The following is a 56,720-nucleotide window of genomic DNA, read 5'->3' on the forward strand; positions in this document are numbered from 1 at the left end:
GTCAACACTGATCACGCCGGTCGAGACACCCGACAGAACCGCCTCATTGAACCGACGCCTACGATCAATCTGTTCGTTTGCTGCCAGCAGAGCGTCTCGCTGGCCCAGCAGCTGCCCGGTCATCTTGTTGAAAGTCTCACCGAGATTGGCCAGATCGCCACCCGACCTTTCGGTCCGTACTTTAACGCCGAGATTGCCTTTCGCAACTTCATCCGCTGCCGAGATCAAGGCCCTGATCGGCGACACCAGCCGATTGGCGAACCCAAACCCGATCCAGATGGCGGAAAGAAGCAGGACCAGCGCGACGCCGAGATAGACAAGCGCGAAGGCGAACTGCACACCGAAACGGCTGTTTTCCATCTGCTGGTATTGTAATGCACCGTCTTCGGCCAGACGCAGATATTCCAGAACGCGGCGGTCCGTCGCGCGTACGGCATAAAGGTAGAAATTGTCATAGGCCGACAGTTTCATAATACCGCCAACCAGATTGGACGTACCCGGCGCAATCAGGATCGGATCACCCGACTTGGCTCTGAAGAAACTGTCCGCCGGCGGCAAGGGAACTTCAATCGCCGGATCCAGAATGACCCGCGTGACCACTTCACCGCTGTCGTTCAGGATATAGGCCGCCAGAATGCCGCGCAGCGACACCTGGGCGGCAAAAAACTGATCGAAACGCGTGGGCTCGAACTCGTAAACCGCCTTTGCCCGGTCGATATCGTTCGACATGGCGATGAGGTCGCCGCGCAACACCCTGGCGTGTTCCTGCAGATAGGCCTGCGCCACCGTCAGCGCGTTGTCGATGATCTGCCGCGTCCGGTCCTCGAACCACCTGTCCAGACCACGGTCCAGCGTCACCGCCGCCAGAATGGCCATTAGAACGGCGGGCACCGCAGCAACCACACTGAAAAGCGCAACAACCCGCACATGAAGGCGCGCTGCCGCCCTCCCGCGCTGACGTGCCTGCCAGAGCTTGAGGATCTCGAAGGAGATGACACCGAGCAGGATAGCAGCGAGACCACCATTGATGGCCATCGCTGTCATGATGACTTCGCTGGTCGGATCGATAGACGTCAGCCCCATCAGAATGGTAAAAGTCACACCGATGGACACCAGTGCCACCACCATGATGGCAAGCCCCATCCGGCGCCAGATCTTTCCAGCTGCGCTGGATGGCGCGACTGTCTGTTGTTCAGCTTCCAGTATCATTCGGCCTCAAACGCCCAGAATCCGCGAAATCGTGCGGGCTCATTACCTGTTTGCGGCAAACTTATCACACATTGTTGCGAAATTGAGACAGAGGAAGCGCAGCGCTGAAAAAATGCGGTGGATGAGCGCAAAAGCGGATCGGAACAAGCCTCTTTCCATTGGTCTTCAGCGAGCGTTTCACCCGGTGCTGGGACTGGTAAATCAAACCGTTTAGGCAGCTTCCTTCCAGATCTCCCAGCAAGTTAATCAGCCGATCAAAGCTGCCAACCGTTGTGAAAAGGATAAACCTCAAAGCGACCGGATCATCTAGTTCTGACCAGGGAACTCAGGAACCATCCGGCATGAATCAAAATGGCGGCAACTATGGGCGCCACAAAAAAGGAAGCTACCGAAAAGATGACATGAACCAGCCCGAAGGCATTCACTTCACTTGCGTCCTTTGCCCAGAATGGCAGAAAAGCCAAATAAAAATAAATAGCTGTGAAAGGGAGAGTGAAAACCGACAGAACAAGGTGGAGAGTCCGCATTTCGAGCGGCTTGATGAGGTAGTTCATTAGAACACCCAATCCGATCAATAGAACGGAAGCGACTTGCACACCATGAAATATCCAGAAAACGCCCAAACCTCAAAACGCCCGTGATGACAATCACCACCTAAAGAGTGCATACCAAACCTTTGTGCAATCTTAACCTGCAGTCACAAACGCAACATCTATTCGCGTAACAAGCTGTTATCTGCTCAACCGCATCACCTGGACATCCAGATCTCGGATCTTCTTGCGCAGCGTGTTGCGGTTCACCCCCAGAAGCTCGGCCGCCTTGATCTGGTTGCCGCGGGTCGCCGCCAGCGCCGCGCTGATCAACGGATATTCGACCTCGCGCAGGATGCGGTGATAGAGGCCTGGAGGTGGCAAGGCTTCGCCAAACGTGTCGAAGTAACCGGCCAGATAGCGTTCGACCGAGTTGCCCAGATTGATATTTTCCGAAGCTTCCTCCTCCATCTGGGAGACTGTCGGCTGACTAAGCTCCTGTTCCAGCAGGACTTCACTGATGACGTCCTGCGGATAGAGCGCAGCCAGTCTTCTCACCAGGTTTTCCAGCTCGCGCACGTTGCCAGGCCACCGGTAGCGCCGCAGCAGGTTCAACGCGCCCTGGTCGATCTGCTTGGCCGGAAGACCTTCCTTTTCCACCAGGGAAAAGAAATGCCGGACCAGATCCGGAATGTCCTCGACGCGCTCGCGCAGCGGTGGCAACCGGATCGGCACGACATTCAGACGGAAATAGAGGTCTTCACGGAAAAGGCCCTGGTTGATCAGGTGCCTGAGGTCCTTGTTGGTTGCAGCGATGATCCGGACATCGGTCTTGATCGGCGTGCGGCCGCCAACAGTGGTATATTCCCCCTGCTGCAGCACACGCAGCAAGCGGGTCTGGGCCTCCATGGGCATGTCGCCGATTTCATCTAGAAACAGCGTGCCGCCGTCGGCCTGTTCAAAGCGGCCTGAACTGCGGTTCTGTGCGCCGGTAAACGCCCCCTTCTCGTGGCCGAACAACTCCGCCTCGATCAGGTCCCGGGGAATGGCCGCCATGTTGATGGCAACAAACGGCCCGTTGCGGCGCTTGCCATAGTCATGCAGGGCACGGGCAACGAGTTCCTTGCCCGTTCCCGACTCGCCATTGATCATGACTGTGAGATCGGTCTGCATAAGCCGCGCCAGAACCCGGTAGATCTCCTGCATGGCGGGAGACCGCCCGACAAGTGGCATGCCTTCGCCGGTATCTTCGAGGTCGACGGCGGGTTTTCTCTTCGGCTCTTCCAGCGCCCGCTGCACGATGCTGGTCAGTTCTTTCAGGTCAAAGGGCTTTGGAAGATATTCGTATGCGCCCTTTTCGGACGCCTTGATCGCAGTCATGAACGTGTTCTGTGCGCTCATCACCAGAACCGGCAATTCCGGCCGCATTTTCTTCATGCGCGGCAGCACGTCGAAAATATTTTCATCGGGCATCACCACGTCCGTAATCACCAGGTCGCCGTCGCCGGAGGACACCCACCGCCACAGGGTCGAGGCGTTGGACGTCAGCCGGACGGTATAACCGGCACGGGACAGGGCCTGATTGAGGACCGTGCGGATAGCCGCATCATCATCAGCAACTAAAATCGTGCCGCTTGGCATGGTCAGTTTGTTCCCTTGCTGGACGGGGTCGGCAACGCTTCCCCCTCACCTGTAAATGCGGGCATCAGGATCCGGAAAACGGTTTTGTGGCGCTGGCTGTCACATTCAATGACGCCGCCATGATCACCAATGATCTTGGCGACTAGCGCCAGGCCCAGACCGGATCCGTTGGTCTTGGTCGAGATGAAAGGCTCGAAGAGATGCGGCAGGAGATCGTCCGGCACGCCCGGACCATTGTCCTGCACGCAGAATTCAAGAGGCAGGCTGACCTTGTCATCGGTGCCAGGCACCGACAGACGCACGCCGGGGCGGAAGGCTGTTGACACCTTGATCTCACCGTCCGGGTCATCACCAATGGCCTCGCAGGCGTTCTTGATGAGATTCAGGAAGACCTGGATCAGCTGATCCTTGTTGGCAAACACGGCCGGCAGCGATGGGTCATAGACCTCGATAATACGCTTATCGCGCGCAAAACCTGAATCGGCCAGCCTCTTCACATGGTCCAGAACGATATGGATGTTGACCGGCTCGCGTTCGATCGGTCGCTCGTCCGAGAAGACTTCCATCCGGTCGACCAGTTTCACGATCCTGTCGGTCTCGTCCATGATCAATCGCGTCAACGCCCGGTCTTCGGCAGGCACCGACTGCTCAATCAGCTGAGCGGCTCCTCGTATGCCCGACAGCGGGTTCTTGATCTCATGCGCCAGCATCGCCGCAAGTCCCGTCACGGTGCGCGCCGCACCCCTGGAGGTCAGCTGACGGTCAATTTTTTCCGCCATGGTGCGCTCCTGGAACATCAGAACAACAGCGCCGGGCCGGTCTGACACAGGCGCGGCATTGATATCGACAACCTTGGGGGCACCGATGCGCGGAGACCCGATATCGACCTTGTATTCATTGACCGGCGCAGCCCGTTCGCGCACCTGATCGATCAGGGTCAGCAACGGGCTGCCAAAGGGAACAAAGTCGCTGATCGGATGACGCCGAAGCACCGATACGCTGGAGCGCATGAAAATCTCGGCTGCCATATTCGCCGATTCAATCACGCCATCTGGTGCCACGAGCAGCACGGGATGGGGAAGCGCGTCCAGAATGATAGGCCCATCGCTGGCAAGAGCGGCCGTCCGGCCGGAAGGAGACGCAAGATCCGTCAAGCTGCAGTCCGTTCGTTTGTAATGGGGAACCACTCGTTCACCAGCCGGATCACGTCTGCCGGCTGCTTCGAGGTCATCAGGGTCTGTCGTATTACAGCCGGGATATGATTATCCCCGGCCGACTGGGCAATATCGAGATACCAGCCGAGATGTTTACGCGCGATCCGCAAGCCGCCCTCCTGGCCATAGTGGCTCAACAGAGCCTCGTAATGCTCGATCACCAGATCGGCCAACTTCCGACCACCAGGTTCTGCGAGACGCTCACCCGTTGCCAGAAAATGGCCGACATGGCCCGGCAGCCAGGGCCGGCCATAGGCTCCTCGTCCGATCATGACCCCGTCAGCCCCCGATTGCTCGAGCATGGTCAACGCGTCGTCAAATCCCTTGCAGTCACCATTGGCGATCAGCGGCACCGAAATAGCGTCCTTGACTGCCGCTATCGCTTGCCAGTCCGCCCTGCCCTTGTAGAACTGACAGCGGGTACGGCCATGCACGGTTATGAGTTGAATACCTGCCGCCTCAGCCCGGCGCGCAAGCTCCGGAGCATTGATGGATTTGTCGTCCCAACCAAGGCGCATCTTGAGGGTAACCGGCAGATCGACAGCTTCGACAGTGGCCTCGATCAGCGTAAGCGCATGGTCAAGATCGCGCATCAGCGCGGAACCGGAATAGCCGGACGTGACCTTTTTGGCGGGGCATCCCATGTTGATATCAATGACGTCAGCGCCCAGACCGGAAATAACCTTCGCAGCCTCACCCATCCAACGGGCTTCGCGTCCTGCAAGTTGCACCACGTGCAGGCCATTTTCTTGAGCCTCGGCACGCATCTGCGTTTCGGCATCGCCTCGCACAAAGGATTCGCTGGCAACCATTTCGCTGACGACCATGCCGGCGCCAAATCGCGCCGCCAGTTTGCGAAACGGCAGATCGGACACTCCGGACATCGGAGCCAGCACAGCCAGATTTGGCAATTTGTGCCGGCCTATTGACAGTGACTTGGTCATCAGGGGTTCAAAGTCTCTACTTTGCTTAATGACTGTGCATTTTCTGATTTGCCTATATAGTAGACAATTATCGCATTGCAACAAGTCAAAAATTTCGGTTCAAACAAGTTCTTCAGGTTGGCGGTTCGACAAAACGCTCGGGAAGTGTCAGCTCATCCTCTGAAACCAAAGCGGCTCTCGAAGGCAGACGGTCGCCGAGCGACCCTCAGTTTCGGAACCGTGACGGGCAAATATGTGTTTCCAGTGTGGTTTTCGGGTCTGAAATACGCTACGGCGAAGGCTGCCTTTTAGCGGCGACTTTCAGATCCACCATCCTAGGAGACCGCATATGACAAATCCCGCTGCTGCTTTGATTGTTGCGGCAGGCCGCGGAACACGCCTGGCGGATCCAAACGATACACGTCCCAAGCAATATCGTGACCTAGCCGGCCAACCGGTGCTGACACATACACTGAATGCGCTCGGGAATCACCCGCGGATTTCCCGTCTGCTTACGGTGATACACCCGGACGACACAGTACTTTACGACGAGGCTGTCGCTGAACTGCCTGCAGCCATCAGAGTCAAACTTGAGCCCGCAGTTGCCGGTGGCGCAACCAGGCAGAATTCTGTTCATGCCGGTCTGCAGGCCCTGGCGAATACAGACTGCGGCCATGTTCTCATTCACGATGCCGCACGCCCTTTCGTGACAACGGAGGTTTTGGACAAGCTCCTTGATGCATTGGACGAAGGCGCTCACGGCGTTCTGGCTGCGGTCCCGGTTTCGGACACGCTCAAACGGGTCGACACCAACCGGGTCTCTGCCGAGACAGTCGACCGGACAGGGCTATGGGCAGCTCAAACCCCGCAGGCTTTTGAGCTGGACAAAATCCTCTCCGCACACACCAGGGCAGCTGCAGCCGGGCGAGACGACTTCACCGATGACACGGGACTTGCGGAATGGGCCTCAATGTCCATTGTGATAAGCGACGGTGACCCGGCCAACTTCAAGATCACCACGTCTGCGGACCTGAAACGTGCAGAAACGCTGGCAAGGACAGGCGTCATGAGCGATACGACCAACACGCCCCGCCCCCTGGCGGATCTGACCGATATCCGGACCGGCATCGGCTATGATGTTCATGCGTTCGAAGACGGCACAGGCGTGGTGTTGGGCGGGATCGAAATTCCGCACTACAGGAAGCTGAAAGGGCATTCGGACGCAGACGTCGTGCTGCACGCAATCACCGATGCGACACTCGGCGCAATCGGCGACGGCGATATCGGACAGCATTTTCCGCCAAGCGATCCGAAATGGAAAGGCGCAGCCTCCGACCAGTTTCAGCTGGACGCCATACGCCGGGTCGCGGCCCTTGGCGGGCGGCTTGCGCATATCGACGTGACCGTAATCTGCGAGGAGCCCAAGATCGGACCGCATCGCGAGGCAGTGCGCAACTCGATCGCAGAGATCTGCGCCATTCCGGTTTCCCGGGTATCCGTGAAGGCAACGACATCGGAAAAACTCGGCTTTACCGGCCGCCGCGAGGGCATTGCCGCCGTTGCCGCCGTCACCGTCCGCCTGCCCTTTGACGAGGAAGCCTGACTGATGACCGAAACCTCACCACACAGCCTCGAAGATCTGGCTCCCATTGCAGAGAAGGTTCTTGATGCCCTCAAGGCGAAGAACATGATGGTGGCAACCGCCGAATCCTGTACCGGCGGCCTCATCTGCGGCGCGCTGACCGAAATTGCGGGATCTTCCGCCGCTGTTGACCGCGGCTTCGTCACCTATTCCAACGAAGCCAAGACCGAAATGCTCGGCGTGCCGGATGAACTGATTGCGAAGGTCGGCGCGGTCAGCAAGGAAGTGGCCATTGCAATGGCGGAAGGCGCCGTGACACGTTCCAACGCTGATGTTGCGGTCTCCGTAACAGGCATCGCCGGCCCCGGTGGCGGCAGCGAGGCAAAACCTGTGGGCACCGTCCATCTGGCGGTGGCCCGCAAAGGCAGACCGACCGAACACCTGCATTGCTGGTTCGCGGACCAGGGACGCCGCTCGATCCGTCTGGCCACCGTACAAACTGCACTAATTTCAATATTAAATGCAGTTTCTTGAGTAAACCGTCATTAAGGCTCCAGAGAGAACGCGCTGGTTTCCGCTTTGGGAACATCTATAGTCAGCATTGTTGACCTATAGGGAATTCCAGACAGAAATCATCATGCTGAAACACGTGATCCTCCTTGCTGCCGTCCTGCTCGGCACAGCTGGTGCTGCCAAAGCCGACGCCGTGCCGAAACCTGGCGACTTCTATCTGATTTCCCGCGATCGAAGCGGCCTTTTCGTGGGCAGTCACAAACTCTTCCAGGACTTTTCCAAGGGCCTCAAACAGGTCGCCTATTGCCGGCGTGACTATTTTGTCCGCAGCCACACCGTGGCCTGGACCCAACTGGAAACCGAACTCGGACACACAGTCCGCATCGAATACAATTTTGGCCGCGGGTGGCGCCCGATCTGCGACCATCCGGAGCGGCAGGTCACCCTTGAGGATATCGGCATCAATGAAAGTCCGCGCGACGTGCTTGCCGGTGAAGCCGACGGCGAACAGGGAAAGAGCCGCCTGTCGGCTATCGGCGCCGTGTTCCAGGCGCGCAGCTCGGGTGAGACAAACGGCACATTTCACACGAGATAACCCAATCGAATAGTTTCATCGCGCTGAAAACCATCGCGGCGAAAACTCGTTAAAGTTTTAATAAAAACCGCAAGCCAGTGAAAACGGGTTGGAGAGGCCGATCCGTTAGGGTGTTCCTGGCAGGTTACAACTCGCGAAATGAGTTCGCGATTCAGGAAATGGATATGTCAGTCCAGAAAACACTTCTTGCAGCAGGCGCGTTCTGCCTGGCAGGTACCATGGCTCACGCGGGCAATGAAATCCCCGTGGCCGGAGACACTCATATCATTTCCCGCGACGGTCAGAATTTCCGGGGATCGCACCGTATCTACAACAGGATGTCCGACGGACTGATCGAAGTGCAATATTGCGGCCGGTCCTATTGGGTCCGCTATGCAACGGTCGCCTGGACCCAGCTCGAAGTGCAGCAAAACTACGTCGTCCGGGTGGAATATAACTGGGGCAAGGGCTGGCGCCCGATCTGTGACCATCCTGAGGAGCAGGTCACGCTCAAGGACCTGGGTGTTGATGAGGACCCGCGCGTCGTCGTGCAAAACGACGGTGCCTCCGTTCGCAGGGTCAATCGGTTTGCCGTCATCCGCGAAGCCTTCCGGCCCGGCGATGGCGACAAGGCCGCAAAGTCCTACCACGGTAACTGAGTATCTGTCGGCAAGGCCCACTTGGTAAGGCTCGGGTAAGTGGGAAGCAGTAATATCTGGATTGAAAGGGGTCACGGGGCGGTACTGAAAAGGGAAACCTGACATGAAGCGCTTGTTTGCGTTCCTAGCAGTTCTGGCAGTTGGCGGTCTTGTTCCCGCCGGAACAGCGCTGGCACAGGGTGATTTCTACATCCGTTCCCAGTATTCCAACGGCACCTTCACCGGCTTCCATGAAATCCTGACCAAACCGAAGGAAGGCTACCATCAGGCCCGTTATTGTGAGCGCACCTTCTGGGTCTCCTCCACCACTGTTGTCTGGACGGAAGAAGAAGCCGCAGCCGGGCGCAAACTGATCGTGGAAGAAAACCTTGGCAGCAATCGCAGGACCGTCTGCGCCGACTACGGCTCGTTTGCAACCCTGGACGATCTTGGCCTGAAGAAGCGCGAAGTCGAGCAGATCCGGAACAGAAACGAGCCTCTCGACATGAAGTCCAGCCGCATCCGCGTCATCCGGGATGCCTTCAAGCAGTTCAAGTAATGTCTTGCATTCTGCATTGATGGGAGCTGACCAACACACCCTCCTCAAGCAGCACACCATGCCTGGGAAACACGGCGACACAGTTTTAGAGGATCGGTGACACCTGCCAGAGCAACCGGCCCATCTTTCAGGACACGCACAAGTGCGCTCTTCAGGATGAGGGCGTTTTTCAGGTGACTTTCCGGTTTTCGATCAGACGCAGGTTACCGCTCTACGCCCCGTAAACCTCATCCGCACGCGCTTCGAACGCGCTGGAAAACTTCCGGAACGCCTTGTCGAACATGACGCCCATCAGCGAGCCCAGGGTGCGGCTGCGAAACTCGTAGGAAATATAGAAGCCAACGGTACTGGCGCCTTCTCCCACATCCTCGAAAGTCCATTTATTCTCGAGATGCTTGAAGGGGCCATCCAGATACTCGACGAGGATGGTGCGTTCGTCAGGACGCAACTCGACCCGGCTGGTGAAGGTTTCCTTGAACAGTTTGTAGGCAACGGTCATGTCAGCGACGAGAACCGACCGCCCATCCGCAAGTTCCTTGCGCCCGCGCACATGCAGCCCCTGGCACAACGGCACGAATTCCGGATAGCGCTCCACATCGGCAACCAGGCGGAACATGTCGTCCGCCGCGTGATTGACTTTGTGACTGGAGGTAAAACTGGGCATCGTGTCGAAGTGTCCAGATCGTGTCTTTGTCAGTGGCCAAGCTTGGCCTTGCGGGCCGCTCTGAGCTCGGCAAAGTCCTCACCCGCATGATGCGAGGACCTGGTCAGCGGACTGGCGGACACTTTCAGGAAGCCCTTCGCGTAAGCGATGCGCTCATAGCCCTTGAACTGCTCCGGTGTCACGAAGTCGATCACCGGGTGGTGTTTCTTGGACGGCTGCAGATATTGCCCGATGGTCATGAAATCGACATCGGCGGCCCGAAGATCGTCCATCAGCTGCAGCACTTCATTCCTGACCTCTCCAAGCCCGACCATGATACCGGACTTGGTGAACATCTCCGGATCAAGTTCCTTCACTTTCTGAAGAAGCCGTATGGAGTGGAAATAGCGCGCGCCCGGACGTACCTTCAGGTACTTGGAGGGAACGGTTTCCAGATTGTGGTTGAAGACGTCCGGCCGCGCCTCGACAACGATCTCCAGGGCCCCATCCTTGCGCAGGAAATCAGGTGTCAGAACTTCGACCGTTGTAGTCGGAGAAGCCTTGCGGATCGCCTGGATCACATTCGCAAAATGAGTTGCTCCGCCATCGTCGAGATCGTCCCGGTCGACGGAGGTGATGACGACATGCTCAAGACCCATGGCGGCCACGGCATCGGCGACACCCTGCGGTTCCTTCGGGTCGACTGGGCCCGGCATGCCCGTTCGCACATTGCAGAAGGCGCAGGCCCGCGTGCAGGTGTCACCCAGGATCATGAAACTGGCATGTTTTTTCGACCAGCACTCGCCGATGTTCGGGCAGCCAGCCTCTTCGCAGACCGTGACGAGATTATTGTCCCGGACAATGCCCTTGGTCTCGCGATAGACCGGCGACGTCGGCGCCTTGACGCGGATCCATTTCGGCTTGCGTTGCACCGGATTGTCGGGGCGATGCGCCTTTTCCGGATGGCGTGGGCGCGAGTCAGCAGATTGCTGCGGGCGATTGAGCGTGTCGACGATCGTAACCATGGGCCTTAAGTGTCGTTATTCCCTTGAAAGGTCAAGTCATAATGGTGCCAAGCCAGCTATGTGCTTAATGCAGGCCTGACGAGCTGTTCCAGCCGCGCGCGGGCCCGAGCCGTCAATGGATGAGACTTGCGCGTGGCCTCGTTCATCTGCACGATCACGGTGACGGCCCTGGCGACCGGTTTGCCGTTCTGGAACACTTGCTGAAACAGTTTGAACGAGCTGCGGCCGATCTCATGTACCGCTGTTCCGATCTCGACCTCTCCCGGCCAGTTCACTTCGGCCAGAAAATCGAGTTCCAGACGCGCAATCACAAAGGCTGCCCCTTCATCGGCCAGCTCTTCCCCATAGATGACTTCCACACGGCCGGTTTCCAGAAAGGTCGCGAAAACCGCGTTGTTGACATGGCCCTGCCGGTCCGTATCGGCGTAGCGCAATTTGTCCGTCGTTCGGATGGCAAAGGCCTTGAGCCCGATATCGGTCATTCCACCCCGTTCCCCTGATGCTGGCCGGCAATGACATAAATCGACGCCATCACCTCCCTGCCCTCACAAATAACTGTCACGGATACACGCTCGTAGCCGCTGCCTTCGAACGCATCCAGACGCGCCCAGTGGCCCGGAAGATCATGTGATTCAAGAACATGAACCTCAATCTCGCCGCCAGTCTCTTCAAGGATCAGACCGGGATACCCCATGGCAGCACCCCAACCCGCTTCAACCAGGCGCCCCCGCACGGTACCGACGCTCCAGGTGCCTGCGAGTTCTTCCACCTGGTGATAGTTGGCCCGCCCCGGCGCAAGCGTCCCGTAGGTTGCAAGGCGGGTTTCAGCGCTGTGATCCGGCATTTTCATCGGCTCTTGATCCGACTAGCCGCGTATTTTCTTCCAGAGAAACAGGAACAGGATCGCGCCGACCGTCGCCAGCACCAGCTGGTCGAAAATGCCTCCGGTGATCTGCAGGCGGAACATTTCAGCCAGTTTACCGCCGATCAGCGCACCGATCAGACCGACCACCAGACTGCCGAGAAAACCACCCCGGCTATTGAGCACCCGGTGCGCCACCGCACCCGCGATCAGACCGATGATGATAGCGATGATCAGACCCATGTTTGCCTCTATCCGTCGTTGATCCAGGAAGCTGTCAGCAGGACGTTATTCGGCAATCCGATCCGCTTCAAGCTGTCACGGAGCATCTCCATGGAATGGCCTGCCAGTCCAGTCCCAACGGGTGTCAGATGAAAAACCTCGTTCGGATTGTCGCGTGCATATTGAACGAATCGCTCAAGCGCCGGTTCGATCTCGGTCCATTCCAGGCGCTCAAGTTTCTTTCCCTTTGTCGGGATGGCGTAGGCACTGCCCGTAGGTCCTTCACCGACGCCCTGCTCTGCGCCAAAGTGCTTCTTTGCATAGAGTGCAGCGCCCTTGCCATGACGCCCCGCCATATTTGATCCAAATACGAAAATTGCCAAATCGATCTAACCCAAGGTTCTGCGCCGAACGGTGAAAAGGCGAAAAACCGAAGACCGCTGTGATCATCACATAATTGGTTTCTGTCTATACGCCGGCCCCGTATTCCAAAACCGGCTTTGCGCCAAGTGCCGCACCGACCAAACCGAACAAGAAGCCGTCGTATAACATGTTCGGCGGCAACGCTCTCTTCCCCATTTCCCGGACAAAAGGTTCGATAATTTGGGGAAGTACAAGCGGGGCGATAATACCGCCGCTGCCCAGCCTCAGGCGATCAGTCGCGCCAGCAAGACAACCACGATCGCACCGACGGCGGCGACGACGATTTCGTTCATCCAGACATTACCAAGATTGAGATTGATGCCGGCCAGCTTGAACAGGAAACCGCCGACAAAAGCGCCGATCAGACCGGTGATCAGGTAGCGCACCAGACCGCCGCCGCCAACCACGATGCTTGCCAGCCACCCCGCCAGAATACCGATGGCGACCCAGACCAAAATTGCTTTGACATCCATAATCGAAGGCTCCCTTTCCCCCTGAACCCGGTCAGCCTAACGTTACCCTATTCAGGGCGCGCGTCCAGTTGGGATATCCTGAAAATTGTCGAGGCATGCCCCGCATGTCCTATCGCTGGGGCTCAGCCTTCCAGCTTCTCTGCAGCATCTGCAATCAACTGTTCCACTTCCGGATCCCGACACTGGAAATGCCGGTGGAGATCCAGCACAACAAGCGCTGGTGCAAGCTCCCGGAGAGTCTTCAGGGCCTCCGCGCGCAATTCAGCGTCGCCGGATTGCATGAGTTCGATATTCTTCAGCGCAGCGAAAATCGTACCCTTGCGGACACGTACGCCTCGGATGGTCGTGAAATCCTGGCCGTCCGGTAGAACATCTTCCGGTCGAGTACCCTGACCCGTCATTGCGTCGCTCCGAAAGAAGCCCCGGCAGAACACCCCGCCGGGGCTTGATTCAATCAGGCATTCAGAACCTTGCCATAGGCATCGAGCACCGCTTCCTTCATCATTTCCGACAGGGTCGGATGCGGGAAGATCGTGTGCATCAGTTCTTCTTCGGTCGTCTCCAGGTTCATGGCGACAACAAAGCCCTGGATCAGTTCAGTCACTTCCGCACCGCACATATGTGCGCCCAGAAGCTCTCCGGTCTTCTTGTCGAAGATCACCTTGATCATGCCGTTGTCTTCGCCAAGGGCGATGGCCTTGCCGTTGGCATTGAACATGTAGCGGCCGACACGAATGTCGCGGCCCTGCTCCTTGGCCTTGGCTTCCGTCAACCCGACAGAAGCAACCTGCGGGTTACAATAGGTGCAGCCCGGGATCTTGCCGTGATCCATGGCATGCACACCCGGCACACCGGCAATCTTCTCGATGCAGATCACGCCTTCATGCTCGGCCTTGTGGGCCAGCATCGGCGGGCCGGCAACGTCACCAATGGCGTAAATGCCCGGGACGTTGGTCCGGCCATAGTCGTCAATGACAACACAGCCGCGGTCGGTTTTGACGCCAAGCGTTTCCAAGCCGATATTCTCGATATTGCCCTGAACCCCGACAGCTGAAATCAGATGGTCCGCCGTAATCTGGCTGACCTTGCCGTCTTTGGTCTCCACATGGGCGGTGATGGAATTCGCCGCCTTGTCGACCTTGGTCACCTTGGCTTCGGTGATGATCTTCAGGCCGCGCTTTTCCAGCGCCTTGCGGGCGAATTTCGAGATTTCCGCGTCTTCGACCGGCATCACGTTCGGCATCAGTTCCACGACCGTAACGTCGACACCCATGGAGCGGTAGAAGGATGCGAATTCGATACCAATGGCGCCGGAGCCCATGACGACGAGCGACTTCGGCATCTTGGCCGGTTTCATCGCCTCGAAATAGGTCCAGATCAGCTTGCCATCGGGCTCGATGCCCGGCAGGGCGCGCGGACGGGCGCCAGTGGCAACAATGATGTGCTTGGCTGTGTAGGTGCCCTCACCCTTGACGCCTTTCGGCACCGGATGTTGCGGCTCGACCGCCGGCTTGGACGGTTTGCCGACAACGAGTTCACCCGGCTTGGTGAGCTTGGCCTCGCCCCAGATCACGTCGATCTTGTTTTTCTTCATCAGGAAACCGACGCCGCCATTCAGCCGTGCGGAGACGCCACGCGAACGGGCAACGACATCCTTGACGTCGGCCTTCATGGTGCCTTCCAGCGTCAGGCCGAAGCTCTTGGCGTGATTGGCATGATCGAAGATTTCGGCGGAGCGCAGCAACGCCTTGGTCGGAATACAGCCCCAGTTGAGGCAGATGCCGCCCAGATGCTCGCGTTCGACAATGGCGGTCTTGAAGCCCAGTTGGGCAGACCGGATCGCGGTGACGTAACCGCCCGGCCCGGAGCCGATGATGATCACGTCGTAATTGGTGTCAGCCATGGTGTTTTCCCCGGCACAAGAAGTCTTCAGTCAAAAACGGCGCGGCGTTGCCGCCGCGCCGGAGAGCTTGGCCGTCGTCAGACCAGCATGCTCATCGGATTTTCGATGTAGCCCTTGAAGGCCTTGAGCAGTTCCGCACCCAGTGCCCCGTCCACGCAGCGGTGGTCGGTGGACAGCGTCACGGACATGACGGTCGCCACAGCCAGTTCGCCGTCCTTCACCACCGGGCGCTTTTCACCGGCACCAACGGCCAGGATGGTCGCATGCGGCGGATTGACGACCGCGGAGAAGTTCTTCACGCCCATCATGCCCATGTTGGAGACCGCGGTGGTGCCGCCCTGGTACTCTTCCGGCTTCAGCTTCCGCTCCTTGGCCCGCTTGCCGTAATCCTTCATCTCGTTGGAAATGACGGACAGCGGCTTTTCTTCCGCACGGCGGATGATCGGGGTGATCAGACCGCCCGGAATGGAAACCGCAACGCCGACATCGGCATGCTTGTGCATGACCATGTTGTCGTCGGTCCAGGAGACGTTCGCATCCGGAACATCGCGCAGCGCCAGAGCCAGGGCCTTGATGGTCATGTCGTTGACCGAGAGCTTATAGGCCGGTTTGCCGTCCTTATCGGTGGCAGCCGCGCCATTGAGCTGGGCCCTGAGCGCCAGCAGCGCATCCAGTTCGCAGTCCACGGAAACATAGAAATGCGGGATGGTCTGCTTGGATTCCGTCAGGCGCTTGGCAATGGTCTTGCGCATGCCGTCATGCGGCACGAGCTCGTAGCTGTCCTCGTCGAACAATTTCAGAACCTGGTCCGCGGACGGGCCGGTGGCCGGAGCCGCAGCAGCAGCCTTCGGAGCTTCGGCAGCCGCCGGAGCGGCCTTGCCGGTTCCGGCCGCAACAGCCGCCTCGATGTCGCGCTTGATGATCCGACCATGCGGGCCGGTTCCGGCCAGCGCCTTCAGGTCGAGACCGTTGAGCTGTGCCAGACGGCGTGCCAGCGGCGAGGCAAAGATGCGTGAGCCATCGGCCGCAGCCGGCGTCGGGCCGGCAGGTGCAGGAGCAGCCGGTGCCGGAGCAGCAGCTGCTGCCGGTGCGGGCGCAGCGGCAGCCGGAGCAGGTGCAGCCCCACCGGAGGTGTCGATGGCACTGGCGTCTTCACCGTCTTCCAGAAGCACGGCGATCAGTTCGTTGACCTTCACACCTTCTGTACCGGCAGCGACGACGATCTTGCCGACCTTGCCTTCGTCAACGGCTTCCACTTCCATGGTCGCCTTGTCGGTTTCGATCTCGGCGATGACATCACCGGCGGAAACCTGATCGCCTTCCTGAACCAGCCATTTGGCCAGGTTGCCCTCCTCCATGGTCGGAGAAAGGGCCGGCATGGTGATATTGATTGGCATATCCGTGTCCCTCGCCTCAGGCTGTGTAGGTGACGGCCTTAACCGCGTCGATGACTTCCGGAACGCTCGGCAGGGCCAGCTTTTCCAGGTTGGCGGCGTAAGGCATCGGTACGTCCTTGCCGGTCACGCGCAGGATCGGCGCATCGAGATAGTCGAAGGCCTTTTCCTGGACCTGGAAGGCGATTTCCGAAGAGACCGAACACATCGGGAAGGCTTCTTCCACCGTGACGATCCGGCCGGTCTTGCGGACCGAGGCCAGCACCGTGTCGATGTCCAGCGGACGGATCGTGCGCAGGTTGATGACCTCCGCCGAGATGCCCATTGCGGCCAGCTCATCGGCGGCCTGCAACGTGTAGGTCATGCCGATGCCCCAGGACACCAGCGTGACGTCGGTGCCGCCGCGCTCGACTTTGGCCTTGCCGATCGGCAGGACGAAGTCGTCCATGTCCGGGATCTCGAAGGAGTGACCGTAAAGGATCTCGTTCTCGAGGAAGATCACCGGGTTCGGGTCACGGATCGCGGCTTTCAGGAGACCCTTGGCGTCCGCTGCCGAATAGGGCTGGATCACCTTCAGGCCCGGCACGTGAGCATACCAGGAAGCATAATCCTGGGAGTGCTGCGCGCCAACACGGGCCGCCGCGCCGTTCGGACCGCGGAACACGATCGGTGCACCCATCTGGCCACCGGACATGTAAAGCGTCTTGGCGGCGGAGTTGATGATCTGGTCGATCGCCTGCATGGCGAAGTTGAAGGTCATGAACTCGACGATCGGCTTCAGGCCGGCCATGGCCGCGCCAACACCAAGACCGCCAAATCCATGTTCGGTGATCGGCGTGTCGATGACGCGCTTGGCCGAAAACTCGTCAAGCAGGCCCTGGGTGATCTTGTAGGCGCCCTGATATTCGGCGACTTCCTCACCCATGATGAAGACATCCGCATCCCGGCGCATTTCTTCCGCCATGGCATCGCGCAGCGCTTCACGCACGGTGGAGGACTTCATTGCGGTGCCGGCCGGAATTTCCGGATCTTCAGCGGGCTCGGAGGCAACCGGTGCGGCAGGAGCGGCCGGTGCTGCGGGCGCTTCGGCAGCAGCCGGAGCCGGAGCGGCAGCCGGTGCAGCTGCGGCCGTGTCGATGGCACTGGCATCTTCGCCATCGGCCAGGAGAACGGCGATCCTCTCGTTGACCTTGACGTTGTCAGTACCTTCGGCCACCAGGATCTTGCCCATGGTGCCTTCGTCGACAGCTTCCACTTCCATGGTGGCCTTGTCGGTCTCGATTTCGGCGATCACGTCGCCCGCGGTGACAGCGTCGCCTTCGGCTTTCAGCCACTTGGCGAGTTTACCTTCTTCCATTGTCGGCGAAAGCGCCGGCATCAAAATGTCAATCGGCATGATAATCCCCGGCGTTAGAGCAGAATGTCGGTGTAGAGCTCGGAAGCATCCGGCTCCGGATCGGTCTGGGCGAATTCAGCCGCCTCGGCGACCTTCGCCCGGACGTCCTTGTCGATGGCCTTGAGGTCATCCTCCGTTGCCCATTCCTTTTCCAGAAGCCGTGCACGGACCTGCTCGATCGGGTCATGCTCGGTACGCATTTTCTGGACTTCGTCCTTGGAGCGGTATTTCGCCGGGTCGGACATGGAGTGGCCGCGATAGCGGTAGGTGATCATTTCAAGGATGTAGGGGCCCTTGCCGTCCCGGCACCATTTCAGGGCCTTTTCGGACGCAGCCATGACGGCGCGGACATCCATGCCATCGACCTGCTCACCCGGAATGCCGAAGGAGGCACCGCGCTGGGAAAGGTCCGTCGTGGCGGAGGCGCGGGCCACGCTGGTGCCCATGCCGTATTTGTTGTTCTCGATCACATAGACTACCGGAAGCTTCCAGAGCTCGGCCATGTTAAAGCTTTCATAGACTTGGCCCTGGTTGGAAGCGCCATCGCCGAAGAAGGCCATCGCGACGTTGCCGTTCTCGCGATACTTGTTGGCAAAGCCGAGGCCGGTGCCGAGCGACACCTGCGCGCCGACAATGCCGTGGCCGCCATAGAAATGCTTCTCCTTGGAGAACATGTGCATGGAGCCGCCCTTGCCCTTCGACAGGCCGCCGCGGCGTCCGGTCAGCTCGGCCATGACGCCCTTCGGGTCGAGATCCATGGCCAGCATGTGGCCGTGGTCGCGATAGCCGGTGATCATCTGATCGCCGTCCTTCTTGGCCATCTGCATACCGACGACGACAGCTTCCTGTCCGATATACAAATGACAAAATCCGCCGATAAGGCCCATGCCGTACAATTGTCCGGCTTTTTCCTCAAATCGGCGGATCAGAAGCATTTCGCGGTAGGCGTGGAGTTCCTGGTCCTTATCGAACTCGGTGATCGCAGGCTTCGCCTTCTTGGCAGAGCTGCGGGTCCGGCTTGTGCTCTTGGAGCTAGCGGAAGTGGTCTTTGATGCTGCGGCCATAACCCTCTTCTCGGCGTGACGTTTCCCCTAAGACAGGTAGGAGCAACTTATCCTGTAGCCGCTGTCAATCCAATCCGTGAATCTCGCACTGCGAAACGCACTTTATGCATTGTAAAAGAAGAGGAATTTAGATCTTAACTGAAATTCTGTTAAGTAGTAGAATTCAACCGAAATTCAGTTTACGCCGTAACGGTGTCCCGGACGCAGCACAACAAGCTCGTTCGTATGCACCAGATTAAGGTTGAGGCGTGCCCGTTCGTCCAGCATGTCGGGATCCAGGCTCTCGGGCCGAAGCAGGCTGACACGGGCGACAAGCTCTTCCCGTTCCGCTGTCAGGGTTGCAAGTTCGGCCTCCAGTTCGGAGACTTGCCGTTCGATCATCGCACGGCCGACCATGCCCAGTTCGCCGCTCATGGCATGAAAGCCGAAATATCCGAGCGCGGCAATGGCGATCACGGGCGTGATCAGGCGACGAAGAAAGGATTGTTTCCGCTGACGGGTGGCTGCTCGTGGCACTCTTTGGACCTTAACGCTGAACTCTGGTCTCTTGGTTCCATCACTATGCGGTTTTAGGTTTAATAGAGTCTTGAGACGGCAAGTTATTGCCCGACAAATTCACAGCCAGTGGGTCGACGTGATGGATCCCTTTGCCAGCGTACGCAGAGACATGGTTGAAACGCAGCTCAGGCGCCGCGGCATCAGGGATGAACGCGTTCTCGCCGCGATGGAAAAGGTTCCAAGGCATCTCTTCGTCCCAGAAGACCTTCAACACCGCGCCTATTGGGACGGCCCCTTGCCGATCGGACATGGACAGACCATCTCGCAGCCCTATGTCGTTGCATTGACTTGCGAATTGCTTGAACTCTCCTCAACCGACTCGGTGCTCGATATCGGCACGGGATCGGGCTACGCCGCAGCAATCCTGGCAGAACTCGCCGCTCACATTGTCAGCATCGAACGTCTTCCCGAGCTGGTCCAACTCGCCCGGGACAATCTGGCGGCGGCCGGTTGCAACAATGTCGAGGTTCAGTGCGCTGATGGCACCTTGGGGTATCCGGACGAAGCTCCGTTCGACGCCATCGCCGTTGCCGCCGCCGCACCGGACGTTCCCGTTTCCCTGAAGGCACAACTCAAGGACGGTGGCCGATTGGTCCTTCCGGTCGGCCCCTCCCGGCACCTGCAGGATCTGGTGCGGGTGAGACGAACTTCAGAGGGCGACTTCAGGACGGACAATCTCGGCGGTGTCGCCTATGTGCCGCTTGTCGGCGCCGAAGGATGGGCGGATTAGAACCGAGCCTCGCATATCACACGCCTGCTCGATTGTTGCATCGCTGGCCAGCCAAAAAACTGTCATCCCGGCCAAGCGCAGCGCGAGCCGGAACCCGGGACGCCCGGACAGATCCTGGTATTCTTCAACCTGCGATGAACAATCCCGGTTTCCCGCTTTCGCGGGAATGACACTTCGTTTTTCCGCCGGTAATCGGCGAAACTATGCCGCCGCCAGCCGCGCCAGTTTGGTCAGAACCGTCGCCGTGCCCTTCAGCCGAGAATCCGTCTTTTCCCAATCCCGCGTCAGAACGATCTTCTGGTCCGGGCGGATCTTGGCGAGCACACCCTGTTCGGCAATGTAGGAGACTAGCCCCGCCGGGTTTGCGAATTCGGAGTTCCGGAAGGCAATGACGACACCCTTCGGTCCGGCATCGACCTTTTCGACATTGGCTTTGCGGCAGAGCCCTTTGATGTAGACGATCTTCAGAAGATGCTGGACTTCGTCCGGCAACGGGCCGAAACGGTCGATCAGTTCCGCGCCAAAAGCATCGATTTCTTCTGCTTCGGTGACATCGCCCAGGCGCCGGTAGAGCTGCAGGCGCAGCTGCAGATCGCCGACATAGTCTTCCGGAATCAGCACCGGCGTGCCGATATTGATCTGCGGTGACCATTTTTCATCGCCGAAATCCGCACCACCGTCCTTCAGCTGGGCGACGGCCTCTTCCAGCATCTGCTGGTAGAGTTCGAAACCGACTTCCTTGATATGGCCGGACTGCTCTTCGCCAAGCAGGTTCCCTGCCCCGCGAATGTCGAGGTCGTGGCTGGCGAGCTGGAAACCGGCCCCGAGTGTTTCCAGCGACTGCAGCACCTTCAGGCGCCGTTCGGCTGTTGCCGTCAGGGTCTTGTTGGCCGGCACGGTAAAGAGCGCATAGGCCCGCGTCTTGGAGCGGCCGACGCGGCCGCGCAGCTGGTAGAGCTGCGCCAGACCGAACATGTCGGCCCGGTGCACGATCAGCGTGTTGGCCGTCGGAATATCGAGCCCCGATTCGACAATCGTGGTCGACAGGAGAACGTTGTACTTGCCTTCATAAAAGGCATTCATCACGTCTTCCAGCTCGCCGGGTGGCATCTGGCCATGTGCGACCGCCACCTTCAGCTCCGGCACCTGCTCTTCCAGAAATTCCCGCCGCTCGGCGAGATCGGACAGGCGCGGACAGACATAAAAGCTCTGCCCGCCGCGATAATGCTCGCGCAGCAACGCTTCTCGCACCACCAGCGGGTCAAAGGGCGAGACAAACGTGCGCACAGCCAGCCGGTCCACCGGCGGTGTTGCGATCAGCGACAGCTCGCGAACGCCCGTCAGGGCGAGCTGCAAGGTCCGCGGGATCGGAGTGGCCGACAGGGTCAGCACATGGACATCCGACTTCAGTTCCTTCAGCCGCTCCTTGTGCTTGACGCCGAAATGCTGCTCTTCGTCGATGATCAGCAGGCCGAGATCCCGGAATTCGATGGATTTGCCAAGCAGCGCATGCGTGCCGACAACAATGTCGACCGAACCATCGGCAATGCCCTTTTTGGTCTGGGTCAGTTGCCGGGCCGGCACCAGCCGGGAAGCATGGGCAACATTGATCGGCAGGCCGTGAAAACGCTCGGAAAAGGTCCGGAAATGCTGGCGCGCCAGAAGGGTCGTCGGCACCACCACGGCAACCTGGCGGCCGGACATCGCAGCAATGAAGGCGGCCCGAAGCGCCACTTCCGTCTTGCCGAAGCCGACATCGCCGCACACCAGCCGGTCCATCGGACGGCCGGCAGCCAGATCGTCGAAGACGGCATCGATGGCGGTGAGCTGGTCGTCGGTTTCCTCGTACGGAAAACGGGTCGCGAATTCATCGTAGACCCCTTCCGGGGTCTCCACCACTGGCGCCGTCTTGAGCGCCCGTTCCGCCGCAGTCTTGATCAACCCGTCGGCAATCTCGAGGATGCGTTTCTTGAGTTTGGCCTTGCGCGCCTGCCAGGCGCCGCCGCCCAGCTTGTCGAGCTGCGCTTCCTGGTCTTCCGACCCATAGCGCGACAAAAGCTCGATATTCTCGACCGGCAGGTAGAGCTTGTCACCGCCCGCATATTGCAGTTCCAGACAATCATGCGGGGCGCCGACTGCCTCGATGGTCTTCAGGCCGATGAAACGGCCGATACCATGTTCGACATGGACAACAAGGTCGCCTTCCGACAGGCCGGTCGCCTCGGTGATGACATTGGCGCCCTTGGCCTTGCGGCGCGACTTGCGCACCAGCCGGTCCCCCAGGATGTCCTGCTCGCCGACAAAGGCGATGTCCTTCAGTTCGAACCCGTGTTCGATGCCGAGAATGCAAAGGGCCGTGGTCTTGGCAGGCAGATCAGAAATCTGGGCCAGGGTTTCGACTTCCTGTACCGCGCCAAGACCATGATCACCCAGGATCTGGCCAAGCCGGTCGCGGGAGCCTTCCGACCAACAGGCGATTACCGTGCGCTTGCCGTTCTTCTGCAGTTCCCGGACATGGGTCGTCAGGGCATCGAAGATATTGACATCGCCAGCGGCCCGTTCAGCGGCAAAGCTGCGCCCCTGCCGGCCTTCCAGTTCAATGATGGTCTTGCCGCTGCCCGGTGGCGGCGTGAACGGGTCGAGCGCAGCGGTGGCCCGGTCAGCGACAGCCGCCGTCCATTCTCCTTCGGAGAGATAGAGGCTTGCCGGCTCGACCGGCATGTAAGGGACGTTGCCGGCGCCCGTGCCCATTTCGCGCGCTTCCTGACGCGCCTGGTAATACTCCTGAACCTGCTCGGAACGTTCACGCACCGCGTCCGCGGCGCTCGCATCCAGCACCACCGGTGTCTCGCCGATATAGTCGAACAGTGTTTCAAGCCGTTCGTGGAACAGGGGCAGCCAGTGTTCCATCCCCGCATAACGGCGACCGTCGCTGATCGACTGATAAAGCACGTCTTCGCGGCTGGCGGCGCCAAAACTGGCCAGGTAGGAGCGGCGGAAGCGTGAAATGGCCTCTTCCGACAAGACCACTTCGCTCATCGGCACAAGGTCGAGCCGCTTGAGCTGCTTTGACGTGCGCTGTGTCTCCGCATTGAACGAGCGGATCGATTCCAAAGTGTCGCCAAAGAAATCGAGCCGAACCGGTTCTTCCGATCCGGGCGCAAACAGGTCGACGATGCCGCCGCGCACAGCATATTCCCCGGTCTCGCGAACCGTCGGGGTTCGAGAAAACCCGTTGCGCTCCATCCAGCCGGAAATCGCTTCCATGTCCACCTGATTGCCCGGCGCCATGGAAAAGGTCTGGTCTGCCATGAAGGACCGTTCAGGCATGCGCTGGAGGGCGGCATTCAGGGTTGTCAGCAAAACGGTCTTCCGGCCGGGCTTGATCCCGCGCGCAAGCTGCCCGAGCGCCAGCAGTCTCCGCGCGCTGATGGCCGTATTGGGAGACACCCGGTCATAGGGCAGACAGTCCCAGGCGGGAAGCTGAAGCACATCTACGGTTGGATCGAAAAAACCGAGCGCTTCGGTGATCATCGCCATGCGGGTCGCGTCACGGGCGATAAACACAAGCGACAGGCCATCTTCATTGCTCTCGCGCAGCAAACGCGCCAGCGCAAAGCTTTCAGCCCCGTCCGGCACGCCGGCAAGCGTGACGTTGGCGCGGTCTTTCAGCAGCCTGTCAAACACAGCTTCAGTCCTTGAATGTTATCGTGTGAACCCGGCTGGCCCGGTAGCTTCGTGATAGGCAATGATCCGGCGATAGAGCGGCCCGTCCCATTCCTGCGGCAACGGCTTGCGGCCGGTCATCCAGGCGTAGAGATCCTGGTCATGCGCCGTCAAAAGATGTTCCAGTTCTAGCAGCTCATCTTCGCCCAGCCCGTCGATTTCGGCGTCGGCGAAACCACCGAGCAGCAGATCCATTTCCTTCATGCCACGGTGCCAGCAGCGGAACAGGATCTTCTTGCGTCTTGTGTCTCGTTCACCCTCAGGGGCACTGTCTTGGGAACCGGGCTTGTCGGACATGGAGGGCCTATTTGCAATTGCAGGCGCGGGCGAGACCCGCTTTGAAGGACCCTCACCGCACCGGATTTCATGATTTCGTAGCGGATATATAGCGGCAGTCAGACGGCTTGTCAGCGCCTTAGTTCACAGATTGTTCTATTTGTTTGCACTGGGCTCCGGCTTCGTGGCAGAACAGATGCACTTGTCCTTTGAACACCCGCTGATCCCGATAGGTAGACCTGCCAAGAATGCGTCCCCCGGTTCTCGATCCCCTGTTTGCGCCAGTCTCGACATTGCCCGGTATCGGGCCCAAAATTGCCAAGCTGGTTTCCGGACTGGTCGGCGCGCAGCCGGATCGCGATGCGACGGTCGCCGACCTGTTGTTTCATATCCCGCACAGCCTGATCGACCGGCGCCACCGGCCGGGGATTGCCTATTCGGAAAATGGTGACATCGTTACCCTGGATGTCATCATTGGCCGCCACCAGGCCCCGCCCCGGCACTCCAAGGCGCCCTACAAGATCAGTGCCCATGACGACACCGGGCAGATCAGCTTCGTCTTCTTTCATCCGCGCCGGGACTGGCTGGAAAAGACCTTTCCGGAAGGAGAAAGACGGATTGTCTCCGGCAAGGTCGAATGGTTCAACGACCGGCCACAGATGGTCCATCCGGACTATTCCCTGAAACCGGAAGAAGCGGCCGAGATGCCCGCGATCGAACCGGTCTACCCTCTGACCGGTGGTCTTGCGGCCAAGACCCTGCAAAAGGCTGTCCGGGCTGCGGTCGAGCGGCTGCCGAACTTGCCCGAATGGCTGGATGATGCCTATCTGCGCCAGAACAGCTGGCCGGATTTCACCGAGGCCCTGACGACGCTTCACGCACCGAAGGAACAGCAGGACATCGACCCGGCTTCGCCCTTCATGCAACGCCTGGCCTATGACGAACTTCTGGCCAGCCAGCTGGCGCTCGCCATGGTCCGAGCGCATATGAGAACCCTTGGCGGCGTGGCCCGACAGCCGAAAGGCGATCTGCAGCGGGCAGTGATCGGTGCCTTGCCCTTCCAGCTGACCGGCAGTCAGTCCAGGGCGATCGAGGAAATCAACGAGGACCTCGCCAAACCGGTGCGCATGCTGCGCCTGTTGCAGGGCGACGTCGGCGCCGGCAAGACGGTGGTCGCACTTGCCGCGCTCGCCCAGGTCATCGAGACAGGTGCCCAGGGCGGACTGATGGCGCCGACGGAAATCCTGGCGCGCCAGCACTATGCGTCCATGAAGCCGCTTTGTGACAAGGCCGGCATTCGACTTGCCCTGATGACCGGCAAGGACAGTCAGAAGGAACGCCGCAACCGGCAGGAGCAACTGGATGCGGGCGACATCGACCTGGTGGTCGGCACTCACGCCCTCTTCCAGGGCAGCGTCACTTTCAGGAATCTTGGCATGGTCGTTGTCGACGAACAGCATCGCTTCGGTGTTCACCAGCGGCTGGCGCTCTCGTCCAAGGGCCAGGGCGTCGATGTGCTGGTGATGACAGCCACCCCGATCCCGCGCACGCTGGTCCTTACCGGCTTCGGCGATATGGATGTCTCACGCCTCACTGACAAGCCCGCTGGCCGCAAACCGATCACAACAGTGTCCGTCTCACTCGACCGGCTGGACGAGATCATTTCCCGGGTCGGCGCAGCGATTGCAGACGGACAGAAAGTCTACTGGGTCTGCCCTCTGGTGGAGGAATCGGAAAAGATCGACCTGGCGGCCGTCGAAGACCGTCACCGGGTGCTGGAACACGCGCTCCGGCAAAAGGTGTCGTTGGTCCATGGCCGCATGAATGCTGACGAAAAAGACGCCGCCATGGCGGATTTCAAGTCCGGCGTCACCCGCGTTCTGGTGGCAACCACCGTGATTGAAGTCGGTGTCGATGTTCCCGATGCCACAATCATCGTCATCGAGCATGCCGAGCGCTTCGGCCTGGCCCAGCTGCACCAGCTGCGCGGACGGGTCGGACGCGGCGACAAGCCGTCTTCCTGTGTCCTGCTTTACAAGGGGCCGCTCGGCGAGACAGCCGGCGCCCGCCTCAACATCATGCGCGAGACCAATGACGGCTTCCTGATCGCCGAGGAAGACCTGAAGCTGCGCGGCGGCGGTGAAATCCTGGGCACGCGCCAGTCCGGCACGCCGGGGTTCCGGATCGCCCGGGCCGATGAGCATGCCGATCTGATGGAAGTCGCCCGGGACGACGCCCGACTGATTCTGGAGAAAGATCCGGATCTTGAGACGGATCGAGGTCAGGCCCTCCGCTGCCTGCTCTATCTGTTCGGCCGGGATGCGGCGATCCGGCTGCTAAGGGCGGGTTGATCTCCCTGCCATAAGAATGGAAGGATCAGTCAACCGGATGATCATGAGATGGTTTTGATTTCAACGGATGAAGCCCGGTCGATTGCACAACGGCAGATTGACCGTTGGAACCTTGAGCACAGGCTGCAAGCAGAACGACTGGATTTCAACTGGATTGAAATTTCCCTCTATCAGGCGCCCATTGCGGAAGGCAAATACGGCTGGGTCTTCGCTTATCAAAGTGTCGACTATCTCAAGTCCGGCCATTTCAGCGATATGCTTGCCGGCAACGCACCGCTTCTCGTCGAACGAACTTCGGGAAAACTGATCGAACTGGGAACGGCATATTCCGTTGAAACCTACGTCGAAAACCTGGAAAAGCGCGGCGATCCAAACAGCTTTGACGATGCCGCTTGTTAAGCAGACCGTTCCTAGATTTGTTCGCAACCTTCAGCTTGCATTCAGTACCGGAAACGCCTCAGGCGTCCTCGCGCTTGCGGATCTTGTCGAGCTTTTCCGGTTCGGCAATGACGTCTTCCAGGATCTCCGGCAGATCCGGACTGACAAGACCGGCCGAAATGACCAGTTTTGCGGCGTCCTCGACCCCCATGTTGAGTTCGATCACGTCTTCTTTCGGCACGAACAACAGGAACCCCGAGGTCGGGTTCGGAGTCGTCGGCAGGAACACGGACACGGTTTCGGCGCTGTCCCGGAGCCGTCTGGCGACCTCGCCTTTCGTCTCCGTGGAAATGAACACAATCGCCCAAAGGCCCTTGCGTGGATATTCGATCAGTGCAGCCTTGGTGAAACTGTTGCCACGCTCATCAAGCACTGTCTCAAAAATTTGCTTCAAGCCACTGTAAATATTACGAACAAGCGGCATCCGGCCGACAAGGTTTTCACCAAACGTGATCAGGCTTCGGCCAAGGAAATTCGCCGCCAGGAAACCGACGACCGTGAGAACGAGAATGGCAACGATCAGGCCGAACCCCGGCACGGAGAACGGCAGATAGGTCTCCGGATTGTAGACTTTCGGCACAAACGGCTTCACCCAGCCATCCACCCATTTGATGAAGGTCCAGGTCAACCAAAGCGTGATCCCGATCGGGCCGGTGATCACCAGACCTGTCAGGAAGTAGTTGCGCAGACGAGTTGCCGCACCTGGCCGGTGAGGAGCTATCTTGTGCGTATCATCTGTTTTATGTTTATGCCGGCTCATGGGCGACACCTGCTTGAAGTCCCTATTGGCGCTCGTCTTTTATACGATCCCGCTCTAGATAAGCATCTTTATCGCAGCGCGGTATCCTACGCTCGATTAATTTTTTGGCGATCAACCCCTAATTTGCCGATTCCGGAGGCAATATTGCGTCGAACCACGTTCAAAATTCTGGGAACAGGCTGTGTCGGGCTTGGTCTGGTGGGAGCATTCCTTCCGCTTTTGCCAAGCACGATCTTTTTCATCCTTGCAGCTGGCTGCTTTGCCCGCTCCTCGCCAGCCCTTGAAGCGCGTATTCTGAACCATCCGGTTTTCGGTCCCCCGGTCATTGCCTGGCGGGAACACGGAGCGATTGGCAAGAAGTCCAAAACCTTGGCCGTTGCAGGCATGGCCTTTGGCTACGGCGTGTTTCTTTTTACCAGCCAGCCGGCCCTCTGGCTCGGCCTGGGCGTCGGCCTGTTCATCGCCGGCTGCGCCGCCTATGTTCTGAGCCGGCCGGGCGTCCCGAAAAAACCGGCTGCCGAGACCTGCCCGAACAGGCTCTGACATCACAGATCCGGTATCAGCCTCTTGCCCATGGGAACGGCGGCTTCCTCTGCATATCCCAGCCCCTCGTAGAACCCTTTCACCGCTTCGTTGCCGCGCCGGACGAACAGATTGATCTTGGGGCAGCCGAGCTCCTTGAGATAGGCCTCGCAGTGGGCCATGAGCTGTTTGCCATAGCCCTCCGCCTGATGAGCCGGATCGATGCTGAGATAGTAAATGGAGCCGCGGTGTCCGTCGTGGCTGACCATGACGGACCCGATAAGCGTCTCGTCCGCTCCCAGGAGCAGAAAAAACGCACCATTCTCGTCCGTCAGCTTGCGGTCGATATCCTTGTCCGGATCATTCCACGGCCGCGTCAAGCCGCAGGCCTGCCAGAGTGCAATCACCTGGCCGCGAAACCTCTCTTCAAACGGAACGATGTTCAGTGGGTCTGAATGTGCCATGCCTATTCCACCGTCACCGACTTGGCGAGATTGCGCGGCTGATCGACATCCGTGCCCATGAAAACCGCCGTATGATAAGCTATCAGCTGAACCGGCAGTGCGTAGATGATCGGCGCTACAATATCGGACATGTTCGGCAGGATCACCGTGTTTTCGGCGGCATTCCCGCACTCGGAGGCACCGCGCTCATCCGTGATCAACACGATGCGTCCTCCGCGTGCTGCCACTTCCTGCATGTTGGAAACGGTTTTTTCGTAGATGGCATCATAGGGCGCGATGACAAAGACCGGCATGTTCTCGTCGATCAGCGCGATCGGACCATGCTTGAGCTCACCCGCCGCATAGCCTTCCGCATGAATGTAGGACAATTCCTTCAGCTTCAAGGCGCCTTCCAGCGCAAGCGGAAAGTTCGTCGCCCGGCCGAGATAAAGCGCGTTGCTGGCTTTTGAAAGCGGTTGCGACAGCTTTTCGATGTCGGCTTCTGAGGCCAATGCCTTCAGCGCCAGGCTGGGCACTTCGGTCAGTTCGGCCACCAGCGCCTTTTCCTGTTCAAGGCTAAGGAAACCGCGTTCGCGGCCGGCCTGCAGCGCGAGAGCCGCCAGAACGGCCAGCTGGCAAGTGAACGCCTTGGTGGAGGCGACCCCGATTTCCGGCCCTGCGATGGTCGGAAACACCCGATCGGCTTCGCGCGCAATCGTGCTCTCCGGCACGTTGACGATAGCGCCGATGGTGGCACCATGCTCCTTGCAATAACGCAGCGATGCGAGCGTGTCGGCCGTTTCACCCGATTGCGATATGAAAAGCGCGGCATCATGAGCACTGACGGGCGTTTCGCGGTACCGGAACTCGCTCGCAATGTCGATTTCCACCGGAAGACGGGCATATTTTTCAAACCAGTACTTGGCGACCAGCCCCGCCAGGTAGGCCGTGCCACAGGCAGTGACAATCAGCCGGTTCAGATCCTGGAACCGCAAAGCATCCGCGCCCGCCACATTGGCCTGGTTCGTTGTATAGTCGAAATATCGCGACAGCGTGTGGCCGAGAACTTCAGGCTGCTCATGGATTTCCTTGGCCATGAAATGCTTGTAGTTGCCCTTGTCCATCAGGCTCGAGATCACGGAGGATCTGGCTTCAGGACGCGACACGGGCTGGTTGTCTCGGTCAAAGATGCTGACGCCGGATCTTGTGAGGACGGCCCAATCGCCTTCTTCCAGATAGGTGATCCGGTCGGTAAAGGGCGACAGCGCAATCGCATCGGATCCAAAGAACATTTCCCCGTCGCCATGGCCGATCGCCAGCGGAGAGCCCTTGCGTGCGCCGATCAGCAGATCGTCTTCACCGCCGAACAGGATCGCCAAGGCGAATGCCCCCTTGAGGCGCGGCAGCACTTCTGAAACGGCTTCCTGAGCGGACTTGCCCTTGGCAATCGCCAGATTGATCAGATGAGCGACAACTTCCGTGTCTGTCTCGGTATCAAGCACGGCCCCGGCAGCAACGATCTCTTCGCGCAGCTCCAGATAGTTTTCGATAATGCCATTGTGGACAACGGCGACGGAGCCCGCCAGATGCGGGTGCGCGTTCGAAACGGTAGGGGCACCGTGCGTCGCCCATCTTGTGTGGCCGATGCCGCTTGTTCCCGCCAGGGGCGATGCTTCAAGCGCCGCTTCCAGATTGCGCAATTTGCCCTCAGCCCTGCGGCGCACGATCTTTCCGTCCACAAGAGTGGCAACACCCGCGGAATCATAGCCGCGATATTCAAGGCGCTTCAGCGAATCCACAATTCTGGGCGCAACGTCTGCCTGGCCCAAAACACCTACGATGCCACACATGCAAAATTCCTTTGAATTAACAGCGCCCGAAACAGGACCGCATTGCTTTAGACGACTGTGGCGCCCAAGCTGAAATCAAACCCTGTTTCAGAAAATGACAAGGGCAAGATCCTTTAGGATTTTGCGTCCTTTGCGGCCTGCAGGCGCGCACGCAACTGTTTCGCCTTGCCTTCCTTGACCGTCTGCCGGGCCCGGCCGAACGCCATGGAATCCTTCAGCACGTCTTCGGTAATGACGCTGCCGGCCGCAACAAAAGACGCATTGCCGAGCTTTACGGGTGCCACCAGCGTAGAATTTGAACCGACAAAGCTGCCGGCGCCGATTTCTGTACGGTATTTCAGGTAACCGTCGTAATTGCAGGTAATCGTGCCGGCGCCGATGTTCGACTTGGACCCAACACTGGCATCTCCGATGTAACTGAGATGGTTGGCCTTGGCCCCTGCACCAAAGGTTGCGTTTTTGACCTCGACGAAATTTCCGACTTTCGTATCGGTGCCCAGAACCGTGCCGGGCCGCAAACGCGCATAGGGTCCGACCACGCTGCCTTCGCCGACCTGAGCCCCCTCCAGATGGCTGAAGGCGCGAATGCGCGCGCCCTTCGCGACCTGGACCCCCGGGCCGAAGACCACGTTCTGTTCCACCGTCACATCGACGGACAATTTCGTATCATGCGAGAAATAGACGGTGGACGGAGCAAGCAGGGTACAGCCGTTTTCAAGGGCGTTCCTGCGTTGCAGCGCCTGAAAGTCTGCTTCGCAGGAAGCAAGTTGTGCCCGTGTATTGATGCCCTGGGTCTCGATTTCCGTTCCTTTCACAGCAACAACCTTCAGGCCGTTCCGGTTGGCTATCTCGACGGCGTCGGTCAGATAATACTCACCCTTGGCATTGTCGTTGCTGATGGCCTGCAAAAGGCCGAGCGCGTGCTTACCGGAAAATCCCATGATGCCGGAATTGCAGTAGGTAATCTTGCGCTCTTCGTCACTGGCGTCCTTTTCTTCCCGGATCGCCATCAGTCGCCCGTTTTCAATCAGCAGCCGCCCATATCCGTGCGGGCGGCGGGTCTCGAATCCGAGAACGGCAAGATCAGCCCCGTTTTCAAGGGCTTTGCGGACGCGGCTCACGGTTCCCGCGCTCACGAGGGGCGTATCGCCAAACAGCACGAGGACATCGTCTGCCTCAAACTCCAGCGCCGGTTTCGCCGCCAGCGCGGCATGCGCGGTTCCAAGACGTTCTGACTGGACGTAGCACCGGGCCGATGGTGCCAACTTATAGACCAGCTGTTCCAGCTCCGGCATGCCGGGACCGGTCACAACCGAGATTCGCTCCGAGCCGGCTGTCGAAAGTGCCTTGATGACGTGACCGACCAGCGGCAGTCCCCCGATTTCATGCATCACTTTGGGAAGATCGGACTTCATGCGTGTTCCAAGCCCTGCGGCCAGAACGATCGAAAGGCAGGAACGGGTCGTCATCAAAGATCCATTGTCAATTATCCGAGCGTCAGCGACGCAAATTCGCTCCTATATGCCCCGATCCACAGAACATTGAAAGATCTGACTGAGTCTGCGTAGGGGTTTGCGTTTCGTTAACCATAATGACGCCCTGATAGGCTATTGTCTCAAAGATTCGAAATCAGGCACGGGAACAAGACGTTTTGACTAGGCGGCCGCCGCAAAAGCCCATTCGGGAAGTTGTTCGCGAGACCTTTACGGCCCCGCGCGTCGGACTGCTTTCCTGGGCGTTTGCCGCAGTCACCATGGGTACGGTCGGGCTCGCGTCCTACCAGTTCAGCTATGCGCCGACGGGATTTCCCACATCAACGGCGACAGCTGGCCTTAGACTGCCACCGGCTGGCGATGTTGAAACGACCGCGTCCATTTCCACTGCCTCAAGGCCCGGGCAACTTCCCGCGGTGGAAGTGATGCACCTGCCGAAACAGGGCACTCCTGCTGCAAGGTCTGACCTCAGTCAGGCCCAGATGGACGTTCTCCAGCGGGAAATTGTCGGCTTGCGGCGAAGGCTCAGCGCCTTGTCAGAGCAAAACCTCACCTATTCCCGCCGTATCGCGGCCCTGGAGAAACAGGTGGCGGTGGCGAAACTCTCCGGGCAGTCAGGTCCGATCATTCCCGATGACACATCCGCCGAACCGGGACCTGGCGTTGTGATCACCAAGGCTCCCGTTGAAACGAAGCCTGAAAACGCTGCATCTCCCGGAAATGACGGACCCGAAGTGGCTGAGGGTCAGGACCAGGTGGAAAATCCAGCGGGTCTCCAGCCCCGCCTGACTTTCTCCGAAACCGCAGACACCAAGTCACCTCCGCGCCTGATCAGCATCTATCGCAACGAGCCAGCGCCTGATTCTGAAACCGCGATTTCAATCAATCCGGAGGAACCGGTGCGAATCGTCGAACTGTCCCCCCGGACCGTGCCCCAGGTGAGACTACCTGAAGCGACGGATGCGCCAGTCATCACCGGTTCCATTCCGAAGGCAAGTGCCCCCGTCGAGGTGGAGGTTTTCGACGCCACCCCGACGCAAACAACCCTTCGCCCGAAGATTATCACCCCTTCGAGCCCGGCCGGACGTTTGCGCGGCGGTGGTGACAGCCAGCTCAAACGCAGCGATTTTGGCGCAATCATCGGCCATTATCGAACGTCGGCAGGAGCGGCCAAGGCCTGGGCAGATTTCAAGACCCAGAACGAAGAACGCATGCGGGATCTGCGCCCGCTCCTGATGCAGCGACAAGCCGCAGAAGGCGGCATCGCCCTCATGGTTGGCCCCTTTGCCAACGCGGCGGATGCTGCGGTTGCCTGCCTGCATCTGCTGGATGTGACTGAACTCTGCCATCCGGCGCTTTACGCAGGCGATCCCCTGGTCACCGCCGCTGAATTTCGCGACAGCGCATTCTGAATGACCAATCAAGACAAAGCAGATCTTCTCGATTGAACGTCGGCAATCAGCCTATGTATTGAAATGCCGGGAAAGTTTCCAGGAGCCAATAGGACAGAATCGCCATCTGACCTGTTAGGAACATGACCCCTGTCAGCACCAGAACACCCCCCATGGCCTTTTCAACTGCGCCCATATGTTTTCGGAACCGCTTCATGAAATTCAGGAACGGCCCGGCAAAGAGCGATGCAATCAGAAACGGGATACCCAGACCGAGTGCGTAGGCACTCAACATTAACGCCCCCTGCCCGACCGTATCTTTCGCGGCGGCGACAGACAGAATCCCTGCCAGGACCGGGCCGATACAGGGTGTCCATCCAAACCCGAAGGCAAGTCCCATGACATAGGCCCCGAGTGGTCCAGCCGGTTTGTTGGCGACGTGAAACCGTGCTTCCCGGTAAAGGAAACCGATCCTGAACACACCCAGGAAATGCAGTCCCATGATGATGATGACCGCGCCGGCTATATAGCCGAGATAGTCGAGATACTGGCGAATGAATTGCCCGAGCAGACTGGCCGTGGCGCCCAGCAGCACAAACACGGTCGAAAAGCCCAACACGAACACCAAGGAGGTCAGAAACACCCGCTTCGCAGCAGCTCTGTTGTCCTCAGAATCGTCTGCAACCTCTTCCAGGGAAACTCCGGCCATGTAACCCAGGTAAGGCGGAACAAGCGGCAATACGCATGGCGACAGGAAGGAGGCAACTCCGGCCGAAACCGCAATCGCAATTGTCGTGGTATCCTGGATCATGTTTTCCGGTCTCTGATTTCGCTTCCGGCCATGACCGGTTTTCGGGCTACCTGTTTAGTCCCAACCAGCCATGTGACAAAGACAAAAGCCGCTCACCTTTTGGAGAGCTTGGACAAACATGGGTCTACTTTTGGCCGTTTGCCTTGTCTTCGGTCAAAATGCCGCGCTCCAGGAAGAAGTCCTTCGCCCCGGGGTGAATGGGCGCTGCCATGTCGCCACTGGCCATATCCTCCAGCTTCAAGCCATTCAACGCCGGGTGCAGTTTCTGAAAGCTCTCGAAGTTGTCCACAAGTGCCGTGAGCATCGTCGCGACAATGTCATCCGGCATTCGGGCCGACGTGACGAATGTGGCCACAGCACCATAGGACTGGACGGGCTCCTTCAGGCCATACAGTCCAGCCGGAATGTCGGCTGGCATATAATAGGGCGCATCCTGCAGAAGCCCGTCGACCGCCACTTCGTCAACGCCAAAGACTCGCGCATCACATTTCTGTTGCGTTTCCTCGATCAATCCCGCTGGATGGCCGATTAGGGCGAAATAGGCGTCAATCTCGCCTTCACACAGTGCCTCGGCGAGTTCAGACGTCCCGAGTTCGGAGAAATGTGCGCGATCGCCTGCGCTCCAGTCGAGATACCCGACCAGGGTCTTCCAGGATGCAGCCGAGCCGGACCCCGCTGCACCAATATTGACGCGAGCCCCTTTCAGGTCATTGACGGAGTGATAGCTGCTCTCCTGACGCACAACAATTGTGGCAACTTCCGAGTGGAGAGAGAAAATGGATCGCAAGTCGTCAAACGCCCCACGCTCTTCGAACACCGATGTTCCGAAATAGGCGTGGTGCTGCCAGTCGGACTGCACATAGCCGAAATCAATCTCACCGCGCCGGAGTTTCTCGATATTGGCAATGGAACCAAAGGTGGTTTCGACCGAACAGCGCACACCGTGTTCGGACCGACTGCGATTGACGATTTTGCAGGTCGCTCCGCCGGAGGGGTAATAGACACCGGTGACACCACCGGTTCCGATCGTGACAAACCTTTGTTCGGCTGCAGCAGCTGTTGGTTGGACGAAGATACCAGGGAATATGGCCAACAGTGTTGAGGCGAGTATCAATCCGCCCGCTGCTGTCACCCGATCTCTCAAGTGCCATGCGCAAAGGCAACCCATGTTGGTCAACGATGTGAGCAAGATGATATGCGCTCCCTCAGGCTGTGCTGACACTCCCACGTTACCTAAGGGATAGCAAACACGCCCCGTGTTGACCAGCGCGCGGACAACCACACGAAAAACCCTGAAGCGATTGTGATGAAGCACCACATTAGGACCGATGTAAGGTTTGGCTGTGTGGGTGGCAGGTAGAAGAACCGGGAATCAAAAAAGGCGCCAAAGCGCCACTTGAAAACAGACGACAGAATATGCTCCGGCCCCCAACCCCAAGACCGGTCATATCCAGACAGAGTTAGTTGGTGCGCCCTCCCCGGATCACTTCGAAAAGCTTGCCTTTCAGCTCATCGACTTCTTCGCCATCCCGGAGCCCCTGACGCCACTGATCGAGAATCAATCTCAATCCGAGTGTTTCACGACTGTGCGGCAAGTCGCCAACGAACGCGGCGAAAAACGCGTCCAGACGCTCCCGGTCAATCAAGCCCTGGTCGATCAGTCCGTGAATAAGGGTCATCGTGGCAGCGATGTGTCCCTTCACGAAATCGAACTCAACGGAGTTCGTGTGTGTATCGATTGTTGTAGTATGCATGTAACCTCTCATGTACCAGATAACGTTACATCACAATGCTTTATTGCGCTACCTGACAGTTTTTGCAGGAGAATGATCTTTATTTTCTTAAAAATGTACCTTCTTGATTAGCGGTCAAACAATATCTTCAAATAGTACTTGGCAATACTGTCGTTCGGTATTTTATTATTAATGCTTCTACACCGAAACCGAGGTTTCGGAACAATTTCCAGCTCGCCGCTACGTCAACCAGCCACAACCTCGGGAGTTTTTCCGAGCCTGTTGAAAAAATACATTTTGCCTCTTGCAATCAAATCAGTGTCGGCCTAAACACACGCCACCAACGCGGCGGCGGCGCCAACAACGCAAGCCACCTGCACCGGAAATTGGTGAGAGCCGATAGCTCAGCTGGTAGAGCAACTGACTTTTAATCAGTAGGTCCAGGGTTCGAACCCCTGTCGGCTCACCAAACTTCCGAAGAAAAACAATCCCTCATACTGATGACAGAACCCGGAAACTGACAAATTCTCTGTCTTGGGTTCCCAAATGGGTTCCGGCGGCAAATGACTGTTGGCCACTAGTCACCCTTTCCGTTCGAATTCAGCGCTTCAAACTGGCAAGACAATGCGGGTTGCGGTTGAAGCGACGTTGCGCGAAACCACGGTAGAGACGATCCGCCAAGGTGTAGATGCCTGGCAACGCCCCGACACGCGCCAGGAGTGACCACCCGGCAAACTGCCGCCAAAGCGTGATAAACGCGTCAACGCCCGTCCGAAGCACACCAGTTTCGTCACGGACGCGCATGTATAGAAGCGCATCAGACTGGCTCAAACCGGTGTCCGCAAGCAAGGATGGCGCATTGGCAATATCGTGCCAGACGATCGGCCGTTTCGGCTTGCGTTTCTTGAAATAGCCGATCTCACGGGAACAGAGCCCGCATTTGCCATCGTAATAGACCGTGATCATGGAACCCTTCCGTCATGTGCCGACAGGTTTACGGCTGATGGAGTGACCCGGATTAATGTCCGCGAACTCTGATACGGCAGAAGCTTACCGGTCCATTGACGCCTGGCCGGTCTGATCACTTGCAAACACCTCACAAAAGCAAAACGGCCAGAGCTTGCGCTCTGGCCATTCCGTTTTGGATGTCGCTGCCGCGGCCCTTTAGGTAGCCGCAGCGGGCTCTGTTGGTCCCTCAGGCCCCTGATCGTCCTTGCCGCCGCCAAACCAGCCCTTGACGGTCTCGCGCGTCGCCTGCAGGCAGACATAGAGGATCGGGATCATCATAACGCCGACAACTGTCGCAAAAAGCATCCCACCGAATACTGCGAAGCCGATGGCCTTCTGGCTGGCTGCGCCGGCACTGGAGGCGGTCATCAGCGGCACCACGCCCAGCAGGAACGACAGCGCCGTCATCATCACCGCGCGGAAACGCAGATGGGCGGCTTCAACGGCTGCATCGCGGATTGATTTGCCGCTGCTACGCTGCTCCATGGCAAATTCCACGATCAAAATGGCGTTTTTCGCCCCCATCCCGACCAGCATGATCATCCCGATCTGGGTGTAGAGGTTGACATCACCGCCGGTCACGAACACCGCCACGAGTGCCCCCATGATAGCGAAGGACACCGACATCAGGATCGCCACCGGCATGGTCCAGCTTTCATACTGGGCGACCAGGAACAGGTAGGTGAACAGGATCGACAGCAACAGGATGAACATGACGATGTTGCCGGAATCGAGCTGCTGCTGGGCCGTTCCCGTCCATTCAAAGGAATAGCCCGGCGGCAGTGCCTGCCTTGCGGCACCTTCCATCTCGTTGATCACCACGCCGGTGGATGCACCCGGCGCGGGGTCCCCCATGACGGCGGCGGCGCGGAACATGTTGTAGCGGGTCAGGATCTGAGGCCCGAGAACGTTCTCGGTGGTCAGGATGCTCCTAAGCGGCACCATCGTGCCATCCGTGGAGCGGACATAGAGACTGCCGATATCGTCAACCCGGTCGCGATATTTGCCCTCAGCCTGGATCATCACCTTGTAGACGCGGCCGAAAATGTTGAAATCGTTGATGTAATACGATCCCAGATAGGCCTGCAGCGTCGTGAAGACGTCGGCAACGTTGATACCGAGCGTCTTGGCTTTCTCGCGATCCAGATCAACAAACACCTGAGGGACATTCGCCCGGAAGGTTGAATAGGCTCGTCCGATATCCGCGCTCTGGTTAGCAGAATAAACCATCGAGCCAACCGCGGACGCCAGGTCCTGGGGCGTGCCATCACTCTGCTGAACCATCATCTGAACACCGCCGGTAGTGCCGAGGCCGGGGATTGGCGGCGGATTGAAGGCAATGATGTTCGCCCCTGGAATGGTGGAGAACTCCGCCCAGAACTTGGCCAGGATCGCGTTGATCCGAAGGTCTGGTTCTTGTCGCTCCGACCAGTTCGACATTGTGGCGATCACCAACGCAGCGTTGGACGAAGTTGCGCCATTCAGGATGGAATAGCCGTTGACGATGACGACGTTTTCCACGCCGGCGGTCTTGGAGGTGAGCTCCACAACCCGCTCCGTGACACTTTCGGTTCGCTGCAGCGAGGCACCGTCCGGAAGCTGAACATCGACCATCAGATAGCCCTGGTCTTCCGATGGCAGGAAGCCCTGGGGCAACGTCCCTCCAAGGGTCACGATGATGGCAACGGCGCCGCCAACGACGATAATACCGACGATCGCAACACGCACCAGCCGGCGCACAATCGCGGTATAGCCATTGCGGACCCCCGTGATGCCCCGGTCGAACAGCCCCATGATACCCTTGGGAGGGCCGGAGCGCGCCTTCAGGATCAGACCGCAGAGCGCCGGAGACAGGGTCAGGGCGTTGATGGAAGAAATCACCACGGAGACCGAGATGGTCACGGCGAACTGGGAATAGAGCCGGCCTGTAATGCCCGGCATGAAGATAGTCGGCACGAACACCGCGAGAAGCACCAGCGTGGTGGCAATCACCGGACTGGTGATCTGCTCCATCGCCTTCGCGGTCGCTTCCTTGGGCGGCAGGCCCTCGTCGGCAATGATGCGCTCGACGTTTTCAACGACGACAATCGCGTCATCCACCACGATGCCGATGGCAAGGACAAGCGCGAACAGCGAAATCGTGTTCAACGACATACCAAGTGCCAACAGAACGGCAAACGTGCCGATCAGCGATACGGGAATGGCCACCGTCGGAATGATGGTGGCACGCCAGTTGCCGAGGAAGATGAACACCACCGAGACCACCAGCAGGAAGGTCAGGAACAGGGTTGCGATCACATCGTCGAGCGAAGCCTGCACGAAGTCCGTGGTGTTGAACGGCACACCGTACGCCATGTCTTCCGGGAAGTTCTTGGAGAGTGTTTCCAGCCGTGCCAGGACGTTTTCGGAAACCTGGAGCGCGTTGGCGCCAGGCGCCTGATAGATCGCGAGAACCGTCGACGGTTTGCCGTTGAATTCACCCGAGGCGTTGTAGAACTGGGCCCCGAGTTCAACGCGGGCGACATCGCCTATCTTGACGACAGCACCGTCCTCGCCCGTTCTCAGGACGATCTGCTCGAACTCTTCCTTGGTCGACAGGCGCCCCTTGGCCTTGATCGTGTACTGGAACTGCTGGCCTTCCGGCACAGGCGGCGCACCGATCTGGCCCGCTGCTACCTGAATGTTCTGATCCTGAACGGCGCTGATGAAGTCCGAAGGCGTCATGCCAAGGCTGGTCAGGCGGTCCGGATCGAGCCAGATACGCATGCCATAGGCAAAGTCGGTCATCACATCCGCCCGGCCAACACCCTGCACACGCGCAAGCGCGTCTTTCAGGTTGATCGAGGCATAGTTGGACAGAAACACCGGATCATATGTGCCGTTCGGCGAATAGAGCGTGATAACCAGCAGCATGTTGGTGCTGGCCTTTTGCACGGTCACGCCGTTTGCCGTCACCTCGCTCGGCAGCTGGCTCGTCGCCTGACTGACCCGGTTCTGGGTGTTGACCGTGGCAATGTCCGGGTCGGTGCCGACCGCGAATGTCACATTCAGCGAGTAGTTGCCGCTGTCGTTACTGGTCGACTGCATGTAGAGCATGTCGTCGACGCCGTTGACCTGCCCCTCGATCGGGGCCGCAACCGTTTCTTCAAGAACTTCCGCGTTGGCGCCTGTATAGGTCGCCGACACGTTGACAACCGGCGGCGTGATGTTGGGGAACTGTTCAACCGGCAGCGACACGTAGCCGAGCAAGCCGGCAATCGTGATCACAATCGAAATGACCAGCGCGAATTTCGGCCGGTAGATAAAAAAGCGTGAAAACATTTAGCTTTGCTCCGCCGGCGTGGAGGCAAGGACAGGGGTCACTTCCACGCCGGGGCGCACTTTCTGCAGGCCTTCGACGATGACTTCCGTGCCTTCTTCCAGTCCCTTGGTGACGACAAAATTCGTTTCGACCTGCTGGCCGAGCTCAACATATTTCTGTTCGACTTTCTTGTCCGCCGTGATCGCCAGGGCAAACGAGCCCTGCTGATCGCGCTGGATCGCAGCCTGTGGCACGACGAGGGCGGTTTCCGACTTGGGCGCTTCCAGCACGACCGTCACATAGGTTCCGGCGAGCAACCTGGTATCGGCGTTCTCGAACTGTCCCCGGAAGGAGATGGTACCGGTGGTCGCATCGACCTGGTTGTCGATATAGACGATCTTGCCCTTTTCCTCGTAGGTCTGCCCATTCGGCAGCACCAGGCTCAGATCCGGCGATTCGTCCGGAGAAATATCGGCAGGGTTGATGCCGTGGGTCTTCACGGCATTGAGATACTCGGCCTCGCTGACGGAGAAATTGACATAGACCGGAGCCAGACGGATGAGTTTCGCCAGGGCGTCTGTGTTTGGTCCGACCACTTCACCGACGCTATAGGTCGTTTTGCCGATCTGGCCCGGGAATGGGGCCGAAATATCGGTATAGCTGAGATCAAGCTCGGCCTGCTGCAGCCCCGACTGGGCGGCCTCGACGGACGCTTCCGCCTGCTGCTTCTGCGCCAGCGTTGCTTCATAGGCGGCCTCGGAAACGTGCCCCTTTTCGAGCAGGTCCTTGTCGCGTTTCTCGTCGGCTGCTTTCAGAGCCGCGTCGGCCTTTGCACTGGCCAGATCCGCCTTGGCCTTGGTCAGCTGGGCTTCATATTGCGCCTTCTCGATCGTGAACAGGAGGGTGTCCTTTTTCACGACGGATCCGTCCGGAACGGCCTTGTCTTCCAGAAAACCGCTGACACGTGCGACCAGATCAACCTGATCCACCGCTGCGACCTGTCCAACGAAACGGGCACTTTGACGAACGTCCTGTGTGGTCACCTTGGCGACTGTCACCGAGGGTGGCGGCGCGGCGGGAGCTGCCTGTTTCTGACTGTCATCGGAACAACCGGCCAGGAAAGCCGAGGCAGCTGCAACAACTGCAAAAGAACGGGACTTCGGGGCAAAACGCAAAAAGGACATCTAGAAACTCCGCAGGCAAACCGCCGGATGAAGGCGCGAGGCCGGAGTTCACTATAAAAGGACTGGGCGATTCAACAAGTGGAGATTGCTGCAAGGCCGCGTGCGACCGGAAAAAATTCCTCAGCGTTTTCAAATAGGCTAGCCGGCTCACCAGAGCGACCGGAGCCATTGGAAACAGGCTCGGCGGGAAATCAGCCGGCAGGTGAAAGAATGAGAGTGAGCCCAAAGAGCTGTTCGGCCGGCACGATTTTCTTGTGGTCCAGCCCCTGGCATGCGATCTCGAGCGCGGCAATCTGCGGCAGATCGCCAGTCACCGACGATGCGGCTGTCTCGCCGACCAGTGCCTGATAGGCGTAAGGGGTCAGAACACGAATGTCTCCGCGCGCTGTCTCAAGCTCAAGACCAAGGCTGGTTGCCCGCATTTCCCGCTGCCCCGTGAAACCACCCAGGAATTCATGATGGTCCGAAGGATCGGCCGCGATCATGTAAACGGCCATCACGGAACTGGCCCCGTTGGCGTGACTTTGAAACGCAGGTTTCCAGAAGTTTTCCGGGAATTTGTTGTGACAGGTGAAATACCCAATGCCCGGGCTGAGATCATCGCCAACAAGTGTCAGGTCGAAGGCCACCTGGGCCGTACTACCATCCGCCAGATGCGCCGTTCTTTCAAAGGAGAACGGGTCGTAGAGATGCAGCCCGGCGCGATGAAAATCGGAGCGATCCCCGTCCGCGCCGGTACTATCCAGCACCAGCATGCTCGCCCCTTCCCGCGCCTTCAGGAAATCCCTGTTGAAGGCACCGAAGGAAAAGGCGTTTCCGGAAGTCTCGGAAATCTTCTCTGGTTCAGCGACACTCAAAAGTTCGATGAAAAACCGGTCCAGCTGGACAAGCCGATTGGCCGTTCCCCAGGGATGCCGGTTTTCCGGAGTGACGGTGAACCCGAGGTCTGAATAGGCCTGGCCCGCTTTCTCAAGATCTTTCACCGCGACAACGAGATGATCCAGTCCACGCACCATGGCCCTGTCCTTTTATTGGAGATTAGACCAGTCGGCTCTGCTGAACTGCAGCGCCGATGAACGAGGCAAACAGCGGATGCGGATCAAACGGCCGCGACTTCAGCTCCGGATGGTACTGGACGCCGACAAACCAGGGGTGGTCCGCGATTTCGACCGTTTCCGGCAAAACGCCGTCCGGGGAAGTACCGGCAAAGATCAGCCCGCAATCCTCCAGCTGTTCCCGATAGCCGATATTGACTTCGTACCGGTGCCGGTGGCGCTCCGAGATGCTGGTCGATCCGTAGATCTCTGCAATCTTGGAACCGGTCTTCAAGGCAGCCGGATAGGCCCCAAGCCGCATGGTACCGCCGAGATCACCGTCTACGTTGCGCACTTCCTTTTCATTGCCCTTGGTCCACTCGGTCATCAAGCCGACAACCGGCTCCTTGGCGGGGCCGAACTCGGTCGAGTTGGCCTCCGTGATGCCGGCAAGGTTTCGAGCGGCCTCCAGAACGGCCATCTGCATACCGAAGCAGATACCGAAATAGGGAATATTGCGAGTGCGCGCATAATGTGCCGCCGCTATCTTGCCTTCCGCACCACGCTCACCAAAGCCGCCAGGCACCAGAATGCCGTGCACGCCTTCCAGATAGGGACTCGGATCTTCCTTTTCGAAGGTCTCCGATTCGATCCACTCCAACTCCACCTTGACCCTGTTGGCGATACCGCCATGGACGAGCGCCTCGATCAGGGATTTGTAGGCATCCTTCAAAACGGTGTACTTGCCGACAATGGCGATCTTGACCTCGCCTTCCGGATTGGCGACAGCCGCGGAAATGCCTTCCCAACGGTCGAGTGCCGGAGCCGGTGTGCCCTTGAGGCCAAACGCGGCCAGAACCTCATCGTCAAGGCCTTCCTTGTGATAGGCAATCGGCACATCATAGATCGACTTCACGTCATAGGCCGGGATCACGGCGCTTTCGCGTACGTTACAGAACAGCGACAGCTTTCGCTTTTCCGTTTCCGGGATCGGGCGGTCGCAGCGGATCATCAGGATATCCGGCTGAATGCCGATCGAACGCAGTTCCTTCACCGAGTGCTGCGTCGGCTTGGTCTTCATTTCGCCGGCGCTCGGGATATAGGGCATCAGGGTCAGATGCACATAGACCACATCGCCACGCGGCAGATCATTGCCAAGCTGGCGGATCGCCTCGAAGAAGGGCAGGCCTTCGATGTCACCGACCGTGCCGCCGATTTCGACGAGGACAAAATCGTAGTCTTCGTTGCCGTCGAGCACGAAGTTCTTGATCGCGTCGGTCACGTGCGGAATCACCTGAACGGTGCCGCCGAGATAATCGCCGCGCCGCTCCTTGGCGATGATGTTCTGATAGATCCTGCCGGTCGTGATGTTGTCCTGCTGATTGGCAGGACGACCGGTAAACCGCTCGTAGTGCCCCAGGTCCAGATCGGTCTCCGCACCGTCATCGGTGACGAAACACTCGCCGTGCTGATACGGGCTCATCGTGCCCGGATCGACATTGAGATAGGGATCGAGTTTACGAAGACGGACCTTGTATCCCCGCGCCTGGAGCAATGCGCCCAGAGCCGCAGAAGCAAGACCTTTACCAAGCGAGGAAACCACGCCGCCAGTGATGAAAATGTATCGCGCCATGGACCAATACCATATCCTTGCCGAGGGCGATTTGGCCACTCGGGAGTTGCGTTCTCAACACATAAAAATGCCCTGCGAAATCAGCCGCAGGGCATATGTCAGATGAAAGGGCCGTTTAGCCCGGACGGCCGCCTTACTGAGCGGCCGGGACCTGAGGTCCGGAAGGTTGGCTCTGCTCCTTAAGCGAATCGAGGATACCACCAGTACCACCGCCGGCAGGAGCTTCAACCGGCGACGTCGCGCCATCGGTTGCTGCCGGGATCGCGTCAAGAACCGATCCGGGCCGTTCCGTATTCTTGGCAATCAGGCTGAGCGCCAGGGACGTCACGAAAAAAGCAACAGCCAGAATGGCGGTCGCCCGCGTCAGGATGTTGGCCGTTCCGCGACTGGACATCAGCCCGCCGCCGCCACCGCCGCCAATCCCGAGCGCGCCGCCTTCGGAACGCTGCAGGAGGACAACAAGCACAAGGGCCAGCACGACCATCAGGTGGATGACGATGACTACGGTTTCCATCGAATGCCATTCTTCATTGTTTTCAAGATTTGCGGCCTTCTACACCAGACGCCGCCCGCTTTCTACCCTTCAATTGCACCTTCGTCACAGAAGCTTCAAGGGGCAGGCGATCACGAATAGGCGGCCAGAATCCCCAGAAAGTCATCTGCCTTGAGGCTCGCGCCCCCAACCAGGGCGCCGTCGACATTGGCAACACCCATCAATTCCTTGGCATTTGCAGGCTTAACAGACCCGCCGTAAAGCAGTCGCATCGACGCACCGGAGGCCCCGAACCGGGCTTCCAGATTGTCCCGCATGGCCTTGTGCATTTCTTCGACATCACCAGCGGTCGGCGTAAGACCGGTGCCAATCGCCCAGACGGGCTCATAGGCAATGACCGTGTTTTCAGCCGTTGCGCCATCCGGTACGGAGCCCTTGAGCTGACGCTCAACCACCGACAGCGCCTCGCCAGCCTTGCGTTCAGCTTCGGTTTCCCCGACGCAGATGATGGCAACGAGCCCCGCCCGCCAGGCGGCCTGAGCCTTGGCGTTTACGTCCGCATCGCTTTCGCCGTGATCCGTGCGCCGCTCCGAATGCCCGACAATTACGGCCGCAGCGCCGGCATCAGCAAGCATTTCCGCAGAAATGTCGCCGGTGTGGGCACCGGACACATTTGCGTGGCAATCCTGGCCGCCGACACGCATTGGGCCTTTTCCGGCCTTGTCCGCCAGGGCTGCAATGAGGGTTGCAGGCGCGCAGATCATCGCGTCCACGGCATCGGCCAGATCGTCCGAGAGGCCTGCAATCATCTTGTAGAATTCCGACTGATTGGCCTTCAGTCCGTTCATTTTCCAGTTGCCAGCAACAAGTGGCTTGATCTGTGCGCTCATCTCTCGGTTTCTCCCGCAGATTCTGTCAGTTGCCGCTTATAGAGCAGAAGCATCGGTGCCATGCAATCTTCCAGAAGACGGGAAAACACAATTCGCCCTGGAAGATTGTCGTTGCCCGCCTTGCGGCCACGTCGCCTCCTCTTTATGATCCGCCCGCTCCGGCCAAGGCCGGTCCTTAGGTCAGCCGTTTAACCGGCTGCTGGAATGATAAGAATACGGGAGACGTCATGCTTGACGCGCTGCGCAAGGGCGCCGGTACCTGGCTTGCCAAAATTTTCATCGCGCTTCTGATCTTCAGCTTTGCTGTCTGGGGCGTCAGCGGCTTCTTGACCGGAGTCGGTCAGAACACGGCAGCCAAGGTCGGAGACACCGAAGTCACGCTCATGGATCTCGATCGTGTCTACCGACAGGATCTCAATCGCATCAGCCAGCAGGTGGGACGGCCCTTGACGCCGATCGAAGGATCGGCACTTGGCATTCCGCAGCAGACCCTGGGCAAGCTGATTGCCGAAGCCGCGCTCAACGATACGGCCACCAGTCTGAAACTCGGTGTTTCGGACGAACGGCTCGCCCGCATCATTCAAAGTGACCCGGCCTTCCGGGGACTGAGCGGCAACTACGACCGCAACCGGCTGCAGCAGGTGCTGCAGAACAACGGCTACCGGGAAGACGAATATGTCGTTGAACGGCGCAAGGTGGCCGAGCGCGGCCAGCTCGCGGAAGGTCTTGCCGGTGGCATGAAGGCACCGGCTGCGTATCTGCAGGCCTTTGACGCGTTTCAGCGCGAAACCCGCTCCGTCGACTACATTCTGGTGACCCCGGACTATGTCGGCGAGATCGAAGACCCGGCTGAAGACGTTTTGAGCAACTTCTTCCAGGACAATCTGGCGGAGTTTCGGGCACCTGAATACCGGGCCGTCAAATTTGTCGAACTGACCCCGAACGCCCTCGCCCGCCCGGATGACATCTCGGAAGAAGATGCCCGTTCCGAGTATGAAATTCGCAAGGCGGATTACTCCCAGGCGGAGCGCCGCAAGGTCCGTCAGATGTCCTTTCCCTCTGCCGAGGATGCCAACAAGGCTGCAGCAGAGCTTGCCGGCGGCAAGAGCTTTGACGACCTGATGGCAGAGCGTAATCTGTCCAGCAACGACGTTGCACTCGGCACGATGGCCAAGGCGGACTTCCTGGATGAAGCCATTGGCGATGCCGCATTCTCTCTCGCCGAGGGCGAAACCAGCGGTGCCGTTGACGGACGTTTTTCAACGGTGATCGTCAACGTTGAGGAAGTCCTTCCGGAAGCGACGCAGCCCTTTGAAGACGTCAGGGACGCAATCGTCACTGAACTGGCGAACGAACAGGCAGAGCGTGAGATTCTGGACCTGCTTGACGAAGTTGAAGATGCCCGCGCCGGTGGCGCCTTGCTTGACGAAGTCGGCGAACGTTTCTCCTTGACGGTCCAGACCCCGGCAGCCTTCGACGCTTCCGGACAAGGCGTCGACGGGACCGCCGTTGCCCTTCCGGATGCGGATGGCCTCGTGGCCGGCACCTTTGAAAGCGACATCGGCATCGAGAACGATGTTCTTCAGATGGGTGACCAGGGGTTCCTCTGGTACGAAGTCTCTGAAGTCACTCCGTCGCGCGATCGCACGCTCGACGAGGTCAGGGATGATGTGATTGCCGCCTGGAAGCGCGAAGAGCTGGACCGGCGCATGGATGAAAGCGCCGCGGATCTGCTTTCCAAGGTTGAAAACGGAACGCCGTTCATTGCACTTGCAGCTGAAACCGGCCTGGCCGTCCAGCCCGCACAGGGGCTGACCAGGACGGCCCCCTCCGGAAATCTCGGTCGTGACGCCCTTGAGGCCGTGTTCAGCGGACCTGTCGGCACCGCCGCCTCTACGGCTTCGGCAGACGGCAGTGGCCGCGTGGTTCTGAGGGTCACCGGTTCGACCGTGCCGGAGTTCGATCCCTCCGCACCCCAGGTTGTTGCGCTTGGCAACCAGGTGTCCCAGCAGATCCAGGATACCTTGCTTGGTCAATTCATCACCGACCAGGAAACCAAGGCCGGTGTCGAAATCAACAATGCAGGTGTCACCCGGATCCTCGGGCTCGATAACAACTGATCTGAATTGGGTGGGATGACATCATGAGCACATTCAAGGACCTCATTGCCAAGGTCGCAGACGGCCATGCCCTGAGCCTGGAAGAGGCCCGCGAGGCTTTCGAGGTCATCCTGTCCGGTTCCGCGACCCCGTCGCAGCTCGGCGGCTTTCTGATGGCGCTGCGGGTTCGGGGCGAAAGCATCAACGAGGTGACGGGCGCTGTCGCGACCATGCGTGCCAAGATGCTGCCCGTCGACGCCCCCTCAGATGCGATCGATATTGTCGGCACGGGCGGTGACAGCTCCGGGAGCTACAATATCTCGACCTGCACCGCGATAGTTGTCGCCGGTTGCGGCGTGCCGGTCGCAAAACACGGCAACCGCTCCCTGTCCTCCAAGTCAGGCGCCGCCGAAGCCCTTTCCGAACTCGGGGTCAATATCGACATTGACCCGCAAACGATTTCCAACTGCCTTCAAAAGGCAGGCATCGGCTTCATGTTCGCCCCCCTGCACCATGCTGCGATGAAACATGTCGGACCGACACGCATGGAGCTCGGCACACGGACGATCTTCAATCTGCTTGGACCACTGTCCAACCCGGCCGGCGTCAAACGTCAGATGGTGGGCGTGTTCGCCCGCAAATGGGTTGAGCCGGTTGCCGAAGCCCTGAAACAGCTCGGCTCGGAAAAGGCCTGGGTCGTGCACGGCTCCGACGGCATGGACGAAATCACGACAACCGGACCGACATTCGTCTGTGAGCTGAATGGCGGCACCCTCAGATCTTTCGAGATCTCGCCGGAAGAGGCCGGCCTGCCGATTGCCGATGCCAGGGATCTGAAAGGTGGTTTGCCAGCGGAAAACGCGCGCGCACTGCGCGAGGTGCTTGCCGGTGCCAAGAACGCCTACCGGGACATCGTATTGTTCAACTCGGCTGCTTCGCTTCTGGTGGCTGACAAGGTCAGCGACCTGAAGGCCGGGGTTGAGCTGGCGGCCAATGCCATTGACACCGGCTCCGCCGCAGACACACTTGAAAAACTTGTCGCAGCGTCGAACGGATAAAACATGGCCGACATTCTGAAGAAAATCGAAGCCTACAAGCGCGAGGAAATCGCCGCGGCCAAGTCGACCGTGTCGCTTGACGATCTCAAGGCGCGCATCACAGAGACCTCCGCACCGCGCGGTTTTCTGAAAGCGATCGAAGCCAAACAGGCATCAGGCGACTACGCCCTGATCGCTGAGATCAAGAAAGCCAGCCCGTCGAAAGGCCTCATCCGGGAGGACTTCGATCCACCTCTCCTCGCGAAGGCCTATGAGACAGGTGGAGCTGCCTGTCTCTCCGTTCTGACCGACACGCCTTCCTTCCAGGGAAAGCCTGAATTCCTGACCGAGGCCCGGGCCGCCGTTTCGCTGCCGGCCTTGCGCAAGGACTTTCTCTACGATCCCTATCAGGTCTTTGAGGCACGTGCCTGGGGCGGCGACTGCATCCTGATCATTCTGGCAGCCGTTGACGACGACACGGCCAAGGCGCTTGAGGATACCGCCTTTGAACTGGGTATGGACGTTCTTCTCGAAGTGCATAATGGCGAAGAACTGGAACGCGCCTTGAAGCTGTCCTCGCGCCTGGTTGGTATCAACAACCGCAACCTCAAGACCTTCGAGACCAGCCTGGAAACCAGTGAAGATCTTGCGCCGCAGATCCCGGATGACCGCATCATTGTCGGCGAATCCGGCCTCTTCACACCGGATGATCTCGCCCGCATGACAAAAGTTGGCATCTCCACCTTTTTGATTGGCGAAAGCCTGATGCGGCAAGACGATGTGGCAACCGCCACCAAGACGCTGCTGGCGCGCCCTGCGCTGTCACAGGCGGTCTAGCCGGCTAATGAGCGACATGGACCCGAAACTGACCCATCTGGACGAGGCCGGTGCCGCCAACATGGTGGACGTGTCAGAGAAGGCGGTCACCCACCGGATCGCCGTTGCACGTGGAAGCGTCACCATGCGCCCGGAAACCCTCGACCTGATCCGATCCGGAAACGCCAAAAAAGGCGATGTCGTCGGGACCGCCCGCATTGCCGGGATCCTGGCTGCCAAGAAAACGCACGAATTGATCCCGCTCTGCCACCCCTTGATGCTGTCGAAGGTGACGGTGGACATTGAGCCGGACGACACTCTTCCGGGGCTTGTCGTGACCGCGACGACCAAGGTCAGCGGTCAGACCGGCGTAGAGATGGAAGCCCTGACCGCCTGTTCCCTCACCTGCCTGACGATTTATGACATGGCCAAGGCCGTCGACCGGGGCATGGTGATCGGCGACATCCGCCTCGTGGAGAAGGCTGGCGGAAAGTCCGGTCATTGGACGCTGGAAAAAGACGGCAGCCAGGGTGGCACCTGATGAGCCTGATGCCAGTCGCAGACGCGCTCTCCAAACTCCTGTCCGACGTCGCCGTTCTCGACACGGAGACGGTTCCGCTGGCGGAGGCCAATGGCCGATTTCTCGCCGCGCCTCTTGCCTCCACCCGAACACAGCCGCCCTTTGCGGCCTCGGCCATGGATGGCTACGCCCTCCGGCATGAAGACCTGAAAGACAGCGGCACAGATCTTGTCGTCATTGGCGAAGCGCCTGCCGGTCACGGGTTCAATGGCACTGTGTCAGCAGGCGAAACAGTTCGCATCTTCACCGGTGCACCATTGCCGGAAGGTGCCGACACGATCCTAATCCAGGAAAACGCTGAACGCGATGGCGACGGCATCAAGGTGCTGGAAGCTCCCGCCCGCGGTGCCTTCGTTCGCCCGGCCGGGCTCGACTTTTCTGAAGGTGACGTACTGCTGGCACCGCCTTTGAAACTTGCATACCGGCATCTTGCCCTTGCCGCCGCGATGAACCACGCGGAAATTCCCGTTCGGCGCAAACCGAAGGTCGCGATCCTGGCAACCGGGGACGAATTGGTTCGGCCCGGCACGCAGCCCGGCCCCGATCAGATCATCGCCTCCAATCACGCAGGCATCGCTGCCATGGTTGAGGACTGCGGGGGCGAGCCTGTTGATCTCGGCATCTCCCCTGATGATCCGATCGCATTGGCGGGGCATGTGCGCGATGCGATCACCGGCAAGGCCGATATCCTGGTTACCCTTGGCGGCGCGTCCGTTGGCGACCATGACCTGGTTCAGGATGTTCTTGGCCAGGAGGGCATGGACCTTGCCTTCTGGCGCATCGCCATGCGTCCGGGCAAACCGCTCATGGCCGGACGGCTCGGTCCAACCAAGGTCCTTGGACTGCCCGGCAATCCCGTCTCCAGCCTGGTTTGCGGATTGCTGTTCCTGAAACCGCTGATCGCAACGATGCTGGGCCGGCAGGTGGACGACGGCGCGCAGTCGGCCGTCCTGGCTGCGCCGCTGCCACAAAACGACCGGCGGCAGGACTATGTGCGGGCAATTCTTTCAGAAGATGAAAACGGCCAGCTGCAGGTCACACCATTCGGCCGGCAGGACAGTTCCATGCTGAACCTTTTGGCCAGATCAGGGGCGCTGATCGTCCGCCCGCCTCATGCGCCGGCGCTTGAGGCCGGCGCAAGTGTCCCCATATTAGTCCTTTGAGACGAGGCCTTACCGCTCCCTAAGAGCGTGTGCAATCTGGTCCGTCACCGGCTTGACCAGGTAACTCAGAACCGTGCGGTCTTCCGTTTGCAGGAAGGTCTCAACAGGCATGCCTGGCACCAGCGCCTTGTCACCAAGCTTATCGAGCTCATCATCGTCAATCACCATGCGCGCAACGTAGTAGCTGGTTCCAGTACGTTCATCTTCGGTCAGGTCGGCAGACACGGTCAGCAGTTTTGCCGTCAGCTCAGGTGTTGTCCGCTGATCGAAACTCGGAAACCGGACCCGGGCAACCTGGCCGGGCGACATCTGATCGATGTCGACAGGTCTCACCTGGGCTTCGACGATCAACTGGTCCTCACGCGGCACGATCTGCATGACCGTCTCGCCGGGCGCAATGACGCCGCCGATCGTATGCACTGACAACTGGTGCACGAACCCGTTTTGAGGTGCCAGAATATCGACACGGGTCAGTTCATCTTCCGCGGCGATCTTCTGCTCCTCCAGCTGGGCAATACGGGAGCGGACCTCCTGAAGCTGCTCCAGAACCTCGGCCCGGTAGGATTCCTCGATCTGGAGAATCTGGATCCGTCGTTCACTGATGGCTTCCCTGGTGCGCGCGATCTGAGCGATCAGATCGCCATATTCTCCAGACAGCCTTGCTTTCTCGCGGCGGAGCCCGGTGACCCGGCTCTTTGACACAAGCTGCTTGTTGAGTAGCCCGCCGAGGTCCGCAAGCTCCTCTTCGATCAGCTCGATCTCCGAATCCTTCGCTTCGACCTGCGCCTCAAGCCCCTGTGTCTGCTTGTTGAACTGACGGATCTGTTCTTCCAGCTGGTTCTTGCGGCCTTCCTTGGAATTCCGACGGGCCTCAAGCAGCAACTGCTGGCCGCGCTCGATATCGCCAAGTTCTTCGTGTCGGCCGTCCGGCCACTCGATCACGCTCAGGTCGTCACGTTCGGCTTCCAGACGCAGCTCCTGGGCCGTCAGCTCCGTCAATTGCTTGGTAATAACGGCCAGATTGGCACGGGTCACCGTATCGTCCAGGCTGATCAGCAGATCGCCCGCTTCAACCGTATCGCCGTTCTTCACGCGAATGTCGCGCACGATACCGCCCTCGCGATGCTGAACCTGCTTGGTGTTGGATTCCACCACAACGGTGCCGGACGAAACCACCGCACCGGAGATCTCGGTAAAGGTGGCCCAGCCACCAATGCCCCCGACCACAACCAGTGCCATTACAAACGCAAACAGAAGATGATTGCGAACCGTTCGGCGTAGTTCAGCATCGGCGTCCTGGCTCTGCTGTTTGGCCCCAATGTCCTTGATCTTGTCTGCCATCTTTACCGTCCTGGCCCCGCAACTGCGCGTTTTTGCTGCACAGGCTGCACCACTTGTCTAAGCACTTCTTCCTTAGGCCCGAAACCGGCCATCTTACCCTCTTTCAGGCACAGGATCTTGTCCACCGTTGCAATGGCACTCGGGCGATGGGCGATGATCACAACAATCGACCCCTTTTCGCGCATGGCCTTGATCGCGTTGGTCAATGCCCCCTCGCCTTCCGCATCCAGATTGGAGTTCGGCTCATCGAGCACAACAAGGAACGGATCGCCATACAGTGCTCTGGCCAATGCAATGCGCTGTCGCTGTCCTGCGGACAGGGCGCGACCGGCCCGGCCAATCACGGTATTATAGCCTTCCGGCAAGCCGACAATCAGGTCGTGAACATCCGCAAGCTTGGCCGCCTGGATAATCAGGTCGGGAGAGGCGTTGGAACTGAACCGGGCGATGTTTTCGGCGATTGTCCCGTCGAACAATTGCAAGTCCTGCGGCAGGTAGCCGATGAATTCGCCGCGCCGTCCACTTGGCCACTGGCCGAGTTCGGCACCATCATAGCGAATAACCCCCTTGAGTGTCGGCGATGCACCAACAAGCGCGCGCGCAAACGTCGATTTGCCTGACCCGGACGGACCGATAACGCCAAGTCCGTCGCCGGCCTGCAGCTCAAGCGAAACATTTTGAACATAAGGCATGGCCTCGCCGAACGGACCACAGAACACCTGTTCGACCGTGATCTTGTCCTTCGGCAGCGGCAGGTCCATCTTTTCCGGCTCGGCTTCCGCAACCTGAAGCACTTCCCGCAGACGTTTCAAAGCTTGCCGGCTTGCGACAAAGCCGCGCCACTGGGCAACCGCCTGCTCAATCGGCGCCAATGCCCGCGAGGTCATAATGGAGGCTGCAATCATCACGCCCGGAGTGATTTCCTGCTTGATTGCCAGCCAGGCGCCGACACCGAGGATCGCCGACTGCAGCACAAAGCGGATCGTCTTGATGGCGGTGCCAAACAGACCGCTTCGGTCAGCCGCCCGGCGCTGTGTCGACAGGTAGTCACCGTTCTGGGCGTTCCATTTGCTGGTCAGGGAATCCTGCATGCCCATGGCGGTCAGGACTTCCGAGTTCCGTTGCCCGATCTCGACATCAGCGGAGCGTCTTCCTGCCTGACCGGCCGCTTCTTCGGAAGGTCCGCGCGACATCATCTCGTTGAGACCGATCAGAACAGTGATGATCAACGCTCCGCCAAGTCCGACGATGCCAAGCAAAGGATGAAACAGAAAGACGATACCGAGATAGAGCGGCAGCCAGGGAATATCGAATATGGCCGCCGGACCGGGACCGGACAGAAACTGGCGAACCGTGTCCAGATCCTGTACCGGGCGCAGTTTTGCAGCCTTGCGTCCAAGCCTAACCGGCAAACTGTTGGAGACCTTGTAGACAATACCGGACAGGCGCGCATCGACCCTTTGTCCGAGACGCGACAGGATGCGGCCCCGCACACCTTCCAGCATGCCGTAAAAGGCATAAAGCACGATTGCCATCGTCCCGATAACCACCAGGGTCGGAACGGATCCGCTGGCGAGCACACGGTCATAGACCTGAAGCATGAACACCGGACCGGTGAGCATCAGGATGTTGATGACAAAACTGACGACGGCCACACCCCAAAACGCAGTGTGCACAGGACGGAAAGCCAGTGACACAGGATTATCGCGCGCACCCGCACGCTTGCTGTTCTGTTGTGCTGTCCCAGCCATTGGCATCTCTTTCCTTCATGTTTCAAGACCACTGGGGTCAATCCGGTTTCATCCGGCTTTTGGTCTTTGCGCCTGCGATGCCAGTCGCAGCATCCGCCCGACACTGTACCTGACCTGATATTGCGGCAAAATTATCGATCGATCGGCAGGTCGATCCTTTGCCAATGCCGATGCGCAGTATCGTGCTGTGGCTTCTTCAGGTGAAGTTAGAATGACAGCTATCGCAAATTTTCTGGAAAAACAAAGAGAAAGCCCGACCGAAACCGGCCGGGCATAAAAAATTGTTGAAACCTGTGGTTTTACCCAGCAGCGCTTACAGCTCGCTTCGCCATGACAGTGACCAGGTTCGCGCGATAGGCAGACGAGCCATGAAGGTCGGCCAACATGCCATCCGCATCAGGCGTAATTCCGGCGACGGCCTCTGCCGAAAAATTGCCAGAAAGCGCCGTTTCCATCTCCGGCATACGGAACACGCCGTCCTGTCCGGCACCGGTTACGGCCACCTTGACACTGCCATCCGCGCCCTTCGCGACAAAGACGCCTGCCATCGCATAACGCGATGCCGGATTGGGATACTTGGCATAGGCGCTGGCGGCAGCACCCGGGAACTTCACCGAAACCACCACTTCATCCTCGTCCAGCGCCGTTTCAAACATCCCGGTGAAGAACGCCTCGGCGGCAAGTTCCCGCTTGCTGGTCACCACGGTCGCTCCAAGCGCAACAAGGGCAGCCGGATAATCAGCTGCCGGGTCATTGTTTGCGATCGAACCGCCGATGGTGCCCATATGGCGCACGGCAGGGTCGCCGATACCGCCGGCGAGCGACGCAAGTCCAGGCAGTGTCTGCTTCACGAGATCGGACGAAGCCACTTCTGCATGAGTCGTGGCAGCGCCGATGGAAACACCGTCTCCGTCGGCACAGATCCCCTTCATTTCTGCAATCTTCGTGACGTCGACAAGATCCGACGGCGCCGCCAGTCGCTGTTTCATGGTAGGCAGCAGCGTTTGACCGCCCCCCAGGAACTTCCCGTCATCGGCTGCGGCCATCTTCTGTGCGGCATCTGCGACAGAGCCGGCGCGATGATAATTTGTTTCATACATGATGTTTCTCCCCCAATCCGGGTTCCGATTTGATCAATCTGTGAGCGAGGCGCAGGCAGGCGGGAAGTCAATCGCCTTGAGGTCGCCTTCAAAGATTTCGCGGTCCTTTGGACCCGCGATCCTTGTGCCAAGCTCAAGAGCCTTGTTCCACATGTCGAGCGCACGACCGGTTTCCCCTGTCAGCTCGAGCGCCCGCGCCATCAATTCATGGGCATAGGCAAGGTCGAAGTCTTGCAGGGCGCCAAGATGTCGATCGGTCAGGTCCATGGTCCTGTTGGCATGCCGAAGCGCTGCTTCGGAAAACCCCAGGACGACATAAACACGACCGACCAGCCATTCTCCACGCTGCTGCTGGACCGGACCGCCAGCCTGCAGCCAGTGCCACAGGCTGCCATGGGCGGCGTGGATCATCTCGTCACCTTCCGCAGCAGATCTGTCCCTTTTTTCAAGAAGGGTCCAGGTACGCTGATTGAGCAAAATGGCCAGAGACTTGTGATCCACATCCGCCATGGGCATTACTCGGCAGCCTGTTTCATGCCGGACTGACAAAGGGCCCAGACCTTCTCCGGCGACGCCGGCATGGTCAGGTTGTTGTCGCCGATGGCGTCGGTGATCGCATTGATCACGGCCGGTGGTGAACCGATGGCTCCGGCTTCCCCGCACCCTTTCATCCCAAGCGGGTTGCCCGGGCATTCGGTGACATGCGTCGAAAGCTGATAGGAGGGCACATCGTCGGCGCGCGGCATGCAGTAGTCCATGTAGGACGCCGTCAGGAGCTGGCCCGTTTCATCGTAGGAAGCATTTTCCAGCAACGCCTGGCCAATGCCCTGCGTGATGCCGCCATGAACCTGGCCCTCAACAATCATCGGATTGATAATGTTGCCAAAATCGTCTGCCGCCACGAAGCTGACGATCTCGGTCTTGCCGGTGTCCGGGTCGATCTCCACTTCACAGACATAAGTCCCGGCCGGGAACGTGAAGTTGGTCGGGTCGTAGAACGCCCCTTCCTTCAATCCAGGCTCCATGCCCTCCGGCAGGTTGTGAGCGGTATAGGCAGCCAGAGCCACTTCGGTGAAGGACAGCTTCTTGTCGGTGCCCGCAACCTTCAGCTCACCACCCTCGATCTGGATGTCGCCTTCCGCGGCCTCCATCAGATGCGCGGCGATTTTCTTGGCCTTGGCCTCGACCTTGTCGAGCGCCTTGACGATTGCGGACATGCCGACAGCGCCGGAACGCGAGCCGTAGGTCCCCATGCCGAACTGGACCTTGTCCGTGTCGCCATGAACAATGGAGACAGCATCCGTGTCCAGACCGAACCGTTCACTGATCAGCTGGGCAAACGTGGTTTCGTGCCCCTGACCATGGCTGTGCGACCCGGTCAGAACCTCGATCGTACCAACCGGGTTGACCCGCACTTCGG

General features: G+C 59.1%; 54 protein-coding genes and 1 tRNA gene (2 of these 55 cut by a window edge). 16 read left to right on the top strand and 39 right to left on the bottom strand.

Features of this window, described 5'->3' with window-relative positions; all coding sequences use genetic code 11:
- The 5 genes from ACO6TG_RS00740 to dusB all read right to left on the bottom strand — a co-directional run.
- On the bottom strand, positions 1-1,209 hold the 5' portion of the coding sequence (locus tag ACO6TG_RS00740) for an ATP-binding protein (protein ID WP_422376445.1). Its footprint begins 1,056 nt before the window's first position; 1,209 of the gene's 2,265 nt are visible here — the first part of the coding sequence; its start codon is at positions 1,207-1,209; its stop codon lies off the left edge, out of view.
- 302 nt (positions 1,210-1,511) lie between these two features.
- Entirely contained in the window at positions 1,512-1,763 is a 252-nt protein-coding gene (locus ACO6TG_RS00745; RefSeq protein WP_422376446.1) for a hypothetical protein, read from the bottom strand.
- Between the two features lie 177 nt (positions 1,764-1,940).
- Positions 1,941-3,380 (bottom strand): nitrogen regulation protein NR(I), encoded by a 1,440-nt coding sequence (gene ntrC / locus ACO6TG_RS00750; RefSeq protein WP_422376447.1) that lies wholly within the window; start codon positions 3,378-3,380, stop codon positions 1,941-1,943.
- A gap of 2 nt (positions 3,381-3,382) precedes the next feature.
- Entirely contained in the window at positions 3,383-4,534 is a 1,152-nt protein-coding gene (locus ACO6TG_RS00755; RefSeq protein WP_422376448.1) for a two-component system sensor histidine kinase NtrB, read from the bottom strand.
- A complete protein-coding gene (gene dusB, locus ACO6TG_RS00760) occupies positions 4,531-5,538 on the bottom strand; it encodes a tRNA dihydrouridine synthase DusB (RefSeq protein ID WP_422376449.1) in 1,008 nt (335 codons plus the stop codon). Before dusB ends, ACO6TG_RS00755 begins: the two co-directional genes overlap by 4 nt.
- Before the next feature lie 328 nt (positions 5,539-5,866).
- Between dusB and ACO6TG_RS00765 the strand changes: the two genes are divergently transcribed.
- The 5 genes from ACO6TG_RS00765 to ACO6TG_RS00785 all read left to right on the top strand — a co-directional run bounded on the left by ACO6TG_RS00765 (position 5,867) and on the right by ACO6TG_RS00785 (position 9,383).
- Positions 5,867-7,120, top strand: coding sequence for a bifunctional 2-C-methyl-D-erythritol 4-phosphate cytidylyltransferase/2-C-methyl-D-erythritol 2,4-cyclodiphosphate synthase (locus ACO6TG_RS00765; protein ID WP_422376450.1), 1,254 nt, complete (start codon positions 5,867-5,869; stop codon positions 7,118-7,120).
- Positions 7,121-7,123: 3 nt separating this feature from the next.
- Positions 7,124-7,633 (top strand): CinA family protein, encoded by a 510-nt coding sequence (locus tag ACO6TG_RS00770; RefSeq protein WP_422376451.1) that lies wholly within the window; start codon positions 7,124-7,126, stop codon positions 7,631-7,633.
- Between the two features lie 103 nt (positions 7,634-7,736).
- On the top strand, positions 7,737-8,207 hold the full coding sequence (locus ACO6TG_RS00775) for a hypothetical protein (RefSeq protein ID WP_422376452.1): 471 nt from the start codon (positions 7,737-7,739) through the stop codon (positions 8,205-8,207).
- 164 nt (positions 8,208-8,371) lie between these two features.
- Positions 8,372-8,845 carry a hypothetical protein gene (locus ACO6TG_RS00780; protein ID WP_422376453.1) on the top strand — a complete coding sequence of 158 codons (474 nt, stop codon included), beginning with the start codon at positions 8,372-8,374 and terminating at the stop codon, positions 8,843-8,845.
- A 103-nt stretch (positions 8,846-8,948) separates the two neighbouring features.
- Complete coding sequence (locus tag ACO6TG_RS00785; RefSeq protein WP_422376454.1) at positions 8,949-9,383, top strand: hypothetical protein; 435 nt, start codon at positions 8,949-8,951, stop codon at positions 9,381-9,383.
- 211 nt (positions 9,384-9,594) lie between these two features.
- Here the strand turns inward: ACO6TG_RS00785 and ACO6TG_RS00790 are convergent, their stop codons facing one another.
- The 13 genes from ACO6TG_RS00790 to ACO6TG_RS00850 form a co-directional block, all read right to left on the bottom strand.
- Positions 9,595-10,047 (bottom strand): type II toxin-antitoxin system RatA family toxin, encoded by a 453-nt coding sequence (locus ACO6TG_RS00790; RefSeq protein WP_094070815.1) that lies wholly within the window; start codon positions 10,045-10,047, stop codon positions 9,595-9,597.
- Between the two features lie 29 nt (positions 10,048-10,076).
- Positions 10,077-11,051, bottom strand: coding sequence for a lipoyl synthase (gene lipA, locus ACO6TG_RS00795; protein ID WP_422376455.1), 975 nt, complete (start codon positions 11,049-11,051; stop codon positions 10,077-10,079).
- 56 nt (positions 11,052-11,107) lie between these two features.
- Complete coding sequence (locus ACO6TG_RS00800) at positions 11,108-11,533, bottom strand: acyl-CoA thioesterase (protein ID WP_094070817.1); 426 nt, start codon at positions 11,531-11,533, stop codon at positions 11,108-11,110.
- On the bottom strand, positions 11,530-11,895 hold the full coding sequence (locus ACO6TG_RS00805; protein WP_422376456.1) for a gamma-glutamylcyclotransferase family protein: 366 nt from the start codon (positions 11,893-11,895) through the stop codon (positions 11,530-11,532). The genes ACO6TG_RS00800 and ACO6TG_RS00805 overlap by 4 nt, the downstream gene beginning before the upstream one ends.
- Before the next feature lie 21 nt (positions 11,896-11,916).
- Entirely contained in the window at positions 11,917-12,156 is a 240-nt protein-coding gene (locus ACO6TG_RS00810; RefSeq protein ID WP_094070818.1) for a GlsB/YeaQ/YmgE family stress response membrane protein, read from the bottom strand.
- A gap of 8 nt (positions 12,157-12,164) precedes the next feature.
- Positions 12,165-12,491 (bottom strand): hypothetical protein, encoded by a 327-nt coding sequence (locus ACO6TG_RS00815; RefSeq protein WP_422376457.1) that lies wholly within the window; start codon positions 12,489-12,491, stop codon positions 12,165-12,167.
- A gap of 291 nt (positions 12,492-12,782) precedes the next feature.
- Positions 12,783-13,031, bottom strand: coding sequence for a GlsB/YeaQ/YmgE family stress response membrane protein (locus tag ACO6TG_RS00820; protein ID WP_422376458.1), 249 nt, complete (start codon positions 13,029-13,031; stop codon positions 12,783-12,785).
- Positions 13,032-13,153: 122 nt separating this feature from the next.
- Positions 13,154-13,432, bottom strand: a complete 279-nt coding sequence (locus ACO6TG_RS00825) for a hypothetical protein (RefSeq protein WP_422376459.1) — start codon at positions 13,430-13,432, stop codon at positions 13,154-13,156.
- Between the two features lie 53 nt (positions 13,433-13,485).
- The gene (lpdA, locus tag ACO6TG_RS00830; RefSeq protein WP_422376460.1) at positions 13,486-14,934 is read right to left on the bottom strand and encodes a dihydrolipoyl dehydrogenase; all 1,449 of its coding nucleotides are present in this window, start codon (positions 14,932-14,934) and stop codon (positions 13,486-13,488) included.
- Positions 14,935-15,011: 77 nt separating this feature from the next.
- Entirely contained in the window at positions 15,012-16,331 is a 1,320-nt protein-coding gene (locus ACO6TG_RS00835; protein ID WP_422376461.1) for a pyruvate dehydrogenase complex dihydrolipoamide acetyltransferase, read from the bottom strand.
- Between the two features lie 16 nt (positions 16,332-16,347).
- Positions 16,348-17,724 carry a pyruvate dehydrogenase complex E1 component subunit beta gene (locus ACO6TG_RS00840; RefSeq protein ID WP_422376462.1) on the bottom strand — a complete coding sequence of 459 codons (1,377 nt, stop codon included), beginning with the start codon at positions 17,722-17,724 and terminating at the stop codon, positions 16,348-16,350.
- 14 nt (positions 17,725-17,738) lie between these two features.
- Entirely contained in the window at positions 17,739-18,659 is a 921-nt protein-coding gene (pdhA, locus tag ACO6TG_RS00845) for a pyruvate dehydrogenase (acetyl-transferring) E1 component subunit alpha (RefSeq protein WP_247646266.1), read from the bottom strand.
- 303 nt (positions 18,660-18,962) lie between these two features.
- Positions 18,963-19,304: an FtsB family cell division protein gene (locus ACO6TG_RS00850; protein WP_247646197.1), complete on the bottom strand. Its 342-nt coding sequence runs from the start codon at positions 19,302-19,304 to the stop codon at positions 18,963-18,965.
- 151 nt (positions 19,305-19,455) lie between these two features.
- Here ACO6TG_RS00850 and ACO6TG_RS00855 point away from each other — a divergent pair, with 151 nt between their 5' ends.
- Complete coding sequence (locus tag ACO6TG_RS00855) at positions 19,456-20,076, top strand: protein-L-isoaspartate(D-aspartate) O-methyltransferase (protein ID WP_422376463.1); 621 nt, start codon at positions 19,456-19,458, stop codon at positions 20,074-20,076.
- A gap of 201 nt (positions 20,077-20,277) precedes the next feature.
- On the opposite strand, the gene mfd is transcribed toward ACO6TG_RS00855, so the two are convergent.
- Together mfd and ACO6TG_RS00865 are read right to left on the bottom strand one after the other, a co-directional pair.
- Positions 20,278-23,763: a transcription-repair coupling factor gene (gene mfd, locus ACO6TG_RS00860; protein WP_422376464.1), complete on the bottom strand. Its 3,486-nt coding sequence runs from the start codon at positions 23,761-23,763 to the stop codon at positions 20,278-20,280.
- Positions 23,764-23,781: 18 nt separating this feature from the next.
- A complete protein-coding gene (locus tag ACO6TG_RS00865) occupies positions 23,782-24,099 on the bottom strand; it encodes a succinate dehydrogenase assembly factor 2 (protein ID WP_422376465.1) in 318 nt (105 codons plus the stop codon).
- Between the two features lie 227 nt (positions 24,100-24,326).
- Between ACO6TG_RS00865 and recG the strand changes: the two genes are divergently transcribed.
- On the top strand, positions 24,327-26,429 hold the full coding sequence (gene recG, locus ACO6TG_RS00870) for an ATP-dependent DNA helicase RecG (RefSeq protein WP_422376466.1): 2,103 nt from the start codon (positions 24,327-24,329) through the stop codon (positions 26,427-26,429).
- A gap of 48 nt (positions 26,430-26,477) precedes the next feature.
- Entirely contained in the window at positions 26,478-26,828 is a 351-nt protein-coding gene (locus tag ACO6TG_RS00875; RefSeq protein ID WP_422376467.1) for a YrhB domain-containing protein, read from the top strand.
- 58 nt (positions 26,829-26,886) lie between these two features.
- On the opposite strand, the gene ACO6TG_RS00880 is transcribed toward ACO6TG_RS00875, so the two are convergent.
- The gene (locus tag ACO6TG_RS00880; RefSeq protein WP_422376468.1) at positions 26,887-27,627 is read right to left on the bottom strand and encodes a DUF502 domain-containing protein; all 741 of its coding nucleotides are present in this window, start codon (positions 27,625-27,627) and stop codon (positions 26,887-26,889) included.
- A gap of 144 nt (positions 27,628-27,771) precedes the next feature.
- Between ACO6TG_RS00880 and ACO6TG_RS00885 the strand changes: the two genes are divergently transcribed.
- Complete coding sequence (locus ACO6TG_RS00885) at positions 27,772-28,170, top strand: YbaN family protein (protein WP_422376469.1); 399 nt, start codon at positions 27,772-27,774, stop codon at positions 28,168-28,170.
- Positions 28,171-28,172: 2 nt separating this feature from the next.
- Here ACO6TG_RS00885 and ACO6TG_RS00890 read toward each other — a convergent pair whose 3' ends face one another.
- The 3 genes from ACO6TG_RS00890 to glmU form a co-directional block, all read right to left on the bottom strand.
- The gene (locus ACO6TG_RS00890) at positions 28,173-28,613 is read right to left on the bottom strand and encodes a GNAT family acetyltransferase (protein ID WP_422376470.1); all 441 of its coding nucleotides are present in this window, start codon (positions 28,611-28,613) and stop codon (positions 28,173-28,175) included.
- Between the two features lie 2 nt (positions 28,614-28,615).
- Positions 28,616-30,442 carry a glutamine--fructose-6-phosphate transaminase (isomerizing) gene (gene glmS, locus ACO6TG_RS00895; RefSeq protein ID WP_422376471.1) on the bottom strand — a complete coding sequence of 609 codons (1,827 nt, stop codon included), beginning with the start codon at positions 30,440-30,442 and terminating at the stop codon, positions 28,616-28,618.
- Between the two features lie 113 nt (positions 30,443-30,555).
- Positions 30,556-31,911: a bifunctional UDP-N-acetylglucosamine diphosphorylase/glucosamine-1-phosphate N-acetyltransferase GlmU gene (gene glmU, locus ACO6TG_RS00900; protein WP_422376472.1), complete on the bottom strand. Its 1,356-nt coding sequence runs from the start codon at positions 31,909-31,911 to the stop codon at positions 30,556-30,558.
- Between the two features lie 182 nt (positions 31,912-32,093).
- Here glmU and ACO6TG_RS00905 point away from each other — a divergent pair, with 182 nt between their 5' ends.
- The gene (locus tag ACO6TG_RS00905; protein WP_422376473.1) at positions 32,094-33,347 is read left to right on the top strand and encodes a hypothetical protein; all 1,254 of its coding nucleotides are present in this window, start codon (positions 32,094-32,096) and stop codon (positions 33,345-33,347) included.
- A gap of 46 nt (positions 33,348-33,393) precedes the next feature.
- Here the strand turns inward: ACO6TG_RS00905 and ACO6TG_RS00910 are convergent, their stop codons facing one another.
- The 3 genes from ACO6TG_RS00910 to ACO6TG_RS00920 form a co-directional block, all read right to left on the bottom strand.
- Complete coding sequence (locus ACO6TG_RS00910; RefSeq protein ID WP_422376474.1) at positions 33,394-34,137, bottom strand: cytochrome c biogenesis CcdA family protein; 744 nt, start codon at positions 34,135-34,137, stop codon at positions 33,394-33,396.
- 124 nt (positions 34,138-34,261) lie between these two features.
- Entirely contained in the window at positions 34,262-35,269 is a 1,008-nt protein-coding gene (locus ACO6TG_RS00915; RefSeq protein WP_422376475.1) for a TAXI family TRAP transporter solute-binding subunit, read from the bottom strand.
- Between the two features lie 328 nt (positions 35,270-35,597).
- Positions 35,598-35,891 carry a hypothetical protein gene (locus ACO6TG_RS00920; protein ID WP_422376476.1) on the bottom strand — a complete coding sequence of 98 codons (294 nt, stop codon included), beginning with the start codon at positions 35,889-35,891 and terminating at the stop codon, positions 35,598-35,600.
- Between the two features lie 372 nt (positions 35,892-36,263).
- Between ACO6TG_RS00920 and ACO6TG_RS00925 the strand changes: the two genes are divergently transcribed.
- Positions 36,264-36,339, top strand: a tRNA-Lys gene (locus ACO6TG_RS00925).
- Positions 36,340-36,470: 131 nt separating this feature from the next.
- Here the strand turns inward: ACO6TG_RS00925 and ACO6TG_RS00930 are convergent.
- The 7 genes from ACO6TG_RS00930 to tpiA all read right to left on the bottom strand — a co-directional run bounded on the left by ACO6TG_RS00930 (position 36,471) and on the right by tpiA (position 45,413).
- Positions 36,471-36,836 (bottom strand): thiol-disulfide oxidoreductase DCC family protein, encoded by a 366-nt coding sequence (locus ACO6TG_RS00930; RefSeq protein WP_422376477.1) that lies wholly within the window; start codon positions 36,834-36,836, stop codon positions 36,471-36,473.
- A 198-nt stretch (positions 36,837-37,034) separates the two neighbouring features.
- A complete protein-coding gene (locus tag ACO6TG_RS00935) occupies positions 37,035-40,199 on the bottom strand; it encodes an efflux RND transporter permease subunit (protein WP_422376478.1) in 3,165 nt (1,054 codons plus the stop codon).
- On the bottom strand, positions 40,200-41,363 hold the full coding sequence (locus ACO6TG_RS00940; RefSeq protein ID WP_422376479.1) for an efflux RND transporter periplasmic adaptor subunit: 1,164 nt from the start codon (positions 41,361-41,363) through the stop codon (positions 40,200-40,202). It lies immediately after the preceding gene.
- Between the two features lie 191 nt (positions 41,364-41,554).
- Positions 41,555-42,379: a VOC family protein gene (locus ACO6TG_RS00945; protein ID WP_422376480.1), complete on the bottom strand. Its 825-nt coding sequence runs from the start codon at positions 42,377-42,379 to the stop codon at positions 41,555-41,557.
- Between the two features lie 22 nt (positions 42,380-42,401).
- Positions 42,402-44,030, bottom strand: a complete 1,629-nt coding sequence (locus tag ACO6TG_RS00950) for a CTP synthase (protein WP_422376481.1) — start codon at positions 44,028-44,030, stop codon at positions 42,402-42,404.
- A 133-nt stretch (positions 44,031-44,163) separates the two neighbouring features.
- Positions 44,164-44,544 (bottom strand): preprotein translocase subunit SecG, encoded by a 381-nt coding sequence (secG, locus tag ACO6TG_RS00955; protein WP_422376482.1) that lies wholly within the window; start codon positions 44,542-44,544, stop codon positions 44,164-44,166.
- A gap of 110 nt (positions 44,545-44,654) precedes the next feature.
- Positions 44,655-45,413: a triose-phosphate isomerase gene (gene tpiA / locus ACO6TG_RS00960; RefSeq protein WP_422376483.1), complete on the bottom strand. Its 759-nt coding sequence runs from the start codon at positions 45,411-45,413 to the stop codon at positions 44,655-44,657.
- Between the two features lie 227 nt (positions 45,414-45,640).
- On the opposite strand from tpiA, the gene ACO6TG_RS00965 reads away from it, so the two are divergent.
- Genes ACO6TG_RS00965 through glp form a run of 5 tightly spaced genes read left to right on the top strand, consistent with a single transcriptional unit; the run spans position 45,641 to position 51,108 of the window.
- Positions 45,641-47,533: a SurA N-terminal domain-containing protein gene (locus ACO6TG_RS00965; protein WP_422376484.1), complete on the top strand. Its 1,893-nt coding sequence runs from the start codon at positions 45,641-45,643 to the stop codon at positions 47,531-47,533.
- Between the two features lie 23 nt (positions 47,534-47,556).
- The gene (gene trpD, locus ACO6TG_RS00970) at positions 47,557-48,570 is read left to right on the top strand and encodes an anthranilate phosphoribosyltransferase (RefSeq protein WP_422376485.1); all 1,014 of its coding nucleotides are present in this window, start codon (positions 47,557-47,559) and stop codon (positions 48,568-48,570) included.
- Between the two features lie 3 nt (positions 48,571-48,573).
- Positions 48,574-49,386 carry an indole-3-glycerol phosphate synthase TrpC gene (gene trpC, locus ACO6TG_RS00975; protein ID WP_422376486.1) on the top strand — a complete coding sequence of 271 codons (813 nt, stop codon included), beginning with the start codon at positions 48,574-48,576 and terminating at the stop codon, positions 49,384-49,386.
- Between the two features lie 7 nt (positions 49,387-49,393).
- Entirely contained in the window at positions 49,394-49,906 is a 513-nt protein-coding gene (gene moaC, locus ACO6TG_RS00980; protein ID WP_422376487.1) for a cyclic pyranopterin monophosphate synthase MoaC, read from the top strand.
- Complete coding sequence (gene glp, locus ACO6TG_RS00985; RefSeq protein ID WP_422376488.1) at positions 49,906-51,108, top strand: gephyrin-like molybdotransferase Glp; 1,203 nt, start codon at positions 49,906-49,908, stop codon at positions 51,106-51,108. The genes moaC and glp overlap by 1 nt, the downstream gene beginning before the upstream one ends.
- A gap of 9 nt (positions 51,109-51,117) precedes the next feature.
- On the opposite strand, the gene ACO6TG_RS00990 is transcribed toward glp, so the two are convergent.
- The 5 genes from ACO6TG_RS00990 to ACO6TG_RS01010 all read right to left on the bottom strand — a co-directional run.
- Entirely contained in the window at positions 51,118-52,449 is a 1,332-nt protein-coding gene (locus ACO6TG_RS00990; protein WP_422376489.1) for an HlyD family type I secretion periplasmic adaptor subunit, read from the bottom strand.
- 2 nt (positions 52,450-52,451) lie between these two features.
- On the bottom strand, positions 52,452-54,200 hold the full coding sequence (locus ACO6TG_RS00995; protein ID WP_422376490.1) for a type I secretion system permease/ATPase: 1,749 nt from the start codon (positions 54,198-54,200) through the stop codon (positions 52,452-52,454).
- Between the two features lie 299 nt (positions 54,201-54,499).
- Entirely contained in the window at positions 54,500-55,300 is an 801-nt protein-coding gene (locus ACO6TG_RS01000; protein WP_422376491.1) for an FAD binding domain-containing protein, read from the bottom strand.
- Between the two features lie 33 nt (positions 55,301-55,333).
- Complete coding sequence (locus ACO6TG_RS01005; RefSeq protein WP_422376492.1) at positions 55,334-55,810, bottom strand: hypothetical protein; 477 nt, start codon at positions 55,808-55,810, stop codon at positions 55,334-55,336.
- A 5-nt stretch (positions 55,811-55,815) separates the two neighbouring features.
- Positions 55,816-56,720: the final stretch of a xanthine dehydrogenase family protein molybdopterin-binding subunit gene (locus ACO6TG_RS01010; RefSeq protein ID WP_422376493.1), read on the bottom strand. The gene runs 1,456 nt beyond the window's last position; the window shows 905 of its 2,361 coding nt (coding positions 1,457-2,361); its start codon lies beyond the right edge, outside the window; the stop codon is at positions 55,816-55,818.

Source organism: Roseibium sp., assembly GCF_965233565.1.
Classification (GTDB): domain Bacteria; phylum Pseudomonadota; class Alphaproteobacteria; order Rhizobiales; family Stappiaceae; genus Roseibium.

What these genes read in the sequence shown, in the direction of transcription:
- lpdA (WP_422376460.1), bottom strand. Translation starts at nt 14,934, where the DNA reads ATGGCTGACACCAATTACGACGTGATCATCATCGGCTCCGGGCCGGGC.
- ACO6TG_RS00935 (WP_422376478.1), bottom strand. Translation starts at nt 40,199, where the DNA reads ATGTTTTCACGCTTTTTTATCTACCGGCCGAAATTCGCGCTGGTCATT.
- ACO6TG_RS00945 (WP_422376480.1), bottom strand. Translation starts at nt 42,379, where the DNA reads ATGGTGCGTGGACTGGATCATCTCGTTGTCGCGGTGAAAGATCTTGAG.
- ACO6TG_RS00855 (WP_422376463.1), top strand. Translation starts at nt 19,456, where the DNA reads ATGGTTGAAACGCAGCTCAGGCGCCGCGGCATCAGGGATGAACGCGTT.
- trpD (WP_422376485.1), top strand. Translation starts at nt 47,557, where the DNA reads ATGAGCACATTCAAGGACCTCATTGCCAAGGTCGCAGACGGCCATGCC.
- ACO6TG_RS00815 (WP_422376457.1), bottom strand. Translation starts at nt 12,491, where the DNA reads ATGGCGGGGCGTCATGGCAAGGGCGCTGCACTCTATGCAAAGAAGCAC.
- ACO6TG_RS00785 (WP_422376454.1), top strand. Translation starts at nt 8,949, where the DNA reads ATGAAGCGCTTGTTTGCGTTCCTAGCAGTTCTGGCAGTTGGCGGTCTT.
- ACO6TG_RS00865 (WP_422376465.1), bottom strand. Translation starts at nt 24,099, where the DNA reads ATGTCCGACAAGCCCGGTTCCCAAGACAGTGCCCCTGAGGGTGAACGA.
- ACO6TG_RS01005 (WP_422376492.1), bottom strand. Translation starts at nt 55,810, where the DNA reads ATGGCGGATGTGGATCACAAGTCTCTGGCCATTTTGCTCAATCAGCGT.
- ACO6TG_RS00880 (WP_422376468.1), bottom strand. Translation starts at nt 27,627, where the DNA reads ATGAGCCGGCATAAACATAAAACAGATGATACGCACAAGATAGCTCCT.
- ACO6TG_RS00990 (WP_422376489.1), bottom strand. Translation starts at nt 52,449, where the DNA reads ATGGCAGACAAGATCAAGGACATTGGGGCCAAACAGCAGAGCCAGGAC.
- recG (WP_422376466.1), top strand. Translation starts at nt 24,327, where the DNA reads ATGCGTCCCCCGGTTCTCGATCCCCTGTTTGCGCCAGTCTCGACATTG.
- glmS (WP_422376471.1), bottom strand. Translation starts at nt 30,442, where the DNA reads ATGTGTGGCATCGTAGGTGTTTTGGGCCAGGCAGACGTTGCGCCCAGA.
- ACO6TG_RS00930 (WP_422376477.1), bottom strand. Translation starts at nt 36,836, where the DNA reads ATGATCACGGTCTATTACGATGGCAAATGCGGGCTCTGTTCCCGTGAG.
- ACO6TG_RS00965 (WP_422376484.1), top strand. Translation starts at nt 45,641, where the DNA reads ATGCTTGACGCGCTGCGCAAGGGCGCCGGTACCTGGCTTGCCAAAATT.
- tpiA (WP_422376483.1), bottom strand. Translation starts at nt 45,413, where the DNA reads ATGAGCGCACAGATCAAGCCACTTGTTGCTGGCAACTGGAAAATGAAC.
- ACO6TG_RS00790 (WP_094070815.1), bottom strand. Translation starts at nt 10,047, where the DNA reads ATGCCCAGTTTTACCTCCAGTCACAAAGTCAATCACGCGGCGGACGAC.
- secG (WP_422376482.1), bottom strand. Translation starts at nt 44,544, where the DNA reads ATGGAAACCGTAGTCATCGTCATCCACCTGATGGTCGTGCTGGCCCTT.
- pdhA (WP_247646266.1), bottom strand. Translation starts at nt 18,659, where the DNA reads ATGCTTCTGATCCGCCGATTTGAGGAAAAAGCCGGACAATTGTACGGC.
- ACO6TG_RS00745 (WP_422376446.1), bottom strand. Translation starts at nt 1,763, where the DNA reads ATGAACTACCTCATCAAGCCGCTCGAAATGCGGACTCTCCACCTTGTT.
- ACO6TG_RS00910 (WP_422376474.1), bottom strand. Translation starts at nt 34,137, where the DNA reads ATGATCCAGGATACCACGACAATTGCGATTGCGGTTTCGGCCGGAGTT.
- ntrC (WP_422376447.1), bottom strand. Translation starts at nt 3,380, where the DNA reads ATGCCAAGCGGCACGATTTTAGTTGCTGATGATGATGCGGCTATCCGC.
- trpC (WP_422376486.1), top strand. Translation starts at nt 48,574, where the DNA reads ATGGCCGACATTCTGAAGAAAATCGAAGCCTACAAGCGCGAGGAAATC.
- dusB (WP_422376449.1), bottom strand. Translation starts at nt 5,538, where the DNA reads ATGACCAAGTCACTGTCAATAGGCCGGCACAAATTGCCAAATCTGGCT.
- ACO6TG_RS00840 (WP_422376462.1), bottom strand. Translation starts at nt 17,724, where the DNA reads ATGCCGATTGACATTTTGATGCCGGCGCTTTCGCCGACAATGGAAGAA.
- ACO6TG_RS00920 (WP_422376476.1), bottom strand. Translation starts at nt 35,891, where the DNA reads ATGCATACTACAACAATCGATACACACACGAACTCCGTTGAGTTCGAT.
- glp (WP_422376488.1), top strand. Translation starts at nt 49,906, where the DNA reads ATGAGCCTGATGCCAGTCGCAGACGCGCTCTCCAAACTCCTGTCCGAC.
- ACO6TG_RS00800 (WP_094070817.1), bottom strand. Translation starts at nt 11,533, where the DNA reads ATGACCGATATCGGGCTCAAGGCCTTTGCCATCCGAACGACGGACAAA.
- ACO6TG_RS00950 (WP_422376481.1), bottom strand. Translation starts at nt 44,030, where the DNA reads ATGGCGCGATACATTTTCATCACTGGCGGCGTGGTTTCCTCGCTTGGT.
- ACO6TG_RS00805 (WP_422376456.1), bottom strand. Translation starts at nt 11,895, where the DNA reads ATGCCGGATCACAGCGCTGAAACCCGCCTTGCAACCTACGGGACGCTT.
- ACO6TG_RS00775 (WP_422376452.1), top strand. Translation starts at nt 7,737, where the DNA reads ATGCTGAAACACGTGATCCTCCTTGCTGCCGTCCTGCTCGGCACAGCT.
- ACO6TG_RS00875 (WP_422376467.1), top strand. Translation starts at nt 26,478, where the DNA reads ATGGTTTTGATTTCAACGGATGAAGCCCGGTCGATTGCACAACGGCAG.
- ACO6TG_RS00825 (WP_422376459.1), bottom strand. Translation starts at nt 13,432, where the DNA reads ATGACGGGTCAGGGTACTCGACCGGAAGATGTTCTACCGGACGGCCAG.
- ACO6TG_RS00995 (WP_422376490.1), bottom strand. Translation starts at nt 54,200, where the DNA reads ATGGCTGGGACAGCACAACAGAACAGCAAGCGTGCGGGTGCGCGCGAT.
- ACO6TG_RS00820 (WP_422376458.1), bottom strand. Translation starts at nt 13,031, where the DNA reads ATGGATGTCAAAGCAATTTTGGTCTGGGTCGCCATCGGTATTCTGGCG.
- ACO6TG_RS01000 (WP_422376491.1), bottom strand. Translation starts at nt 55,300, where the DNA reads ATGTATGAAACAAATTATCATCGCGCCGGCTCTGTCGCAGATGCCGCA.
- ACO6TG_RS00780 (WP_422376453.1), top strand. Translation starts at nt 8,372, where the DNA reads ATGTCAGTCCAGAAAACACTTCTTGCAGCAGGCGCGTTCTGCCTGGCA.
- glmU (WP_422376472.1), bottom strand. Translation starts at nt 31,911, where the DNA reads ATGACGACCCGTTCCTGCCTTTCGATCGTTCTGGCCGCAGGGCTTGGA.
- ACO6TG_RS00835 (WP_422376461.1), bottom strand. Translation starts at nt 16,331, where the DNA reads ATGCCAATCAATATCACCATGCCGGCCCTTTCTCCGACCATGGAGGAG.
- moaC (WP_422376487.1), top strand. Translation starts at nt 49,394, where the DNA reads ATGAGCGACATGGACCCGAAACTGACCCATCTGGACGAGGCCGGTGCC.
- ACO6TG_RS00765 (WP_422376450.1), top strand. Translation starts at nt 5,867, where the DNA reads ATGACAAATCCCGCTGCTGCTTTGATTGTTGCGGCAGGCCGCGGAACA.
- ACO6TG_RS00890 (WP_422376470.1), bottom strand. Translation starts at nt 28,613, where the DNA reads ATGGCACATTCAGACCCACTGAACATCGTTCCGTTTGAAGAGAGGTTT.
- lipA (WP_422376455.1), bottom strand. Translation starts at nt 11,051, where the DNA reads ATGGTTACGATCGTCGACACGCTCAATCGCCCGCAGCAATCTGCTGAC.
- ACO6TG_RS00810 (WP_094070818.1), bottom strand. Translation starts at nt 12,156, where the DNA reads ATGGGTCTGATCATCGCTATCATCATCGGTCTGATCGCGGGTGCGGTG.
- ACO6TG_RS00940 (WP_422376479.1), bottom strand. Translation starts at nt 41,363, where the DNA reads ATGTCCTTTTTGCGTTTTGCCCCGAAGTCCCGTTCTTTTGCAGTTGTT.
- ACO6TG_RS00770 (WP_422376451.1), top strand. Translation starts at nt 7,124, where the DNA reads ATGACCGAAACCTCACCACACAGCCTCGAAGATCTGGCTCCCATTGCA.